A 57,671-nucleotide genomic window follows, 5' to 3' on the forward strand; every position below is an offset into this window, starting at 1 on the left:
GACTTGTACAACGCATTCCACTGGCGGTTGAGACGCTCCAGAGCGCTGCTCAATCCCGCCGGTTTGGCCTTGCGCAAGGCCAGCAGTTGCCCTTGGTCGAGGCTTGCGCTGTACATGGCGCGGCCGCGCTCCACCAGGTTATGCGCCTCGTCCACCAGCACGGCCACCCGCCACTGGTTGAGTTGGGTCAGGCCGAACAGCAGCGCATGGGCGTCGAAATAATAGTTGTAGTCGGCAACCACCAGATCGACCCAGCGCGCCATCTCCTGCCCCAGGTAATACGGGCAGACCTGGTGTGCCAGCGCGACCTCCCGCAACCCCGCACGGTCGAGCAACACCACCTGCGACGCTGCTTCGCGAGCCGCTGGCAGCCGATCGTAGAAACCCTTGGCCAGCGGACAGGACTCACCATGACAGGCACTGCCCGGGTATTCGCAGGCTTTGTCACGGGCAATCAACTCCAGCGCACGCAGGCTGGGCTGCGGGGTGGTGTCGGTGATCTGGCGCAGTGCGTCGAGCGCCAGTGCCCGGCCTGGTGTCTTGGCGGTGAGGAAGAGCAGCTTGTCCAGTTGCTGCGGGGCCATGGCCTTGAGCAGCGGAAACAGCGTGCCGAGCGTTTTGCCAATACCGGTACTGGCCTGGGCCATCAGGCAGCGCCCGGTGGCCACGGCCTTGTACAGGGTTTCTGCCAGTTGGCGCTGGCCCTGGCGGAACTGTGGGTACGGAAACGCCAGCCCCTGCAGATCGCTGTCCCGCAGGCGCAGGCGTGCGGCCTGGGCGTGCGCCCAGCCAAGAAAGCGCTGGCACAAGGTCTCGAAGAAGTGCTGCAGTTGCGCGGCATGCTGCGGCTCGCTGAACAAGGTCTGTCGGTCGCTGTCGACGTCCAGGTACACCAGCGTGACCTCGATCCGCTCCAGCCCACGCGACTGGCACAACAGCCAGGCATAGACGCGGGCCTGCGCCCAGTGCAATTGCCGATGATTGTCCGGCTGGCGGTCGAGATTGCCGCGGTGAGTCTTGATCTCCTCCACCCGGTTGCGCACCGGGTCGTAGCCGTCGGCTCGCCCCCGCACCCGCAATCCCTGGTACTCACCCTCCAGCGATACCTCCGCCTCGTAGCCAGAACCGCGCCGCGCAACAACCCGTCGATGGCCGTCGATGCCCTGTTGGGCGGTGGGCGACGGCGTGAAGCGCAAGTCCAGGTCGCCGACCTTGGCGGCAAACTCACACAGCGCACGTACCGCCACACTCAGACTCACGACGCGGCCTCGCACCAGCGCACATGGCATACCGCGACCGGCATGCCGTGCTCACGGCAGAAGTCCAGCCAGCGCAACTGGTTATCCTGCAGGCGGTCACCCGGCCCCTTGACCTCGATCATGCGGTAACGCCCCTGCCCCGGCCAGAACTGGATGAGATCGGGCATACCTGCGCGGTTGTTGCGAATATCCTGCAGCAGGCGCCGGAAACACTGCTTCAGATGCTCGGCAGGAATGCAGGCCAGGGCCTGCTCGAGCAGCGCCTCGTTCAGTACCTGCCAGAACACGAACGGTGACTGCAGCCCATGCTTGTTGGCAAAACAGGTGCGTATCGCCTGTCGGTAGCTGCCATCGTCGAGCCGCCCCAGGCAGGCCTCGAACAAGGCGGCGCGGCGCGCCGAGAAATCACTGTCGTGCAGATCCTGGGGCGCCGCCTGGTAAGGGTGAAAGAACGCGCCGGGCAGCGGCGCGAAAATCGCCTCCCAGCACAAGAGGCCGAACAGGCTGTTGAACAAGGTGTTCTCGACGTAATGGACCTCGCCGTCGGCGTGCGCCAGGTGCAGGCGCACCGCTTCCTCCACGCCCACTGCGGACATTTCCACGGGCAACGCCAGTTCGATGAGTGTCTGCACGGCAGCAGACGCGCGGCGTCGAGGCGGCCCTCCGAGTTTGCGTGCAAGGCGCGGCAGCATGCGCGCCAACGCCTGGGCCTCGAGGGGATTGGCCGTGGTCTGGGCCATGTGTGACGCCAGTGCCTGCGCCCTTTGCCACTGCTCGCTGCGCTCGAGCACACGCACCTGGCGAATGCGCGCCTCGGGGTGGTCGAGCCCATCGTAGACACTCAGGGCCAGATCCCATTGCCCAAGCCGCTCGCAGCGCTGGCCAATTGCAAACAGCAGACGTGCGCGACGCCTGGCCAACCAGGGATTGCTGCTGTTGGCCCGCTCCAACGCCTGCAGCAACGTACTTGGCGCCTCTCCCTGCTCCAGCCGCTCGGCGCAAGCATGCAAGGCCATCGCCAGATCGACCTCCTCGCGCTGGCGCAAGGCGCGCGAATCCGCACTGAAGCTCACCTGCTCATAGCGCAGCACGCCCAGATCGGCCAGCACGAACTCCGACCAATCCTGATAAAGATTGCCAAAGAACAACAGGCGCAGGCGGTCGCACAGGGGTTGCAAGCGCCACTGCAGGATCTGCACCGGCGCCTGCTCGAACCAGGCAGACAGTGGTCTGTCTGGCAGATCCAATGGCCGCAGCGCAGCCAGCAACTGGGTCTTGGTCACGCGAGGATGGGCCAGTTGATCGGCAAAGCAGGTAAGCAGTTCGTCCCGGCGCAACAAGGCGAACAACTGCTCCAGGCCCAGTATCGGCCTCGCGCAGACCCAGCCCAGCGTGAGCAAAGGCTGCAAAGCTGCGCCCGTGTCGCCGATCTCGGCATATTCAAGCCGGTCGCCGCGAAACAGCTCGCCCTTGCGCATGACCATGCGCACCAACAGTGCCTGCGTCGGCTGGGCCAGCCCGCTGAAGACTCGGAGAAAGTCTTGTTCGTGCGGGTCAAGGATATCGGCGTATCGGTGTTCGACCCACCTCAGCACCTGGCGGAAGTTGTGCAGGTAATAGAGCGGATCTTCGACGGAATGGGCAATCACGGCATGGCGTCGCAGGCAAACATGAATACTGGTTATACATACAGACGAGGCAACCTGGCAAGCGCGCCGGATCGACGGTCAGTTCGACCTGTCTTGTGCGTTGCTATGCAAGCACTGCAGCCTTTTTCCGAGCGCTTCGAGTGCCTGCTCCAGCTCGCCGGCATCGTCCCCCTGCCAGGCCAGCAGCAGGTGGTGGTCATAGCCGTCTCGCAGGCTGAACAGATTTCCAGGTGCCGCCAGCAGCGCCGAAGTTTTCAGGGCTTCCACCAACTGACGCACATCCACTGCCAAGCCCAGGCGACACCACAGGACACGCCCGCCTTCAGGTTCGCTGAACGCCAACAGATTGCCCAGATGCTGCTCGACGGCATGGCATAGAATCGCCATGCGCATTTGCAGACGGTCGCGCATCTGCTGCAGATGACTGTCCACATCGCCTCGGCTCAGCAGACAGGCCACCGCCTGTTGACGCCGCGGGGGTAGCACGAAACTGCGTCGCACAAAAGCCTCGCACACTGCCGGGTGCCGACTCAGTACATAGGCGTAGGGCGCTTCGGCGCCGATCATGCCTTCCAGCGAACCCAACACCAGCAGCCAGTGCGGATCGACCCAGTCGCGCAGGCGCGTCGCAGGTGGCGCAACGAAACACTGGTCGCTGTCCAGGTCGTTTTCCAGCAGCCACGTCGGATATCCCGCCAGCAGACGCGCCACTTCACGCTGCTCATCCAGCGACACCAGGCGTCCCGGAGGGGTCGCCAGGCATGACGGCATCAACAGCAGGCGTACGGTCTCGCGCTTGAACAGCTGTGCCAAGGTATCCAGGTCCAAACCACCCTGGGTATCGAGCGGCCACTCGACAACGCGCATCCCCAGCTGTTGCAAGACCTGCAACTGTTGCCAGCAACAGGGCGTCGCCACCAGTACCGTGCCTCCTTGCAAGTCCAGCGCAAGCAGCAATGTCTGCAGTAACGCCTGGACATCCGTCGCCAGATGCACGTCCTCAGCTCGCCAGAACTGCCTGGAAGAACGGGTATGGCGGGCGGCCAGCGCATTGCGCAGCAGCGCGCTGCCGGTCTGCGTCAGCGCAGACTGTCGCGCCAGACGCCGCTCATGCGCCAGCAACAGCGGCTCGAGCGCCCCACATGAGAATGGCGGGAGAATGAACGGTGCGCACTGGCCGGTGCTCGACCTCGGCGCACTGGCGGGCTCATTGACCGGCACCTGCGCAAAATATCCGGACTTGGGCACCGAATGTACCCGCCCCTCGCGCTCCAACAGGCTGTAGGCATACTGCACCGTGGCCAGGGAAACCCGCATGCGCCGGGCCAGGTCGCGCAGCGACGGCAAGCGCGGATCCCCTCCCTCGCGGGCATGGCTGATCAGCGTTTCGAGGTAGCGATAGACCGTCTGATAGGCGAACTCGCGCCGCACGGAACGCCCCATCAACTGGCGACCTTCGCCATCGCTTCGGCACAAGGCAAGGGGTGCGCCAGCAGCCGCAGCCGAACGTCACGCCGTGTCAGCTTCGCGACCAGCCGGGATGCCGTATGCGGCAGCCCCCCCGAATAGATGACGCGCAACTGCGCCAGGCTCAATCCACTGGTACTGATCAGCCAATGGACGACCGCTTCCGGACACGGCTGCCCCTGCAGGGCACGGTGCAGATAGGGCAGTGCAACGCGCATCGCCGGATGGCAGCGCTGCAGGAACGCCAACAAGCCACGGCCCTGCTCGGCGAACGGGGCGTACAACAGGCACATCAGCTGGCTGTCGTCGATAGCATAGGCCTCCTGAAACAGATGCCTGCCCGTGCCCTTCCCCGACCGGACGGCGTCGCGCCTGCCCAGCAGACATTGATCGCGCAGTCGCTGCAGGTGAGTCAGGTACGCAGGGTCGAAAAACGCAGCCAGCGGCTCTTCGCGCGCTGACACAGGCATCTCGATACCCAGCATGTGAAACAGCGCGTCCTCCCCTCGGGAGTCATTGATCAGGTCATCGACCGCGATCACCCGCAGGGGCGTCTGGCCCTGGCATGACGGGGCTCTCGCCTCGACGTGCTCCGTAGGCCTGGCAGCCAGTGCTCGCAGGCGCCCCAGCGTTTCGCACAACACTGCGGCGCACTGGTGTATGGCATGGCTTCCGCGCTCGCCGGTCAGACGCATGACGGTACGACTCCAGGCCAGGTAACGTCGCCGCTGCCGCACAGGGATCGCCGTGACCAAAGCGCTGGGCATCGCCCCCTGGGACAGGATGCGGCGCAGCGTTTCGGCCAGTTCAAGGTGCAGACGACTGCCTAGCAAGGATTCTGCTCGCCCAGCAGAAAGGTGACCGAACATCAGCAGCGCTTCGCGCTCGTACGATGTGCTGGCAGCCGACGCAGCGTGGCGGCTGAAAGGCTGCAGTTGTTGGCCGCCAGCCAGCAGTAACTCCACACGGGGGTCATCCTGCAGGAACAGCGCACTGAAGGTGCTCTCCAGACCGCCAAGCACCTCTGCTCCCGGTGCGGGCTGGCAAGCGACCACCACTTGCAGGCGAAACGTGTGGGGCGCGCGTAGCGCGATGCTCAGTTGCGCAGCACGCAGAAACGCCAGCAGGCGAGTGTTGCATCGGTCATGCCCGTGTATCACCAACACACGAAAGTCCCCGATGTACTCCACGCCACCTGCCGCCACCAGCAGGCGCTGAATCAGCAATTGAACGCAGGCCCGTTGCGCCTGGGACATATGTTCCAGCAGACGATCCAGTACTTGCTGATATATGTAGTGCATGGCCTGCTCATGGATATTGCTCATATGGTCCACTCCATTCCTTGAGCGCAAAGAAAGCCGGCATTCACCGACGTGAGAAACAGGTCGCGATTCACTTCCAAGATATTTCCCACAAGTTATTAGGAAATTTCCAGGCAACAGTAGGCCGGCACTCACTCAATGCAGAGGCATTTGCAATGCCCCTGCAGGCGCCCTGGGCCGCATCAGCAGCGCCAACACGCTTCATTCAGCCGAGCCACGTCAAGTATCACAGAGCCATTATCGAGGGTTGTCGACTGAATAAAAGATACAGATCCAGGTAAAAAAACCATTCAGGAGAGCGGTATTGATCTACATACAACAAAAGAAAACCCAAGTATGGAATCCTGATCAGAAATGACAAGCAAACAGCATTAACGCGACAGCCTTAATTGCGTCGGACCTTAATTAAATTTTTGTAGGAAATATCAGAAAAAAACCGGGCCTAGGCCCGGTTTTTCATGCAACTCGATGTGCTGCAATCACGCAGTTCCCATGTCCAGCACGATCCGCCCGCCACAGGGGCATTCATCCATCAGGCGATGAGCCTCGACAACCTGCTCGAACGGGTAGACCTTGATGATCTGCGGCGTCAGCAGCTTGTCGGCGGTGAACTGGTTGATGTCTCGCAACGCCCGCTGCAGGGCGACCTGGTCCTGGGCAATACCCAACTCCGGCTTGCCGGTGAAGTTGCCAATACAGTGAACGTAGAACTGGATGTTCTTCTGGAACGCCGCACACGCCGGGAATGGCGTCTGGTTGCCCCCCTGCAGGCCATACAGCACCAGGCTGCCGCGAGGCGCAAGGACATCGCCGAGGAGCGACATCTGCGGCCCACCCATGCCATCCAGGACCATGTCCACGCCGCGGCCATCGGTATATTTGCCGATCTGCATCAGCAGGTCCTGCTCCTCGGTGACGATCACCTTGTCAGCCCCCAGGCTCAGCAGGTAGTCACGCTGCTCCGGCTCCTTGGTGGCGGCGAACACCTTCAAGCCCAAGGCCTTGCCCAACTGCACGAAGGCAGGGCCTGCGCAATGGCTGGCATCGGTGACCAGTGCCGTCTGTCCCGCCTTGGCCCGCGCCAGGTCGACGTAGGCGAAGTAGGCGATCAGCAGCGGTGTGTAATGCACACTGGCCTCGACCGGAGTGAGGTTGTCGGGATAACGGGTAATGGCCGTGCGAGGGAGCACGATCACATCACCATAGACCGGATGCTCATTGGGGCTGGTCGCCGGGAAACTGGCGACACGGTCGCCCACGACGATATCGTCGACACCCTCCCCGACCTGCGTGACCACCCCGGCCATTTCATGGCCGATCCCTGCCGGCAGGCGTGCCTGCGATGGTGCCAGGTTCTGGCGCCAGAGCACGTCATACCAGCTCAGGCCGATGGCCTCGACGCGCACCTGCACTTCGCCCGCTGCGGGAGACGGTTCGGCCTGCTCCTCGCAACGGAGCACGTCGGCCGGGCCGAACTTGTGGAAACGGATCATGCGGGACATCGCATACCTCGCCTTTGTGAACCTCGTATTACCACGGACTTTATCCGGGCTTTGCACGTTAGACCATCAGTGGCCGTTAATAGTCGACATGCCTGTCATTGATTGGGCTACGGGCAAATCGCTGCATTGGCCCCCGTAAACCCGTGCAGGGTAACAGCCTTTGGCCTTAATATTCACCCCGACCCACCTGAGCAAGGCGAAACGCACCGATGAATCGTAACGACCTGCGCCGCGTAGACCTCAACCTGCTGATCGTGTTCGAGACGCTCATGCATGAGCGCAGCGTAACCCGTGCAGCCGAAAAGCTGTTTCTCGGCCAGCCGGCGATCAGTGCGGCGCTGTCACGCCTGCGCAACCTGTTCGACGACCCACTGTTCGTTCGTACCGGGCGAAGCATGGAGCCCTCGGCTCGCGCCCACGAGATCTTCGCCCTGCTCTCCCCGGCCCTGGATTCGATCTCTACCGCAGTCAGCCGCGCCGCTGACTTCGACCCAGCCACCAGCACCTCGGTATTTCGCATCGGTCTGTCGGACGACGCCGAGTTCGCCTTACTGCCGCAGTTGCTCAAGCGCATCCGCGCCGAAGCGCCGGGCATCGTCCTGGTGGTACGGCGGGTCAACTATTTGCTGATGCCGACCCTGCTCGCCTCCGGGGAGATTTCGGTGGGTGTGAGCTATACCGCTGACCTTCCGGCCAACGCCAAGCGCAAGGTACTGCGGCGCAGCAAGCCGAAATTGCTGCGCGCCGACAGCGTACCGGGCAATATCACCCTCGACGATTTCTGCGCCCGTCCGCATGCGCTGGTCTCGTTCGCCGGCGACCTGTCCGGCTTCATCGACGAAACCCTCGAGGAAATCGGTCGCAAGCGTCATGTGGTGCTGGCCGTACCGCAGTTCAACGGCCTCGGCACCCTGCTCGCCGGCACCGACATCATCGCCACGGTACCGGACTATGCAGCAGAAACCCTCACCGCCGCCGGCGGCCTGCGCGCCGAAGACCTGCCATTGGATGTGCGTACCTTCGAACTGCACATGGCCTGGCGCGGGGCGCAGGACAACGACCCGGCAGAGCGGTGGTTGCGGTCGCGGATACAGATGTTTTTTGGGGATCCCGATAGCTTGTGACTGACTTCCATCAAGCTCCATAAATACCAATAGAATCAGTGCATTAGGCTGATACTTCGTCCAAAGCCGTCCGTCCTATTCCGCTCATTTCCAATGCGCTTGCGGGTATATTTTTGGGTACTTTTTCCATTTCGAAAAAAGTACCCGCACATGACGACTTCCCTCCCCAAGCCTGCATTGCGGCGTAAACTCAGCGATGCCTTCTTGCGTGCCATTGCTGAACCCGGCAAGTACGTCGACGGCGAGGTACCCGGTCTTTACCTGCATGTTCAGGCCTCACAGAAGTCGAACAAGCCTGGCGCAAAATACTGGCGGATGAGGTATCGCCTGAACGGCAAGGAGAACGTGTATGCGATCGGCCGTTATCCCGACATTGGCTTGAAAGACGCCCGCGACTTGGCCCGAGCCGCGCGCTAGAACGTAGCTCATCACGTCGCCCCGCTGAAGGCCAAACGCAAGAAAATCGCCGATCAGCTACTCAATGAGGAACGCACATTCAGTTACGTCGCCGAACAGTGGCTGGCCTTCAAGTCGCACGACCTCGTGAGCAAATCCCTCGCGGGCTTTCGCGGCGCTTTGAACAATCACATCCTGCCCACGATCGGCAACATTCCCGTCAGCGAGATCAAACTGGACCACATCATCGAGATCATCGCTACCCTGCGCCGAGCACGCACACTGGCCATGGCCAAGCGCGTGCGTACCATCAGTTCCTGGAAATGAACCCTACGACGCCGTTGCCAGGCCCCGACTTGGACGTCTTGCGTGAGCAGATCCAGGGCTTGGAAGCCCTTGTCGACAGTGACGCCAAGCAGATCCTACTATCGCGTGCGGAGCGCAAGATTTCTCAGTATCTCTCCGAAGCGTTCGCAGATTTGCCCACTGTCCAACCGTGTATCGGTGCCGAGCTGGAGTTTTCCGCAAAACCACCTGATATCGCGATCATCGAACAGAATTCCGGTGCGGTTTTGAGACTCCCGGATGCGGGCTCGGATGAGAACTACTTGGCCATCCACATTGCCTTGTCGTTCGCGCTTCAGAAGTACCTGGCCAAGGTGAACGCGCCGGTACCAGTGTTCCTCGCTTTCGACCAGATCAGCCGACCCTACTATCCGCAACGTGGCGATGACGAGTCGGACATCGGAGAAAACGAGGAAGTTTCGGCCATGCGTAAACACCTGGACTTCCTGTTCAATACAACATCTGCGCAAGAGGGACTGCAGGTGTTGCTGATTGAGCATGCGTATTTCGGTGATGATCCACGGTATGTCGCTGCCACTCGTAAGCGTTGGAACAAGATTTCGGGCGATGCGCTTATCCCGCTGGACTGGCCGAGAAGACAGGACACCCAGTAAGCAGTCGCAACGGTAACCGCCCTAGAACCAGCTCGCCTTTTATGGCGGGCTTATCCAAACACTATTTTTTAGCTCTGCTGCTCGCGCGGCTCTCACGTTTGTCCGCTTTTCCCTGCTCATAACCGGACTCTTTCCGTACTTTCGCAGCGGCGCCTGCGTCAGTAAGGTCCAGGACTACAACAGATGTTATGGCCCTTAGGCGCCATGAAAACAGCACGTCCATCACAATCCGCTGTAAACCAGCAAAAGCCAAACTAATTATGGAGGACCAGATGGGGGACCAAAAACACATAGGCACAAAAAAGCCCTGAAGAATCAGGGCTTTGATGAAAATTAGTGGCGGAAGCGTAGTCATTCGAACTCATAACTCGTAGAACGATACCTCCCCTCGCCCCATGCCAACTTGTAGCATCGCTATAACGCACCCTTGGCATTCTCCGAGACACACTGAGGTAAAACGCACGGCTGATACTCAACGGGAGCGGAGCGGGCTTCCGATTCTCAGACCCGACAATTTAATCCAGATTCTCACTCTGTGTCGCCGAAAGCTGTCGGAGCGCCGTGGCTGATGAGTGTCAAGCCGCCTTGCAAGAACGGCGGGCTGCATTGGAGGCTTCGGAAGTGGGGGCTCAGCCAGAGGGGCAGCATCTGCCCCTCTGGCCGGCTTCAGCGGTCGACGCCACCGAGGCACACGTATTTAATCTCAAGATAGTCTTCGATGCCGTAACGCGAACCTTCGCGACCAAGGCCCGATTGCTTGACGCCACCGAATGGTGCCATCTCGTTGGCGATTGCCGCGGTATTGACGCCGACCATACCGTATTCAAGGTCTTCGCTGACGCGCAGCACGCGGCCGATATCGCGGCTGTAGAAGTAGCTAGCCAGCCCGAACTCCGTCGCGTTGGCCAGTTCGACCACCTCCTCCTCACTGGAAAAGCGGAACAGCGGCGCCAAAGGACCGAAGGTTTCCTCATGGGCCACCTTCATGTGCGCGGTGACTTCAGTCAGCACGGTCGGCTCGAAGAAACTACCACCCAGGGCATGCCGTTGGCCGCCAGCGATCAGTCGTGCGCCCTTTTCAAGGGCATCGCTGATATGCTCTTCGACCTTGCGCACGGCGTTCTCGTCGATCATCGGGCCCTGGGTGACGCCGGCCTCAGCGCCATTCCCCAGGCGTAGGGCCGAGGCAGCGGCGGCGAGTCTCTCGGCAAAGCGGTCGTAGATACCGTCCTGAACGTAGATGCGGTTGGCGCAGACACAGGTCTGCCCGGCATTGCGGAACTTCGACAGCATCGCGCCTTCCACGGCCAGGTCGAGGTCAGCGTCATCGAAGACGATGAACGGCGCGTTGCCGCCCAGTTCCATCGATACCTTCTTCACGGTCTCGGCGCATTGTCCGATCAGCAGCTTGCCCACTGGCGTGGAGCCAGTGAAGCTGAACTTGCGCACCAGCGGATGGCCTGTCAGCACGCTACCGATCTGGGTAGCGCTACCGGTGACCACGCTGAACACCCCGGCGGGGATCCCAGCACGTTCGGCCAGGGCTGCCAGTGCCAGCGCCGAGAGCGGCGTCTGGCTGGCCGGGCGCAACACCATCGGGCAGCCGGCGGCCAGGGCCGGGGCAACCTTGCGGGTGATCATCGCGTGGGGAAAGTTCCATGGTGTGATAGCCGCAGCTACGCCAATCGGCTCCTTGGTGACGATGATGCGCTTGTCTGCCGAAGGCTGCGGGATGGTATCGCCATAAACACGCTTGGCTTCCTCGGCAAACCATTGCACGAAGGACATGCCATTGCTCAATTCGCCACGGGCTTCAGCCAGTGGTTTGCCTTGTTCGGCGGTCAGCAGGCGGGCGAGGTCTTCCTGGTTTTCGACCATCAGCGCGTACCAGCGCTGCAGCAGCTCCGCGCGCTCCTTGGCAGTCTTGCGCTTCCACGGTTTGAAGGCGCGGTGAGCAGCCAGTACCGCACGCTCGGCTTCGACAGCGCCCATCTGCGGAATGCGTGCCAGTTCCTCACCGGTAGCGGGGTTAGTGACGGTAACGGTTTCACCAGAGTCGGCACCCACCCATTGGCCGTCGATGAATGCCTGTTGTTTGAGCAGAGAAGGGTCTTTGAGGTCGAGCATCGGTTAGTTTCCTGAGCAAGGTTCAGTGGATGGGTGGCTCGGGCACGACTTCGCCGGCCTGCAGGAAATCGAAATCACACCCTTCGTTGGCCTGGGTCACATGCTGCTGGTAGAGCGCAGCAAAAGAGCGGCCGTAGGTTCTGTGCTGCGGTCTATGCTCGGCGCGGCGTTGGGCAAGTTCCTCATCGCTGACACGCATGTTCAACGTGCCGGCGGCGACGTCCAGATCGATGATGTCGCCCGTGCGGACTAATGCCAGCGGCCCTCCAACAGCGGCCTCAGGCGCCACGTGTAGGACGCAGCTGCCGTAATGGGTACCACTCATACGGGAGTCGGAGATGCGCAACAGGTCACGTACACCGGCTTCCAGCAAGCGTTTGGGTATCGGCAGGTTGCCCCATTCGGGCATGCCCGGCGCGCCCACGGGGCCGGCATTGCGCAAGATCAGCACGGTGTCCGCAGTGACATCCAGGGCGGGGTCGTCGATCATCCGGCTGAGGGTTTCGTGGTCATCGAAGACCAGTGCCGGGCCGCTGTGACGGCGCAGGCGCGGGTCGGCTGCGGAGGATTTCATCACCGCGCCATCGGGGCAGAGGTTGCCACGCAACAGCGCCAAAGTGGCGCCTTGTTCGAGGCTGACCACCGGGTTATCGAGGGGGCGAATGATATCGTCGTCGTAGCACGGGGCATCGGCCAACAGGCTGTCCCAGCTCTGCCCGGTGGCCCCCTCGCACTCCAGATGCAAATACGATGCGATCTTGCGCATCAGCGCACGCAGGCCGCCGGCAAAATGATAGTCCTCCATGAGTGCCGTGCCGGAAGGGAACAGGTTGAGCAACACCGGTATCTTCGCGGCTGCGGCGGCCAACTGATCGAGGGTCAGGTCTATTCCGGCGCGTCTGGCGATGGCAATCAGGTGGATCGCGGCGTTGGTCGAGCCGCCCATTGCCATGTACACCGCCACGCCATTGGCTACGTGCTTTTCAGTCAGCCAAGTCGAGGGGCGGCGGTCGCGCCAAACCAGATCGACGATTGTCGAACCGCACTGCGAGGCCATCCGCGGGTGGGCCCCATCCGCGGCAGGAATGCTCGATGCACCGGGTAAGGTAAAGCCCATTGCGTCGGCGATGCTGGTCATGGTCGACGCCGTGCCTACGGTATTGCAGGTGCCGATCGAACGGGTCATGGCGCCTTCGAGTTCTTCCCACGCAACAGTGTCGATCAGCCCCAGACGGCGCTCGTCCCAGTACTTCTTGGTATGCGTGCCGGCGCCGGTCTTGACGCCACGCCACTGACCGTTGGACATCGGGCCCGCCGGGCAGTAGATCACCGGCAGGTCCATGCTGAGCGCGCCCATCAGTAGGCCAGGCGTAGACTTGTCGCAGCCGCCTAGCAGCACGGCGCCGTCGATCGGCAACGAGCGCAGCAGTTCCTCGGCCTCCATTGCCAGCAGGTTGCGGTAGAGCATCGTAGTCGGCTTGACCATTACCTCGCCCACCGACTGTACCGGCAACTCCACTGGGAAGCCGCCGGCCGCCCAGACCCCGCGTTTGACAGCCTCGGCACGCTCACGCAGGTGCGAATGACAGGGCGACATCTCGCTCCAGGTATTGAGGATCGCAATCACCGGCTTGCCCATGAACTCCTCGCGGCGCAGTCCGATCTGTTGCAGGCGCTGGCGATGGGCGAAGGCACGGATGGTGTCTGGAGCGAACCACCGCTGACTGCGGAGTTCTTCGATTTTCTTGTATTTTTCGGACATAACCTAAGCCTTTGAGCAAGGGCGCCACGCATAATCGTAGCGCTGCGAAATTACTTTCCGAGAGCATACCCGGATCAATTTCGTAGCGCTACGATTTTTGCCCGAATCACCCCTGTCAGGAGTTGTGGGGTTATTGAATCGACAGTCCCGCATCGACGACAAAGTTCTGACCCGTGCAGCCGCGGCTATCATCGCTGGCCAGGAACAGCGCCAGGCGCGCGCAGTCGCTGGCATCCAGACGAAACTTGAGCATCTGCTGGTCGATGAACGACTGGCTGGCTGCCTCCAGACCGGCAGGGTCGGCGGCCCACATGGCATCCTGGCGTTCGGTACGAATAGCGCCTGGCACCAGGCTATTGACCCGGATGCCTTGCCCGCCCAGTTCGCGTGCCAAGGTGCGGGTCATTCCGTTCAACGCCGCCTTGGCGGTGGTGTAGCAGATCATCCCAGGGCGTCCGCGCATCCACGAGATCGAGCCCATGTTGATGATCGCCCCGCTGCCCCGCTTTGCCATGCCAGGCGTGACGGCCTGTGCAGCGAAGAAGGCGTGACGCAGGTTGGTCTGCATGCGTTCGTCCCAATACTCGACGCTGACATCGGCCAAGGCATGGCGGTCATCGCGGGCTGCGTTGTTGATCAGTACATCGATGCCACCCCAGGTGTGTTCCACTTCGGCCACACACCCCTGCAAGCGCTCGATATCGCGCACATCGCAGCGCAAGAACAGCACGTTGGCGCCCAGCGTCCGGGCCAGCGCCTGCCCGGCGTCGGCATCCAGGTCAAGGAAGGCGACGCGGCTGCCCTGTGCGACGAACGCTTCGACGAAGGCGCGACCGATGCCCGAGGCGCCACCGCTGATAAAGATCACTTTGCCGGCCAGGCTGGGGTACTGCGTATCGGTATGACGGTTCATGGTGATAGGTACTCGTGAGCAAGTGGAATGGATTCAACCGGCGAACAGCGGCTCGGGGCAGCCGGGCACGTCGACACGGGTGGCGAACACGCAGCCGGACAGCGGCCAGGCCGCCAGGTCTTCGGCGCTGCGGTTCTCGCGCGAACTGGTGATGTAAAGGGTACGCAGGTCGTCGCCACCGAAGGCGACCATGGTCGGCCAACGCGTCGGCACCTGGATTTCTGCCAGCACCTGGCCATCAGGGCTCAGGCGCAGCACCCGGCCGCCGTCGAACTGCGCGCTCCAATAGCAGCCCGCACTGTCGAACGCCGCGCCATCCGGGCGCCCGCCACTGCCACGCGGGAACTCGCGCAGCAACTGCCGGGGGCCGGGCTGGCCATCGGCATCCAGCGGATAGCGGTACAGCACATGGTTGGGGGTGTCGCTGTGGTAGACCCACGCGCGGTCCGGGCTGAAGGCGAGGCCGTTGGACACCATCACATCGCCGGCCACAACCTGGGCACGGTGCTGCGCATCGACTCGCACCAATTGCCCACCATTGCGGTCACGCGGTTGCCACAGGGTGCCAGCCCAGAAGCGCCCCCAAGGGTCGACGCGGCCATCGTTGAAGCGGCTGTGCTCTGCGCCGCTGGGGTTGTCGGCCAGGCGCTCGCCCAGCTGCCCCTGGGCATCGAGCAGGTAGATGCCGGTGCGCAGCGCGACAATGAAGCCACCCTGCTCGCGCAGGCCGAAACAGCCCAGCTCCTCAGGCAACTGCAAGGTGCTCACGCAGCCATCGCGGGGGTCAAGGCGATGCAGTTGCCCGGCCAGGATATCGGCCCAGTACAGGGCTTGCTCACGGACCGACCAGACCGGGCACTCGCCCAGTTCCGACGGCTGGCGGACCACACAGGTCAGGGTTTCACTCATGCAGGGTTCTCCAGGTTGGCGCCGCTCGGCAGCAAGCGCAACTCACGTTCGATCGACGCCCCCGGTGCCAGCCAGACCAGGCCGTGCGCCGTAGGCGTGGGGAAATTGATGGCGTTGTTGAGGTGGCTGACCGGCTCGACCGCGATAAAGTCCGCTGGTGCTGGCGGCGTGAACACCACCAGGTGCTCCAACCCTGGGCCGGCTTCCATGCGCAGGCCGACCTGTGCCTCTGGCCAATACAGACTGGCACGGGCATCCCAGCCCTCGAAGCAGTTGTCCAGGCCCACAGCGCCTATTGCCCGGGGCAGGCCGAAGTCCCAAGGTTCCGGCAGTGCCGTACGCTCGACCGGCAGGCCATCCGCGCCGGCATGCCAGACGTGCGCGGCACTGAAGCCCAGCTGCAATTCACCCTGGCGCTCGAAGTACGGGTGCCAGCCAAGACCCACCGGCATCGACTGCTCACTCAGGTTGGTGAGCCCCAGTCGCAGGCGCAGGCCGTCACCACTCAGGGTGATGCACTGCCACGCGACGAAGTCCCACGGCCAGTCTTCGGCATCGGCGCCCCGGGCCTGGTGGCGCAAGCTCAACTGGCAGCTGTGCGGCGAGTGGGCATCTACCTGCCACGCTCGCTGCCAGCCAAGACCATGTAGCGGATGCGGGTGATCGCCGAAATTGCGGCGCAGCTGCTGCGGCTCGCCATTGGCGCAAAAGCGCCCGTGGGCGATACGGTTGGAGTACGGGACCAGCGGGTAGCACGCCGTACGCCGAACGCTGTCGGTGCCGTCCCAGGGCCGCAGCAGCTCGAAGCTGCCAAGACGCAGGTAACCCAGCGCGCCGCCCAGGCTGGGCAGCACCCCGGCGCTCAGGGCGCCACAGGTGAGTGTGAGCTCCGGGTGCAATATGTGATTCGTCGCTATCAAGACTCAGAAGCTCCAGCGAATACCCAAGGTACCCGCCCAAGGGTCGTAACCGGCCGCCACACTGGGGTAATCCTCACTGAGCAGCGAGAAACCCTGGGTGGAATGGCTGTTGTTGTTGATATGGGAAACATAGGTATACAGCTGGGTATTGGGGTTGAACGAATAGATGTAGCCGGCATGGGCCGCCCAGGCCCGGGCGCCCTCGGCCTCGATTCGCTGGGAAACGCCGAAGGTCAGATCATTGTGATCGTCGAGGACGATCCGCGCATTGACCATCTTCGCCGAGGCGAACCAGCGGGCCTCGGTATCGCGCTTGGAGTACACATAGTTGGCCCCCCAGATCACGCCACCCCACTGGTAATTGCCCGACACCACGTGGGTCGTCTGGGTGTATAGCTCGCTGCTGGTTTCGGTAGGGGCCGAGTCATGGCGGTTGTAGCCATAACCCAACTTGGTGAACCCGTTGCGATAGCGCACATTGAAGCCACTGGTGCGGTTCTGGTTGGGGCCGTTCTCGATGCTGGAGTTGCCGTAGGAATAGCCCAGCTCGGTGGAAAAGCCGTTCACTTCAGGCGAGCGGTAGCGCACCGTGGTGTCGTAGAACCCGCCCGTGCCGCTTTTACCCAATACCGCAGTGTGCTCCAGACTCATGATCGCCGCCATGTTCGACAACCCATATAGGGCGACGTCCGAATCCAGGAACACCCAGTAGATCGGCATGTACAGGCTGCCCATGGCCACCGAGCCGAACGGGCCACTGACGCCGACGCCATAGCCGCGGTTGGTCGAGACTTGCCCGCCCTTCCAGATGCGCCGCAATACCAGCCCGCGCTCGCCGAACGCCTGTAGGGCATAACCGCTGTCGCCCAGGGCATAGTCGAGCTTTACCCCGAAGCGCGAGGCCTGCAGGTTGCCGTCCGAGACCATGGTATGGTCCGGGGCGGTCTTACTGAACGAGCCCGTCTGCACGTTCAGGTCGAGAATGCCATATGGGTTGATGCTGAGATTGCCGGCCTTCCAGACAATGGGTTCGGCATGGCTGGGCAGCGCATAGACGCTGGCCAGCAGAATGAAGCCAAGGACACGTTGATTTTTGTTGTTCATGTCAGCAGCGCTCTTTTATGGCCGCAGTGGGCCGGCGCGCCTGCCTTGGCAGGCGCTCACAGGTCAATTACAGGTAGCGGAGCGGGATCAGAGCACAGTCAGGCTCTGGAAGAGGGATTGCCAGCGGCTGCCCACTCGGCTGAACACCGGTGGTTGCCCCAGCGGTGCCGGGACCTCGACACGCTGCCCGCCCTCGAAACAATCGCCGCTCCACCAGTGCTGCCAGGTCTCGCCAGCCGGCAGGTAGACGCTCCAGTGCGTCTTGCCTTCGGCATGCACGGGCGCCACCAGCAGGTCACGGCCATACAGGTATTGGTCCTGAACGGCGTAGCAGCCAGCGTCCTGTTCGTGATGCAGAAACAACGGCCGTTGCAACGGCAGGCCGCTGGCCTGAGCCTCATCCATCAAGCTTTCGACGTAGGGTTTCATGCCTGCGAATACCCGGGTCATGCGGGCGAAATGCACCAGAGTGGCAGGGTCTTGCCAAAACTGCAGGTTCTGGTCCGGGCGGTTGCCTTCGTGAGTGCGCATCACCGGGGTGAACGCAGCCATTTCCGCCCAGCGCTGGAACAGTTCGGCGGTACGGCAGTTGCCATAGAGGCTGGTGTAGCCGCCGATATCACTGTGGTGATAGGCATTACCCAGCAGGCCGGACGACAACGCGCCGCAAATCACCGTTTGCAGGCCATCGTGGCGGCTGAAGTCAACCGACTGGTCACCCGCCCACAGCAACGGGCAGTGCGTCTGCACGCCGCTGTAGCCAGCGCGCATGAAGAACAGTGCATCGCCAGTGCGCCCGGCGTTGCCGATAGCGCGGGCATTGACCTCGGCCCAGCGTACTGGCCAGGCGTTGTGCTCGAGCATGGGGTCGGCATCGCCGGCCAGCTTGACGTCGATCGGCAGATACTCGCCAAAGTCCGCCATCCAGCCCGAGAGGCCCTTTTCGAGCATCTCCTGGCCGATGATCCGGGTTTCGAACCATTGCGCCGCCGCCGGCAAGGTGAAGTCGACCACGCCACAAAGGAACTCGCCGAAGTCGACCAGATAGGTGCCGTCCTCGGCGTTGGTCGCCAGGTAGCCCGCCGCTTCGGCTTCAGCGAACAGCGGGCCGTCATTGCACAGATAAGGGTTCACATAACCGAGGAAGCGCAGGCCGCGCTCGTGCAGACTACAGACCCACGCCTGATGGTCGGGGTAGCGCTCGGCATTCCATTGCCAGTCCCAGAACAAACGCTTGCCGAAAGAGGTGATACGCAGCCCTTCCCAATCCTCGCACCACAATGCACTGACCTTGGCGCCATGCTCGAGTGCGGTCTGCAGGTGCTGTTCGGCGTGCTCGCGGCCGTTCTTCAAACCGAGGATCGCACCGTCAAGCACCCATTGCGGCAGGCGCGGCTGGCGACCGAAATAACGGCTGAGGGCACCGACGAGGTCGATGTAGCTGTTGCCGACGAAAAACTCCAGCGCTTCGGGCACCGCCCACACTTGCAGTTCGTGGAAGTCGTCATGGCGGAAGTCAAAATCGGCGTACGCGCTGGTCACCAGATGCGCGCTGTAGCGCCGCGAGGAGATGAACGTCGGTTGCGGGTAGTTGGTGTGATAGTAATCACCCCCGGCGTTGGCTTCGTTGTCCGCCTGCAAGGTCAGCCAAGTCGACTTGTCTCGGCCTACGCCCGGCTCAGAAGTCCACAGCGGGAAGTTGCGTCCGCGCAAGTTCAAGTAAGACATCTGCTCGCCGCAACCCCAGACCTGCTCATTCACTTCGGCAGGCAGACGCAGCCACAGTCGATTGCAACCTGCCTGCGGCGCCTGCATGAGCAGGCGCACACGCTCGCCCTGGCAGTCCAGGCGCAGGGAAAGCAGCAGCGGGCCCTCGGACCAGGCGCGCAACTCGATGACACCGGCTGAAGTATCAAGGCGGGCGTGGCGCAAGGCGACCCTTTCCTGAACATAATCGCGAATACGGAAGTTACCGCGCTGCATTTCAATGCCAGCTTCACCGTAACCGGCGAACACAGCAGGCTGCAGCGGGCTGTGGCACCACAACAGGCGCCCGTCCACTTCCAGACGGATCTGCTCGCCTGCCTGGTGCAGGCTCACGTTCTGGGGGATAGATACGCTATTCATTGTGGGTTGGTCTCGTAGTCAGGCAGGGCATGGGTATTGGTCAGGTGTCGAAAACGACGGCGGCACAGCGCGGCGCCAGCAAAGGCCAGCAACCAGGTCAATGCCAGCAGCGGCAGATAGAGCCCGGAAGGTCCGCCGACACGGGCGACACCCAGTGGTGAGAAGGTCAGATAGATGGATACCAGCGCGGCGAACAGCATCACGCTGAAGCTGCCCGCGTGTCGCCACGGGGTCAGGTCGACGGTGCGCGCCGGAGTGGGCGATACGTAGGGAGTGGCGCGGTCGAAGTGCTTGCGTAGCAACACCAGCAAGACCATTTCCACAGCAAACATGATGCCCATGACGTGGATGAAGCTGATTCCCAGGCGGGTGTCGATCTTCAGTCCCAGCACCAGCACTGCATAGCACACCGCGTGCAGGCCAAGCACCAGCTTGGCGGGCGTCGCGCCGCCTCGAGCACTGAAGAAGCCGAACAGCATGATGGCGATGATCGGCATGTTGAAGAAGCCGGTGAAGCGACGCAGGACCGCATAGATACCTTCCGGGGTGTACATCAGCATCGGTGCGACCACCAGCGACACCAGTGCGGCGATCACGCTGACTCGCTTGCCGAAGCGCACCAGCGCCTCGTCCGAAGCCATTGGCCGGATCGACTTGTAGAAGTCATAGGTCAGCAGCGTGGCAGTACCATTGATGATCGCATTGAAGTGGCTCATCACCGTGCCGAAGATCACCGCCACGAAGAAGCCCTTCATCCACCATGGCATCAGCGCGGCAACCAACGCCGGATAGGCCAAGTCGGAATTGGCCAGCGGCTGGTCGCGGAACAGGTGCCAGGCGATCACACCAGGCATCAGCATGGCAAGCGGCACCAGCAGTTTCAGGCAACCCGACAGCAACACGCCCTTCTGGCCCTCGGCCAGGTTCTTGGCAGCCATGCTTTTCTGCACGATGGCCTGGTTGGTGCACCAGTAGAACAGGTTGGCGAAGATCATGCCGGTGAACACCGCACCAAACGGCACCTTGTCTTCGCTGCCGCCAATGGCATTGAGTTTCTGCGGGTTGTCGTGCAGCAGGGTTTGGGCACCGGACAGTACATCACCCTGCCCCAGCGTCCACAGACCGATGATCGGGATGAGGACCACCACCACCAGCAAGCCTATGCCGTTGATGGTGTCCGATACCGCCACGGCCCGAAGCCCGCCCAGTACCGCATAGGCAGCGCCAATCACTCCGGTCGCCACGATCAGCAGACTGATCGTGGCCGGGTAGGACCAGCCGAGAATGCCCTGCAGGTCGAAAATCTGATTGAAGGTGATAGCCCCCAGATACAGCGAAGCCGGGTTGAGCACCAGGGTGTAGGTGGCAACCATCAGCGCACTCACTATTCGGCGCGTAGCACGGTCATAGCGTTTCTCGATGAACTCCGGCAGGGTCGAGAAGCCGCCGCGCAAGTAACGAGGCAGGAAAAACAAGGCCAGAGCGATAGTCGAAACGGCCGCAGTGGCCTCCCAGGCCATGGAGCTGAGGTTGTGGGCGTATGAATCACCGTTGAGGCCGACCAACTGATCGATGGACAGGTTGGTCAGCATCATCGATCCGGCAATGAACCAGCCATTGAGGCCGCCGCTCGCCATGAAGTAACCATGGGCGCCAACGTCCTTGGCCTGGCGCGTGAATCGGTAGGAAATCACTGCGACCAGTGCAGTGAAGAACAGCATGCTCAGGAAGGTGAAAAGGGATGTGCTCATTTTTATATTTGTTCTCCAACGCGGGTTGGGATGCGATGCGACAACAAAATCGCAGCGCTGCAAAATTACCAGGCGAGCTTATCTCAGGCTAAATCGCAGCGCTACGATTTTATTCGAAAAGACACGTTTGATTTTCGAAAGCGAACATCCATGCCGCCAGCCAAGCGCTTTTGCGATTGACTTGCCATCGTCAGGCTCGCATCCTTTTGCCTTCGAAGAACGAGGTGGCGATGAGCGATAGATCAGACAGCGAAGTCAGCAACGGTGCAGTACGCCGCCCCCGGATCAACCGGGTAACCATGGGTATGGTTGCTGAACAGGCCAAGGTCTCCCCAAGCACGGTATCGCTATTTCTACGCGACCCGGATGCGGTCTCAAGCAAGCGCGCTGAACGCATCCGCAAAGCCATCGCCGACACTGGCTATACCATCAATCGCCTCGCCGGCGCCTTGGCAGGCAACCACAGTCGTGCAGTCGCAGTGATCGTGCCGTCGATGATCAACGCCTTCTTCTCGGAAACCCTGCAAGCTATGCAGGAAGTCTTTGAAAGCCGTGGCTACCAGTTGTTGATCAGTAACAGCGACTACGACCCGAAACGAGAGCTGGAGTTGCTGCGCGCCCACCTGTCATGGTCACCGGCAGCCCTGGTCGTCACTGGCAGCGACCACGCCGCCGCCCGTCCACTGCTCGAAGCCACGGGCATTCCCGTGGCTCAGATGTGGGAGTTGGGCAACGACCCGTTCCACCTTCAGGTCGGTTTCGACCACCAAGCCGTCGGCGCAGCCCTGGCCGAGCACCTGTACGCGCAGGACCTGGAACGCTTCGTCTATGTCGGCACCCGCATGCACCTCGACCACCGCGCCCGCCAGCGCGCCGAAGGGTTCAGTTCCTGGTTGAATGGCAAGGGGCTGACCGCGCAGGTGATCGCGCTGGAGCAAAACACCTCACAGGTCGAACTGAGCGAGGTATTCGATGAAATTGCCCGTCACGGTGATGGGCCACAAGGCCTCTGCTGTTCGAACGATATACTGGCCATCGCAGCCTTGTTCGAAGCGCAGCGCCGCGGCATTGCCGTACCGCAGCAGTTGGCGATTGCAGGCTTTGGCGACCTGCCACTGAGCAAGCTCAGTGCACCGCGTCTGACCACCGTACGTCCTTATCCTGCCGAGATCGGACGAACCGTGGCCAGTCAGCTGTTGGCTTGGATCGAGGCAGGTACCCTCCCCGATAAACCTCAGGTCGTCGACCTGGGTTTCGAGTTGGTCGTACGCCAGAGCAGCGTGCGCCAGTGATAGGCTCACGCAGCACCGCCGGCCAGGCTAGGCAGCCAAGAGCACCTTGCCGATAAGGCTCGCCCCCGCCAGCAACAGCAGACCGAACACTGCCAGACGCAGCACCTGCGGTGAAATCGCCAGCGGGTGACGCCGCATCCACCAGGTCAGCAGGAACACGATCGGCAATGCCTCCAACGAGAGGTAGCCCGCCTGCAGCTCGAATCGGTGCGTAGCTACTACTACGCTCAAGCGCATCAAAGCATTGACTGCGAACACTACGATCAGCGTGTCGCGGATGACCTGCACGGCCAGTGGCTGGCGATAGAGCTGGTAGACCAACGGCGGCCCGGCACTTGAAAACAACCCGCCCATCACGCCGGAAATACTGGCGAAAAAGGCGAAACCGAACCGCCCCGACATCTGCTGTCGCCCTCGGGACTGCAGGATCAGCATGAAGCTGCAGACGATGATGGTGATGCCGAGGATGATCTCCAGCAGGTCCCGCTCATGGGCGCCTAGCACTGCCAGCAAGCACACGCCAGCGACGACACCAGCCAGGCTGCAGGCCAACACGAGCAGGACGAGCCGGCGCGGCAGCCCCGGCCACTTGCGCACCATGACTACCGCGTTGGCCAGCGTCAGGATCGAGCTCACGTTCGCCACGGTTTCCATGGGCGCCAAGTCCAGCATGCCGGTCAGCCCCAATAGCAACAGGCCGAAAGCAAAGCCGGTGGCGTTCTGGGCGAAAGTGGCGACGACGACACACGACATGAACCCAATGTGCTGCCACCACTCCATCACTGCGCGCCCTCGGGCACCGGGTGTAACACCACGCCGGTGGCAAACAGCGCAGCCAGGTTGGCTAGCACCCGGTCGGCCATGGCCTGACGCGTTTCTTTGGTGCCACTGGCCACATTTGGCGACAACACGACCGTATCCAGTTCACGCAAGGCGGCTGGCACGTGCGGTTCATCCGCGAACACGTCCAATGCCGCCCCGGCAATCCGGCCGTTGCTCAGCGCATCGATCAGCGCGTACTGATCCACCACCGAGCCACGCGCCACGTTGACCAGCATCCCTGTGGGGCCCAGTGCCTCAAGCACCTGCCGACTGACCAGCCCGTCGGTGGCGCTACCACCAGGCACAGCCAACACCAGAAAATCACTGCACTCGGCCAACGTCAGCAACGAGTCATGGTAGGTGTACGCCAGCTGAGGCTTTGGCGTACGGCTCGAGTAGTTCACCTGCATGCCGAAGGCACTGGCGCGCCTGGCAATCGCCTGGTCGATCGACCCCATGCCAACGATGCCGCAGGTCTTGCCGCCCAGCGCGGTGGTCAGACCAAAGCGTTCTGCCTCCCAACGCCCGGCCCTGACGAAGCGGTCAGCCACCACCACTTGCCGGGCGACGGCCAGCAACAGGGCCATGGCGACGTCGGCCACGCAATCGTTGAGCACATCAGGCGTGTTGCTGACCTGGATGCCCCGGGCGCGGGCTGCTTTCAGGTCGACGGCGTCGGTTCCCACACCAAAACAGACAATGGCACGCAAGGCCGGTAACTGCTCGATCAGATGGGCACTGGCCCCATGCACACCCGTGGTCACCAACGCCTGAACGTCCGCGCCCTGTTCGGCCCGGAGCGTCGCGGGCGATTCACAGCGCCATAGCTCCAGCAGCTGATAGTGTTGTTCAAGCTGTGACAGCAAGGCAGGCAGCAAAGGCCCGACGCTCAGCACCAGCGGTTTGGTATCAGACATCACGAATCTCTCTCTTGCCAGGTATTGCCGGATTCAGCTCAAGGCGGAGCAGCGGGCCGACTACAACCAGGTAACTGAACATCGCTAGCAGCGCATTGGCGGCGACGAACACCAGGGCCATATTGAAGGAACCGGTGGCCTGCACGATGAAGCCAATGATGATGGGAGTGGTGATGCCACCGATGTTGCCGAAAGTGTTGAACAACCCAGCCGTCACCCCACCCGCCTTTCGTGGCGCAGCGTCGGCCATGACCGCCCAGCCCAGTGATGCGAAGCCCTTGCCGAAGAAGGCGAACGCCATGATCGCGATAACCCTCCACGGCAAGGACACGTAGTTGCAGATGATCATGCTGGTGGAGGCCAGCAACCCGACAATGATCGGCACTTTGCGCGCCAGGCTCAGCGAGCCGGTCTTGCGCATGATGCCGTCGGAGCAGAGCCCGCCCAGCAGGTTGCCGACAAAACCACAGATTGCCGGGATCGAGGCCAGGAAGCCGGCCTGTAGAATCGACATGCCGCGCTCTTGCACCAGGTAGATCGGGAACCAGGTGGTGAAAAAATAGGTAATCGTGGAAAAGCAGTAGTGGCCGATATAGATCCCCACCATCATCCGACTGCTCAGCAAACCCTTGAGAATCACCGGCAGTGTCAATGGGTTGTCGGTTTTTCGCAGCTTGCCGAGATGGGCATCCATGTCGACTACCGCACCGCCTTCACGCAAGTAGTCCAGCTCGGCCTGATTGATGCGCTGGTGCTCCAGCGGTGAATGCACCTTGCGTACCCAGACCCAAGCCATGATGAAACCCAACACGCCCATCATCACGTAAACCGAGCGCCAACCGTAGGCATGGATCAGCCAGCCACTGACGGGCGCGAACAGCACGATCGCGAAGTACTGCCCGGAGTTGAAGATCGAGGACGCCGTGCCCCGCTCACTTGCCGGGAACCATGAGGCAACCATCCGGCTGTTGCCCGGGGCTGCCGGCGCCTCAGCCAGACCGACCAGAAAGCGCAAGGCGAAAAATGCCGTGACCACAAGGCTGACGTTGGAGCCGCCGTTGAACGCCTGGACCAGGGTCAGCAGCGACCAGCAGAAAATGCTGACCGCATAGGTACGCTTGGAGCCGTAGCGGTCCAGCAACCAGCCACCTGGCAACTGGCCCAGCGCGTAGGCCCAGGCGAATGCCGAGAACATCCAGCCCATTTGAACCGGGCTGAGTGCGAACTCGCCCTGGATAGCGGAGCCCGTAATAGACAGGATATTTCGGTCGCCATAGTTCAGCGTCGAGACGAGGAACAGGATAAGGATGATCCAGTAGCGCGTCCGTGAAGGCGTCACCGTTGCCGCGGCGCTGGCCGCGACCTGGCCGGAAATGGGTGCCTGATTCATCGAGAGTCCTTCCGGTGCGCGATGGCGCCGGTTTGTTGTTCTTGTAGGGATGCTCAATCGGCTACTGCAACACGGAGGTAGCCTGCGCGGGGCGCAACGGTAGCAGTCAGTAGGCCGTGGCTACCGCTTCGGGCGCCTGGCGGCCTTTCAGGGCCACCAGCAGTTCATTGGCCTTGCTCATCATCATCGCCATGTCCGAGGCCACAGCGGCGAAGGCGTAGCCCTGCTCCAGGTAGCTGCCGACCAGCTCCGGCGTGCCGCCAACGATGCCGATGGGCATGCCGATGGCTTTGCAGCGCACGATCGCGTCGCTGATCATGGCCTGGATATGAGGGTGCGCCGGGTTGCCGATATGGCCACAGACACTCGACAGGTCGCCCGGGCCGAGGAACAGCGCATCGACACCCGGCACGGCCGCGATTTCCTCGAGGTTGGCCAACGCGGTGGCGGTCTCGATCTGCAGGATGCAGCACACCGAGTCATTGGCCTGCTGACCGTAGCCCTTCCAGGTGCCGTAGCGGCTGGCGCGGTGCACGGCAGCGAAGCCGCGGGTGCCCATGGGTGGATACTTGATCGCGCTGACCGCTGCCCTGGCCTGCTCGGCATTCTCCACGAACGGCACCATCACATTGGTCGAGCCCAGGTCCAGTGCGCGCTTGAGCAGCACGGGGTCATTGGCGGCCACCCGCACGATCGGCTGCGCACCGGTGCACTGAATGGCCTGCAAAATGTGCCAGAGATCGCGGAACTCGATCGGTACGTGCTCCATGTCCACCAGCAGCCAGTCGAAGCCTGCGTATCCCAGTGCTTCTGCCGTACTGGCCGATGCGGACATGAGCCAGGTACCGAGCAGTGCAGATTGGCGTTTCAGCAGAAGAGTGAAGGCGGGGGGCGTGACAGCAGTGGACATGGTGACCTCCTGAGGGTTGATCAACCAGCGCTACGAAGCAGAATCGTAGCGCTACGATTTTTCAGAAAGCCTACTGGATTATTAATCGCAGCGCTACGATTTTATCCAGGCGCTCCCCCAGAGCTCGTGACAGACGCCCAAAATTTGCAGGCTAGAGGTGAGCACGGGCCAGCTGGAACCTGTCACCCGCCTTGACAGTCAATGTTCACCCGCATGGGCTGGTACCCAACGGGGCAAACGGACGCGCTGTGACCCTGCCTGGCGCCCTGCCCTACGCAACCAATAATCCAAGCGTACGCCGAGCAAGCCAAAACTGACGTACACTGAAAGCCGTAGACGACCACTCCGAAAGCTGTCAGAGATCGCCATTCTCGATCGCGCATCCTCGTGAGGGTATCGCGGGTATTTTTGGGGGTATATTTCCGCTTCTTGAGAGCAGAAATACCGCTCTAGAGCCCTGTCCAAATGTTCTTCGGGGATCCGGATAGTTTGTAACTGAGTTCCACCAAGCGCCTCAAAACTTCAAGTACCTGGAGTCATGAGGCTCTCCGGCCCCGACGCAGCGCAGCGACCCGCCGTCAGCGCCCGTACCTGTACAACAGGTTCGGCTCACTTACTATCACGATCTCTCGCCGTGGTCCCAAAGTGACACCTTCGGCTTGGGGGACGCCCTCGTCCAGTCCATGCAACCCACGCTGCAAATCCAGAAAGCTCAACGGCGCATAACCGCTATCGACCTCGACCAGGCGCTTGGACTCGTCACTGAGCACAAGCAGGTGCCGGGTCTGAAGGTCGTAATGCAGCGCCGAGATATCGCTCAAGCGCAAACGCCACAAGACCAAAGCCGACACCTGCGTACGGGGTAGACGCCTGGACGACGTATCGGCGGTCGGGACGCCATTGACGACTTCGAACAGCCGCATAGGCTGTTTTTCCTGGGAGGCGAACAGCACTGCGCTGTCCGAATCGAAAGCGATCCCCTCTACACCTCGGTTATTGTCAGCGCGCTCACCGAGTTCGAACGCGGGCAACGCAGCGCGTACGATTGGCTGGGACAGCTGCTTGATTGCAAGCCTTACCACTGTCTGGCGTCGCTCCTCGGCGATCAGCAAATGGCCGTTGCCATCGTAGCTCAAGGCTTCCGGGTCCTCAAAACCCGGCAGGTCGTAGCGCGCCATTAGCTGGAAACTTTCGTTGTACTCGAAAAGTCCGGCGGGTTTGTTCACCAACACGAAGTAGCGCTGCAGCTCAGGGACATGGATGATATCCGAAGCATTCGCCTCAATGCCGGGTAACTGCAAGCGCTCGATGAACTGGTATTGCCCGAGCCAGATGCTGCGCTGGCGTATGGGTTCAGCTACCGTGTATCGCTGCCACAACTGCCCCAGTTGTTCGCCTAGCTGCAAATGGGTCACAAGCCATAGCGCACACCCCAGTACAACGGCCATGCAGCCCAAAGGATAGAGTCGGTTCGAGAGTGTGGGGGTCATTGCGTGGCATTCCTCGGAGCATGGGAAGACACCGCCATCGGTACCGCCTGGCAGCGCAACAGTTCACTGGCATTGGCTTGGGCGACCGGGTGGCAGTCCAGCGAAGGGGGGAGCGGCGACGTGAGGTCTCGCAGTCGCCGCGTCAGGTAGAACACCGAGTCAGTCGGCAACTGCAGCACCGACTTGGCATGGTGCACCTGGCCGGCGCTGTAGAATTCGGCGGAATAGGAGCGCCGCCCGAGGTAGAACAGCGGTGCAGGTTGCATCAGGCTCGCCCGCTGCCAGGCCAGGACGATTTCCATGTCGCCAACCGTATTGCGCTTGAACAACTCGGCGCGAAGCAGCCGCCGATCAGAGTGCGCCATTGGCGTTTGACGGATGATTTGAGAAGCCTGGAGTGCTACTTCGACACCCATCACGGCCACGAGGAAAATGCCCCGATCATTTTGGCGCCTCCCTGCCTGAACCAGCGTCCGCAACCGGCACAGATCGCCCCCGTCATCGACTGGCTACGGGAGCAGTACCAGCAAGGCGCAATCATCGGCTCCGTTTGCGCGGGGGCCTTCATTCTGGCGCACTCAGGGCTGCTCAACGGCCGCCGTGCAACCACTCACTGGGCCTTAGCCCATGAACTCGCCAAAGGCTTCCCGGAGGTTCAGGTAGACGCGGACAAACTACTCATCGATGACGGTGACATCATCACCGCCGGCGGTCTGACCGCCTGGATAGACTTAGGACTTTCGATCGTCAATCGACTGCTGGGCGCGACCATCGCCAGCCATACCGCACGCTTTCTAGTCGCTGACCCAGCTCGCCACTCACAACAGCAATTCATCACCTTCAAACCAAACTTCGTCCATGGTGATGAAGTGATACTGAAATTGCAGCGCTGGTTAAGCAACCAATCGCTGGAGAAGATCACCTTCGCGCAGATGGCCACCTGTGCAGGCTTGGGGGAACGCACACTTCTGCGCCGGTTCAGCGCCGCAACGGGCTATAAGCCCAACGAATACATCCAACGCATGCGAATCGAGAAAGCTCGCGAACTGCTCGAGCTTACCCAACGCCCCATCGAGAGCGTTGCCGGAGAGGTGGGCTACCAAGACGTGGGCACCTTTCGCCAGATGTTCAAGAAATTCAATAGCCTGACACCCCGCGAGTACCGCAAGAAATTCGCCTTGCATAAATCGTCGAGGTGCTAAGGTCTGTATGAAAAGCCTTGTGACGAAGGTCAGGCAAGGCGAAAACAGGCGAGGAACGGTCGGAGTCGCGCTCGACTTTACGGGTTGTAAATGAGCATAACGACCGGGCTGGCGCACCAGGCTGTTTTCAATGCAGCATCGCCGAGTATCAAGGTTCTTCATACAGAGCCTAGAGACGCTGTACCGTGCCCGTCCAACCACCACATCTTCCTGCTGCGGCCGGTGATGCACCCGTGGCAGGCCAAATTTGCATAAACAACGCGGGCGTGGGTGCGGTGGGCAGTTTCGAGAAGACGCCACTCGAAGGGCTCTGCAGGCGTTTGCGCTAATCACTGCCAGAGTCTTATCAAGGCACCATGAGCGCCCGTCACCGGGTCTTACTCAGGGTGCGGCACTCGGGCAATACGCGCCAGCGCCTGCTGGTGAGCGCCGGTTTCGGGTCGCTGGGTATCGTAATCTTCCTGCCCCTGGGGATAGGCGCCCACGACCAGGAATTCGTCGCTGGACGAGATGCAACGATGCCCTGTCCCTGCCGGCAAAACCAGAACATCGCCCGCCTTGACCGTCAGCGCCTGACCCGCTGCGCCGCCCAGCATGATCCGAGCCTGGCCGCGGGCAACGCCAAGCACCTCATGTGCATTGGGGTGAAAATGGTGGTAATCGAAAATCCCGGCGCGCCACAGCGGGATCCACTGATGAGCGGCGAACAAGGTCTCGAACGCGCTGGCATTGTCATCCCCAGGCGCAATTTTCAGCTGGTAGAGCAACACGGGCAAACGGCTATTGGGTGTCGCGCCATCGTCCTCGAATTGCAAGGCCTGGATGGGCTGGGCGCTACTGTCGATGGCAATCATGAGGGCATCCTGATCAGGCTGGTAATGTCCTTGAGAAGCCATACCCGTGCCGAGGTTCCTATGGGCTGACCACCTACAACCTGTTGAAACTTTACCCTCCGCGGCCCAGTCCAGACCCTATTGATCACAGATTGGGAGAAGACGATGACAACGACGGTAGGCGACTTCCTGGTCGAGCGCTTGTACCAGTGGGGCGTTCGACGCATCTTCGGCTACCCGGGGGACGGCATCAATGGCGTATTTGGTGCATTGAGCCGAGCCAACGGGAAGATTGAATTCATCCAGGCACGCCATGAAGAGATGGCCGCATTCATGGCCAGCGCTCACGCCAAGTTCACCGGCGAGCTCGGTGTCTGCATCGCCACCTCCGGACCCGGCGCCTCGCACCTGCTGACCGGCCTCTACGATGCACGAATGGATCACCAACCGGTACTGGCCATCGTTGGGCAGCAAGCGCGTGCGGCGCTAGGCGGGCATTACCAGCAAGAGCTGGACCTGTTGTCGATGTTCAAGGATGTGGCCGGAGCCTTCGTACAGCAGGCCTCGACCCCGGAGCAAGTGCGGCACCTGCTCGATCGTGCAGTGCGTACCGCCGTCGGCGAACGTCGGGTCACCGCCATCATCCTGCCCAATGACTTACAGGACCTGCCCTATCAGGAGCCGGCGAGGGCACACGGCACGGTGCATTCGGGCATCGGCTACAGCAAGCCCAAGGTCGTGCCGTTCGACGCTGACCTGCAGCGGGCGGCCGAGGTGCTCAATGCCGGGAAAAAGGTGGCGATCCTGGTCGGTGCCGGCGCCTTGCGGGCCACCGAGCAGGTCATCGCTGTCGCCGAAAAGCTCGGCGCCGGCGTGGCCAAGGCACTACTGGGCAAGGCCGTGCTGCCTGATGATCTGCCCTGGGTCACCGGTGCCATCGGCATGCTCGGTACGGAACCGAGCTACCAGTTGATGAATGAATGCGACACCTTGCTGATGATCGGCTCAGGCTTTCCCTATGCCGAGTTTCTGCCCAAGGAAGGTCAGGCCCGTGGCGTGCAGATCGACCTGCAACCGGACATGCTCAGCCTGCGCTATCCAATGGAAGTCAACCTGGTCGGCGATGCCAGCGAAACCCTGCAAGCGTTGCTGCCCTTGCTGCAGCACAAAAGCGAGCGGCGCTGGCGCGGCAAGGTTGAACGCTGGCGCACACAGTGGGACAAGACCCTGGAAAAGCGCGCGCTGGCCAAGGCCGACCCGATCAACCCGCAACGCGTGGTGTGTGAACTCTCCCCGCGCCTTCCGGACCACGCCATCGTCACCAGCGACTCTGGGTCGTGCGCCAACTGGTTCGCCCGCGACCTGAAGATCCGCCAAGGGATGCAGTGCTCATTGTCCGGCGGCCTCGCCAGCATGGGCGCGGCGGTACCTTACGCCATCGCGGCGAAGTTCGCCCACCCTCAGCGCGCGGTGGTGGCGTTGGTGGGTGACGGTGCGATGCAGATGAACAACCTGGCCGAGCTCATCACCGTGGCCAAGTACTGGCGCCAGTGGGACAACCCGCAGTGGATCTGCGCGGTGTTCAACAACGAAGACCTCAACCAGGTGACCTGGGAACAACGGGTCATGGAAGGTGACCCCAAATTCGAGGCTTCGCAATCGATCCCGGACGTGCCCTATCATCTGTTCGCCATTTCCATTGGCCTGCAAGGCATCTATGTGGAGCGTGAAGAAGACATTGCCAGCGCCTGGGAGCGCGCCCTGGCAGCCGACCGACCGGTGTTGATCGAGTTCAAGACCGACCCGGACGTCCCGCCGTTGCCGCCGCACATCAAACTTGAGCAAGCGAAGAAGTTCGCCAGTGCGTTGCTTCACGGCGAGCCGAATCAGGGTGGTGTCATCGTCCAGACTGCCAAGCAAGTCTTCAGCTCAGTACTGCCGAGTAAAAAATAGACCTTTGCAGAGACCCGCGCTCAGAGAGATTGGCCATCGTCTTCAATGTCTTCCTCAGCCTCTGCAGCACCAGTGGCGTCAGCGTCATTCAAAGGCGGTGAAGTCGGTCGGTTTTTGGTTGCATAGCAAAGCCTCCCGGCAATGTTACTCATGTGCCTGTGAGGGGCGAAGGACGAGAAAAATTCAAAGAAAACGCCAGGCGGCAAACTACGACGCCACGTCAATCACGCCTGCGATTTATTCAATTGCTGCCCATTGGTCAGCTTGGCGCGATTCGAAGCATCGTCTTTGAACTTAGCACGTGATGGATGGCCTTCCCTTTCAGGTCCATCGTAAACGGAGAATTCACAATGAATGCGCAACTTAGCGGCAAATGCGTGGCTTTCCTGGTCACTGACGGGTTTGAACAGATAGAGCTCACCGGCCCACGTGAAGCCTTGGAAAAAACTGGCGCCGTGGTCGACATCCTGAGTGACAAGGAGGGGACGGTACGCGGCTGGAACCATGACAAGCCGGCAGACGAGTTTGCCGTGGATGCAACGTTCGACAGTGCCAACCTGGATCTCTATGACGCCATTGTGCTGCCGGGCGGCGTGCAGAATTCCGACACCATCCGGCTGATACCCGGTGCCCAGAAACTGGTGAAAAGCCACCATTCTGCAAGCAAGCCATTGGCGGTCATCTGTCATGGCGCCTGGCTGCTCGTGTCGACCGACCTGGTCCAAGGCAAGCGGATGACCAGCTACAAGACGCTACAGGACGATATTCGCAACGCGGGCGGTGACTGGGTTGATGAAGAGGTAGTAGTGGATGGCAACCTGATCACCAGCCGCCAGCCGGACGATATCCCGGCATTCAACGAGCAACTGATCAAGATGCTGGCCGGTTGAGCCCTCTCTCAGCACACCCAACAAGGCAAGGAGCGCTGACACGATCAGCCTTGAAAATCCGTGGCACAACCGCAGGAGCTCTTCCCATGCGAGACTTCCCTACTCCGCCCTTTCCTTCGCAACCGCAAAGCGTCCCCGGCTCACAACGCAAGATGGAGCCCTATCCAGATTGTGGTGAGCACTCCTATATCGGCCACAACCGCCTGGAAGGCAAGATTGCGCTCATCACCGGTGCTGACAGTGGCATCGGGAGGGCAGTCGCCATCGCCTATGCACGCGAGGGTGCTGACGTCGCCATCGCTTACCTCGACGAACATGAAGATGCGCAGGAAACTGCGCGCTGGGTCGAAGCAGCAGGCCGAAAATGTCTTCTGCTGCCCGGAGACTTGGCGCAGAAACAGCACTGCCATGACATCGTCGAGAAGACCGTCAAACAGTTCGGGCGCATCGATATCCTGGTCAACAACGCCGCCTTCCAGATGGCCCATGAAACCCTGGAGGAGATCAGCGACGACGAATGGGTGAAAACCTTCGATACCAACATCACTGCTATCTTCAGGATCTGCAAAGCAGCATTACCCTCCATGCCCAAGGGTAGCTCGATCATCAACACGAGCTCGGTCAACTCCGACGACCCATCCCCAAGTTTGCTGGCCTACGCCACGACCAAGGGCGCCATTGCCAACTTCACGGCTGGTTTGGCTCAGCTACTAGGGAAGAAAGGGATTCGAGTCAACAGCGTTGCGCCTGGCCCCATCTGGACGCCTTTGATCCCGGCTACCATGCCCGACGAGGCCGTAAGAAACTTCGGCTCCAGCTACCCTATGGGGCGGCCAGGACAGCCGGTGGAGGTCGCTCCAATCTACGTGCTGCTCGGCTCCGACGAGGCGAGCTACATCAGTGGTTCACGGTACGCCGTTACTGGCGGGAAACCGATCCTCTGACGAAAAAGCGGCTCGCCAGAAGGCGAGCCTACTTCCTGATTCTCGGGATGAAATCAGCGTTGTGCTACCCCTCCTCACGTGCTGTTTTCTGCGCCGTGGACACCGATTGAGCTGAACCAATCACCGTTTGATTGCGTCCACCGCACAACAACGAGCGAGTCGATGTCTTATGGCAAGCGAACCGGTATTGACTGCCCTCAGCTATCTCAAAGACAACAAGTTGATCCTGACGACTGCAGAATCGTGCACGGCAGGTTGCATGGTCGCGCTTCTGGCGGCGGTGCCAGGCACCGGGGAGGTGCTGGAAAGTGGCTATGTGGTCTACTCCCCCAGCGCCAAGAAACGTTTGCTTGGCGTCAGCGCCGAAACCATCGAACGCTACGGCCTGACCAGCGAGCCAGTAGCCTGGGAAATGGCGCTGGGGGTCTTGAGAGACAGCGACGCCAATGTCGCGATCGCTACCACTGGCGTCGCGGGGCCCGCGCCTGAGTCTGGTGTGCCACCGGGCACCCTGTGCTTTGCCTGGGCTTTTGCCGGGGAGCCCACAGCCGTATTTACCCGTACCCAACGCTTCTTCGGTGAGCGGTCCGATGTCATGCGACAGGGAGCGTTGTTCGGGCTGACGCGACTTGCTCACTATCACCAACGCTGGCTTCGCGGCGAGCGCGCCTGAGGGCAAGGGATCATGCCGGAAGACGAGTGGGCGTCCAGACGCAATCCTGTTCAAGAAGACATGTCGATGCAGCAACGCGTCTGGCGCTTCGAGCGCGTTGGCTGGTATGTACTGGTGGTCATCGTCCTGTTGGCCTGCTGCTGATTATTGGAGAGGCGACTCAACAGGCGCTGCTGGGTGAGGATTTTTCGTTCACCAACGCCATGCTGGTGATTGCTACGCTGATCGTCCTCGACGTAGGGCTGTCGTTGGCGAAGCTCAACTCCAAGCCCTTGGCGCGGCTTCTGGATGGGCACGCTACCCTGGTCGTCGAAAACGGGCGCTTTCTGCATCACCGAATGCGCCGCGCACGCCTCACGGAAGACGACATTCTTGAGTCGGCGCAGGATAGCCAGGGTATCGAAAACATCGAGCAGGTGAAGTTTGCCATCGTGGAGCGCAATGGCAAGATCTCGATCATTCCAGCCGATTAAAGCACCCATATCGCCTGGGCATGATCGATGCTGGGAACGGGCATCCTGTCACGATGGGACATCAACCACTCGCGCATACGCTCGGCATCGAAAATCTGCCCCTCTTCCATCATCATCAGAATGAGTGAATGGGACATCCGGTAACAACCACATCGGGAGCATCGCCGCTCCTCCCAGCCGCTGATGCATTCGACGGACTCAGCCTGCCCAGCGCAAATTAGACAACTCATGTCAGCCCCCTTTTGTTCTTGTTCAGTTGAGGGTGGGTGAAAGGATCTGGTGCATTCAATGTCTCTCGCATGACATATGATTTCCATGCCACGCCTAAATTCCTTCTACTTGGCAACCCATCACAAGACCTTCCACCTGGCTGTTAATAGGGCAGCACTGGTCATCGCTGATCTGTGCGCGGATCGCTGATGCCACCCATCGTGAACGTTGAACCCCGCCGCTTCGCAATGACTCAACCCCAGGCAAGTTTTGTATTCTCAACCCGTGATGAGGCAACGCCATGAACGCTATCGATTTGCTGATTCAGGATCACAAGCTGGTGAAGAAACTTCTTGAAGAACTGTCCGCCACCACAGAGCGAGCCGTGAAAAAACGTGCCGAGCTACTGCAGAGAATCGAGCAGGAATTGCAGATTCACACCGCGCTCGAGGAGGAAATCCTCTACCCGGCCATCAAGGAAGCCGGGGGCAAGGAAGAAGCGAAGATGTACTACGAGGCCAAGGAGGAGCATCGCACTGTCGACTCCCTCGTCATCCCTGACCTTCTCGGCACTGACACCGGCACCGTTGAGTTTGCCGGTCGGGTCAAGGTCATGAAAGAGCTGCTGGAGCATCACATCGAGGAAGAAGAAGGCGAACTCTTCCCGACCGCCAAAAAACTCCTTGGCAAAGACATGCTGGAACAGCTCGGGCAAACCATGGAAACCCAGAAAAAGTTGCTCAAGGGCGAGCAGCGGGCCGCCTGATGGGGCCATTCCCTGCCAGCCTGATGAAGCTGGCAGGGCATTTCTCATCGAGCTTGTGTCCCAGGAAGCAGTGGAAACAGCTCAGGCAGCAGGTTTGAGCGCCCCGACCTGGCTTGCTCAGGCGCTGGGGGTGAGCTTGATGCCACCACAGCGACCCCGAGTCAGCAGGTAATCCACCTGCCTGGCCCGATTGACCGCCACGCGGATTTCACAGCTGGCCGAGTTGACCACATCGCCCCAATACTCGGTATGCACCAGCTGGCCGTTCTGCGGACCGGTGTAGGTACCCAGCGCTTCACGCGATACGTAAGAGGTGTCGCGGCGATAGATCAGCACCACCCAGTCCTTCTCCGGTGCCAGCGCGATCTCGCTGGGTGTACCGAAGTGATCGACCGCCTGGGCCACCGAGCGGTTCTTCCAGTAACTGCGCGCCTGGGCTTCGGGCAGGGTCGGAATGGCGGAGCAGCCGCCGAGCAGCAGTGCAGCGATGGTCAGCGAGAGCAGTGTTTTCATCGCACGACCTCCTTGGCAGGTGCATTCCTGGCGGGCATCTGGTCGAAGGCCTGATCGACCATCTTCAGGATGAGGTCCCTGCCATGCTCTCGGTTACGCAACTGGAACAGGCCTGGAGCGGTCGCCACCATCTGGGTGGGCAGCATCTTGCCCATCGGAATCATGAACTTGGCCTGGCGCTGGCTTGGCTGGCAAAGGAAGTCACGGCTCTGCGCCAACCAGGTCTCGGGCTTCTTCTGCCACTGGGTGGAGACCTTCATCGGCCGGATATCGTTGTAGAACTTGTCGACGTTCTGCGCACCCTTGAGGCGCACACGATTCTTGGCGCAATCGACCTCGACGTCATAGGCGGTCATGGTCGGCTTGGCGCCCTCTTCGTAAAGCCTGAATACCCCAAGCGAACGGATACCGCCCGGGCGCTGGAAGATATTGGCAGGCTCGCCATCAACGACGAAGGCTTCGTTCTTGTACATGCCGCCTTGCTGGTGGATGAGCCAGTAGTCGCCGACCGAGGAAGGTTCGGCTTGTGCGGTAACTGCACCGCAGCAGAGCAATGCCGCAAGCCCTTGCTTGAGGGAAATGGTCATGACGCAACAGTCCTTGTCAGTGTTATCGCCCGGACCCAAAGCATCCGAGGAAGTAGGCATGGCAAGCTAGTTGCCTGACAGGGTTACGTCAAATCAAGTGTCGACGACTGTGAGCGGGAGCACACATGGTTGCGGCGTCAGCATGCCGCTAGCATCACCTCAAGAAGCCACGCAACCAAAGGCACAGATTCCCCCACGCCCGGCTCAGCCATCCGCCCTCGGGTACGGCATGCTGCCCGTAAGTACTGCAAGCGTGACCGGGGTCTGCAACCCAATTTCCACGCGACTGGTCATATCCTTCCAGACCTTGATGGAATCCAAATATCTCGACGCTTGCTCTACTTGCCACGACATTTATTAGGCTCTATCTCAAGCTGCCCGGTGCTAGTGTGGCTTCGCCAGTGGACATGGATAAGGGCCAAGCATCCCAAGGATCCGATGATGGCTACCAATGTCGTGATACCCGTGGACAATCCGAAGAAGTCGATCAAGTAGCCGGTGACCACTGGAATTGTTCCAGCTGGAATGTACCCACCCATATTGAAAATCGCATTGGCTTCAGCCCTCCGCTCGCTGCGGACATTGTCTGCGATAAGTGTGAGGCCACCCAATTGGCCTAGCCCTTGTCCTGCTCCGGCGAAGAGGGCTGAAGCAATCAGCCAGGACACAGAGTTCATTTCCATGGCGATCCAGACGCTACTCATCGACGCAATCGTGGCCGCCCCGCTAATGGTGAAGATCGTGCGATGGCCAAATCGTTTGGCTGCGAACTGGACACCTACCGCAACAATGAACATGAAGAATGCCATGCAGCCGGTAATCAACGGACTGCTCATTCCCATGAACGTGGCGATCAGCTTCGGGCCCAAGGAAAGGATGAACGAAGTAGATGTGAGGCCGGGCCCAAAGAAAGCGATGCCCAGCAGGACGATACCTACGCTCTCTTTCGGAACGGTTGGTAAGCGCAGCTTGAACGAACCAACCCCCAGCTTGCGGTTTTTTTGGCCTAAAAGAGCAAAAAACGCCAGGCAAAGAAGAGCGATCTCAATCTCAAAGACCGTGTGAATGGGAGTGGCGAAATACTGCGCGACGATGCCAGCCAGTAACGGCCCTGCACCTGCACCGGTAACCATCGCCACAGACGCCATCAACGAAGCAAAGTGCTTTCGGTGCGGTTGAGCGTGCTCAACGACGTTGGCCATACCTCCGGATACCACCAATCCAACAGATATACCGGTGAGGAAGCGAGCCGCCATGAGGGCACCAATGCTTTCGGCCTGGTGGAACAGGATAGCGCCGATGATTGCCAAGCCGATGCAGGGCAGCAGCAGAGCTTTGCGTCCGTAGTGGTCGGATAGCTGTCCTGCCACCGTCAGAGTGAACAGCAGTCCGATGATGTAGCAGGCGAAAATCACGGCCAGGGTTCCAGACGTAAAGCCTAAGGTCTGCTGCCAGATGCTGTAGAGCGGAGTAGCGGCGTTGGAGAGGATAAAAATCGCGGTGACGATCCATGCTGTTCGATACACAGCGAGTGTCCCCTGTTGGGGTGTTGTGCTGTTCATGAGCGAGGTCTCTCTGATAACTGGTGCGGGCCAGATTAATCAGAGGACTGATGGACGCCCATTCGCTGGAGGCGCAAACGGGGTGTGAAAAAATTCACATTGATGTGGTTTTTGCCAAGCCTTCAATGAGGAAGTCGAGTACCACTCTGATCTTCGCTGAGTTTCGCAAGTCCTCGTGAAAAGCGAGCCAGATTGGAAGCTCAAGGGCAGGGATATCCTTGTCAGCTCTCACAAGCCCATACTCGGCAGCCAAGAAGTCCGGCAGGTAAACCACTCCCGCTCCCCCAACTGCTGCGAGTGCCTGGATCCGCAAGTCGTTGCTGGTCACCGAAAGCTCCCGACCATCGAGATGATCCATAAGCCATCTCTGCTGTGTTGACTCCACCATGCTTTGGTCATAGCCAATGAACTCGAAGTATTCAGGAGATCGCTTCGCCAAGTAGGCCTCGCTTGCACAAGGGTAAAAGCACAATGTTCCCAGGTTTTTGGCAACAACACTTCGCTCTTCAGGTCGATTGAAAGTGATCGCGATATCCGTTTCTTTTCTCGCCAAGGACGCAGTCGATTTTGCTCCCACCAACCTGATCTGAAGTCGAGGATGACGCTCACGTAGCTCCCCCAATCTGCGAGCTACCAGAGTGCCTAGGTAGGCAGGAGGCGCTGACAAAACGACCTCACCTTCCACTCGACACTCCTCGCCGTCGACAAAGCGTTCCAGCGCGAACGATGCCGACTCCATCAGCGCTGCATACTCGCCCACTCGGAGGCCGTCCTCGGTGAGTGCGTACATGCGCGCTCTGCGGTCGACAAGCTTCATGTTCAATGCGGTTTCGAGGGCAGAGATCCTTCTTGCAACCGTGGCATGCTCGACACCTAAAGACCGAGCTGCTGCTGCCAATGATCCTTCTCGAACGAAAGCAATAAAATATCGGAGGCTTTCCCAATCAAACATGGCGACTCAATAGATGGTTGATCAACAGTCATGAATGTATCAGCACCCACTCAACTAGGGCAATGTCAAGGCTTGCAAAACACAGGGCTGGCGATTTTCTAGGAAAACTCCGAACACGTTGCCCGTCAGCCAGAAATGGATGGCTTAGGGATGCCGAAAAGGTGCTGACTTGATCGGAGAACCCCTAAAGTACAGCAGTGCATTTACGAACTCCTTGCCCACTCAATGTCAGTAACGCTTCAACTTCGCCCTCCGCCCATAAACTGTTCCCTTTTCCGTCGGAATATTTGGCCCCTGAAGCTGTGCGCTCTTCCTCCAGAGTGAAAAGTTTGCCACCGACGAAAACGTTTGCAGCGTCCTCTCCAATGAAGGTTACATCCACCTCCGTGCCTTCACATATGTAAGCGGCCTTATCTTGAGCCGCCAATGACGCACTAACGTCTTTTCGTTCATTGCCACTATCATTACAGGCAGACAGGGCCAAGCAGGCCATACTCGCACCGATCACTAAAGGAAGTTGTTTTAGCCACATACTACAGCGCCTCCAAAAACCGAGAGAACATCATCAATGTGTATATCATGCCCTCCAAAAGCCGCGCGAGCAGTTGAAGAGCACGTCAAGAACGATATATCTTCCGTCAGAACTCGTAACTTAATTTAAGCGTAGCGCCAGCACTGTTTCCGATCTTTTCTCCGAGGGTTTCTTTGAGCGCCAAACTCGCCTGTACACTTCCGTGACGCGCACGCACGGCCAAGCCTGCACTTAAAAGATCGCGAGACTGTTCGGCCGAGTTCTGTTTCACCTCCATGCCTTCAAGGGTAGCGGTGCTGCTTGCCCCTCGTGAACTCAAAGAACGATGGTAGCCAAGGTTAAGCTCAGGCTCGACTGACCAACTACCCATCGGTATGCCGCGCCCAATACTCAGTTCAACAGTAGCGAAGGTAGCGTCCTTACTCGCTTTATTCACGCCCAGCGCCAGCTCGCTGTTCTTTTCTCGCCTATCGCTCAATTGTGTATGTGTTGCCACCAACCCGATCCTGGGCTCGATACGCCAGTCTGCATACCGCTGCTGGTACCCAACGTTGATGCTCGCATGATAGAGCTGGCCATTGCTGTCCCCTTTTGCACTCGTGAACCCGGTCAGATCCCTTTTACTCTTAGCATCAAAATAACCGGCCCCGAGGATACCGCTCAGGTAGGGGCCTTGCTGCAGGCTGTCGAAAGCATGAATGAAACCAACAGAAAGCTGAGTGATATCAAATTCAACTTTTCCACCGGCGCTGCTCACGCGCCCTTTAGTCTGGGCTAGCGTAGCCCCACCTTGATTTTGCTCATCGATTTTTTGGATGATGCCAATTGCTATGCCGTCGCTTCGCTCTCTGCTGTTACTGGCACTCGAGCCGCCCTCATTGCGCTGTCCAGAGGTGAGGCCTTGCATCCACAATCGAGTCGTCTGGCCAGGAGAGACATTGGAAAGTTCGGAAGACATAGCATTGTTTACGGCGATAGGTTGCCGACTCAAGTACGCTAAACTGTCGGCATAGACCTGACCACCCGCGTTGCGAGGCAGATCGTCGAGATAGCCTCTCGATAAATTGCTTTGAAGCCATTCGTTATAAGCCCCCGCACGCAGTGCGATAGGTCGATCTCGCAACGCGTTTAGCGCACTTGCAGTTCTCGCCGTATTTCCTCTCAAGTCTTTTTGGCCGGGCAGCTCTGTCGATGCCAAGATCAAATCGACAGAGTGCTGGCGGAATCTCAGGTCATATCGCATGCCTCGCTCGGCGAGTCCCGGGGCTTGTTGCAAGCTATCGAAGCCACCGCCGTAACCTGCTCCTTGGCTCGCAACGATGAGCGGTTGTACGGTTCCAACGCTATGGGTAGGTCCAGCGGTGAGCTGAATTCGACCGCCGAGATTAGCGAATGCCGCTGGCCCTTCAAGGCGGATTGCCGCATGTTGGCTGTCTGTGGTCTTGAGGGTACTGGTAGTCGACAGTTCCAGCGAGCGAGTGAAGGATAGTGCGCTGACCTCCCGGTCGACTACGAGCGTACCCTCCAATCTGGTAGGTGCATTCACCTGGCCCCTGCCGCGCAATTCACCACTTTCAGCGACCGTCAGTCCTGGGCCCGTCAACGCGCCATTCACGACCAGCCGCCCACTGCGAACATGACTAGTTGTAGAGAACTGGTTGGTACCGTCAAGCGCCAACTCGCCCTGGTCTACAGTAACACCCGAAAAACGGTTGTTGCCTGCAAGGGTCAAAGTACCTGCACCGCTTTTGGTAAGTGTGCCACCAGACGTTATATCGTTATTCCAGACGTCACGACCACTCCAGCGAAGCGCGGTTGGGTTCATCGTCAAGGTTTGATCGCCAAAGAGCATCGCGGGCCCTTTGATTGCTTTTCCTAGGTTTAAAAGTCCCCAACCGAATTCGGTATCCACACCAGGATTGCCAAGATCCGAGGCCGTCGTCAGCAACGTCATTCTTACCTGCGCAATACTCAGATAAGGAAACCGCTCAGCAATCAATGCTGCGCTTGAACTCACTAGCGGGGTTGAAAAAGAGGTTCCACCACTCTCCTTATAAACATACTCGATATTACCATCTTCGTTCACGCTCGCGTCCACCACATACAGGTCGCCTGGAGCCGCCAAGCACCAGTCTCTTGAAACACCGCACTCATTTGAATAGTCCGTCAACCTTCCGTCTGCCCCAACTGCAACCACGCTCAGAAAGCCACTCTCCAGCTCTGGCCTATATCGAGGCAATGTCGCGAGCAACCCAGGTTGAACGTTACTTTCGTTACCTGCAGCGAATGTGAATAAGCGCCCACTTTTCACGCCACTTACGAGTTCGTCAATGAAGGGGTGCTTAGCGGCGGGGTCAATTCTTGAGTACGCCAGATCGACCGATTCGGGCGTCTCGCCAATAGGGTCATCATTATAACTATTGCTGATTATTCTAACCGAAGGTGCTTTCTGCTGAAGCGTGGACAGTGCGCCGTAAAAGTATTCCTCTTTTCCGGGCGTCAGCAAGGAGGATGGGAGTTCTACTGCATTGTCATCCGACTCATCCTCATCCTCGTCTTCATCCACTTCTCCCACCTCTGTTTGAAATAGTCGAGACTCAGGCGCAACGCCACCTACAAATGTGAACTCACCAAGGCTTTCTGTGCGCGATGCGATAATTCCACTAACACTCGCCCCATGACTTTCAATCGTGGGTAGTCCGGTTTTCTTGTCTGTACCGAACTTCGGAATTGAGAGATCCGAGTCAAACGCCATGTCATTGATGATTGTACGGTTGATCAGTGGTCGAATATCCAGCCCGAAAAAAGCAGGGTGCTGCGGAAGAAACCCGCGATCAATGACACCCACGTCGACTCCGCGACCGAACAGTTTTAGTTCGCGAGCAGCAGGTACGTCAACATAATCCTGCTCCCACCCACTAGAGTTATTCGCTGCATTTGCGTGACTCGATAATGCGGCCAGCAGGGGTGCCAGGGCGAGCTGTGTTAATGATTTTGCGTCGAGAGTGCATTTGTTCAAGGACGGCTTCACTGTACGTTCTCATTCAATAGGAAATCAAGTCAAGAGTAGGCGCCAGCATGACTTCCGAAAACGCCCACGCCTGGCTAGATAGTCTTGACCCTGCCAAGCTGAATACGGTGCCAGCGAGATTTCCGAAATACCGCTGCTTGTCGACATCCACACAACGTCACCCGACTTAAAAGTCAAGCCGCAATAGTGTGCGCCAGAAGTTTTTTATGGGCGAACGCCAGTGCTTTCGCCAATTGTTTTCCCACCATTCATCTTCGTTTTGGATCACCCCCTCGATATCACTGCTCGCCTCGCTAGCGGAATGCTGTCGGAACATCATCGGAAATACGCAGTGTTGCCGAATCCGCTTTTTGAACATCACGTCCACTGGGATACCGTCATAGGGAGTTTTTGCCAAAATCTCACAGCCCGCTCGCGAAAGCACATAGGCATGAAGAGCGACTACGCGCCCTCTCGCAATGAAGGGGCACCACGTCAGCCACGTTCGCCCCATGCTGTAACCCAGGTGCAAGGATTCGAAGTGTCGCGTGCGCATGAAACGATTTATCCACGCGACACGACCCACCTTGACGTCGTAGGGTTTCGCGTCATCCTCAAAGATGAGAATCCTGCCCAGACCTTCATCGAGCGCTTGTTGGGCAAGTCTCTGATGAGACAGATAGCAGCCGCGCTGTGGGTTGCTGTCCTTTTGCGCGATGTGGAAGATCACTCGCTGGCCGAGTCGCTCACCGATCTCGCGCCTGAATAACGCTCGCCTGTCGCTTCGCACATCGAGCGAAATGCAATAAACAGCGTCAACATCAAATTTAATTTTACTCTGCATTCCAACCACCCGACTCAACTGGCTGGAAATATTGGAGCTGCATCCACCCTCCAATATATAGGAGGATTCTTATATCTGCCCTCGCTGAAGCTAGCGCCGTACGTACAGTCGAGGCTGCCAGGTCGAAAACATGAGTATTAGTTGCGAAACACCAACGAGTTGCCTGACAGCATTGGGGCAGATCACGCCTCGCCTTCGGTGACCCGTCGCGCACATGTCCCCGGCATTAACAACACTCCACGAGCCTCACTCCAACAAGCCGCTCAACCAAAGGCACAGACTCCCCCATGCCCGGCTCAGCCATCCGCCCTCAGGTACGGCATGCTGCGCGATGATCGGCTCGGCCTTGATCAAACTACCCGCCAGGCTCCAACGCACCACACCTACCTGCTGGCCCTGCTCGACCGGCGCGATAATCGGCTCGAAATACTCGACCTCGCCCGTCAGGCCCGCCTGCTGCCCCGTAGGCACTGATAGCGTGACCGGGGCCTGAAACCCAATTTCCACGCGACTGGTCATACCCTTCCAGACCTTGATGGAATCTAAAGATGCCAAGGCTTGGTCTACCTGAACCTGCTCGAAGGCACGGTAGCCCCAACTGATCAGGCCCGCCGCCTCTTCGGCCCTGCGCTTTTCATTCTCGGCGCCCAGCAGCACCAGCAGCATGCCGCGCTCATGCGTGGCATCGACTCGCCGCTGTGCAGTCGCCACCAGACAGTAGCCTGCTGCCGCTGTGTAGCCTGTCTTCATGCCCGTCACGGTCGGATCGCTGAACAGCAATGAATTGCGATTCCTGCGATTGGCCGTCGGCGTTCCGGGATAGTGATATTCCTTGATCGCGAAATAGTGCGCGTAGTCAGGAAATCCGTTCACCAACCTCAGCGCCAAGGCACCCAGGTCGACGGCGCTGCTGAGGTGGCCCTCTTCAGGCAGGCCAGCAGGGTTCATGAAATGGGTATCGAGCATACCCAGGCGTTGCGCCTCGGCATTCATCATGATCACGAACTGATCGACCGTACCGCCCACCACCTCAGCCAATACATAGGCCGCGTCGTTGCCTGATTGCACCAGAAGGCCTTTGATCAGATCGTCCACGGTGACCTCCATGCCGGCGTGAAGGTACATGGTCGTGCCCGATTTTTTCCAGGCAGAACCACTGATGGACACCTTTTGCTGCAGGTCGATGTGCTGGGCACGCAACGCCTTGAACACCAACAACGCCGTCATCAATTTGGTGGTGGAGGCGGGTTCGAATCGCCGATTCCCGTCTTTTTGCGCGAGAACTTGTTTCGTATCGGGGTCAATCAACACATAAGCCTTCGCAGATACATTAGCGCCGCCGGCAAGTACCGCCTGACTCAAGATCAACAGCGTGGCGCTACAGACGGCAATAGTCAGGTGGTTGCGAAAACGCGCCGTGGGTGTCACGCAAGACTTCATCAGGTCTCCAGATTATCGAACAGGGCATGGATGCACCCGATAAAAACCTAAACGACAGTAATTTGCCAAATGATCGCTCATCATCGATAGCGTGATGCCTGCGCATCCGATAACGCCTTAACCACCATCACGCCAAACATGAGCAAATATCACGTATTTACCCGCTAACGCGCAGTACTTATAGTTTTTGCGCAAGATGAACTTCAGCAATCCCGAACAACTACAACTTACGGCACGCATGATTCCTCTGCACACATTGAACTCTCGTAAAGGAATAATTCGCCATGATAAAGCCCTATGTACTTATCGGCAGGCAGCGCACATTGATATTGGCATTGGGGTGTTGCGCCCTGCTCACAGGTTGCGCCAGCGACTCACCGAGCGCCCAGTACGCTGTAGCCCAGTCCCAGGTGGACGCCGCCGTCGGCGCTGGGGGTACCGAGTTCGCCGCCATCGAGATGCGCGCGGCCCAGGACAAGCTCAAGCAGGCCGCAGTCGCCATGCACGGTGCTGACAACAGCGAGGCCCGCAGGCTTGCCGAGCAAGCGGAATGGGACGCCAGGGTTGCAGAGCGCAAAGCCCAGGCCGCCAAGGCTGTGAAGGCGGCAAGCGACGCCCAGCGCGGAGCCCAGGACGTCCTCGGCGAGGCCATGCGCAGCGCCCGGTAAACAGCGCCCTACCCATTGTGTTTGAAAGGAAATGCATTCATGCAAAAGACCCTCTTGATCCCCGCCCTGCTGACACTGGGCGCTATCGCTGGCTGCTCGCACGCGCCAAACGCTCAATTGGAGCAGGCACGCGTGAACCTCGCCACGCTGCAGAGCGATCCACAGGCAAGCCAGGTCGCCGCCGTCGAGACCAAAGAGGCCGAGCAGGCTCTGGACCAGGCTGACCTGGCCTACCTCGATGGAGAAGACGAACAGAAAGTCAGTCACCTGGCCTACCTGGGCAACCAGCGGGTGGAGGTTGCAAGGCAGACGGTGACACTGCGTGTTGCCGAAGCAGACCTGAGGAACGCCAGCGCCCTGCGGGCACAGGCCAAACTCGAAGCCCGCGAAGCGCAGATTCGAAAGCTGCGCGAAAGTCTCAATGCCAAGCAGACACCACGCGGCACCGTGGTCACCTTCGGTGATGTGCTGTTCGACTTCGACAAGGCTTCGCTCAGGACCAGTGCCCACGCCAACATTGGGCGTCTTGCGCAGTACCTGAATGAAAATCCCGAGCGCAAGGTGATCGTTGAAGGTTTTACCGACAGCAAAGGCCCGGCGCCTTACAACCTGAAGCTCTCCGATCGCCGGGCCACCAGCGTCCAGGCCGCCTTGGTGCGCGCTGGGGTCGACCCGCGGCGCATTGTGGTCAGGGGTTACGGTGAGGATTTCCCGGTGGCGGACAACGCCGATAGCACTGGCCGTGCGCAGAACCGTCGCGTGGAAGTCACCATTTCCAATGACGACCAGCCAGTCACGGATCGCCGCCTTTCACCTGCGAACTTCTGAAAGCCCGCCCGCCAATGGCCCAGGCGCTGTCGTCGACAGCGCCTGGGCCATTGGCCTACATATCCCGATGAAGCAGCGTCTTGCCGATATTCTTCAGCACCTGGAAGTACTGCTTTCGCCAGTTGGCTTTCCAAAAGATTTCGTCGGGATAGGTGCCATCCAGTGAGCGGGAGGTAACGATGTCGCTGGGGGCCAGATTTTCCGACTGCTGCTGACTTAACATCGGAAACGCCATGAACGCCTTGAATCGCTTCGAGAAAACCCGGTCAATCGCTTCCCCCGCATAAGGTGCATGACTCACCAGGCGCTCACAGCCCGCGCGGGACAAGATATACGCATGCGTCCCCTTGGCGCGGACCCGTGCGATTCCCCGACACCAGGTAAGCCAGACCTTGCCGAGGTTGGCGCCCAAGTAAAAAAGTTCTGGCTCATGGCGGTTCAGGAACGCGTTAATTTGTGCCACTTGAATCAACTTGAACGGCACCAATGTTGCATCGTCTTCCAGAATAAGCACTCGCTGGTAACCCCGCCTCAACGCTAACTGGGCGCACGCTGCATGAGAAGTAAAACAGCCTCGTTCCGGGCATTCATTGTCACGCTCTACCAACAGAAATTCGATAGGTAATTGGCTACAGGCAAACTCGCTGTTGAAGAGTGCCCGACGATCTGAACGTTCCCGAATACTGATACAGAAAACCCCATCGACTTCCAAGTTTCCGAGGGCCGTAGTTTTGAACATAGCTATGAGTTCCTGGTATCGCGCACATCATGAATAAACGGCGACGCGCGAACGCCGAATATAGGTTCGTCGATTTTCTGAAATATCAAGGCATCCTGTATTTAGGATGCCCCCGAAAAGAACGTGAATAATCAGGGCGCAATGCGCGCAGAGCAGGCACCGTGGATAGGCTGCTCTATCGGTATCTACAAGCGTCGAGCGGTAGCGCGTGCGTTGAAGCAGAACAGCATGTCGGACGGCAGCAAGGCATAGCGATCGAACCGCGCCAGGAAGTCCATGCCGACCCCTTGTTCGTCATCGGTGGCGCTGGCGAAAAGCACCTCACCCACGGGCCAGTCGTCCATCTCTAGACCGTCCACCCGAAAGTCCGCCCAGAGTTTGGCATTCAGAGGCACGGTCATCCCGCCTTCGATGGCTAGATCCGTCACCCGCCCACCCAGGCTCCGGAGCTTCTCAACCGCTTGCTCAGGCAGCGAGTTTTCCTCGAGGAGCGTGTTCAATTGCAGCGGCACGGGTTGTCCTGAGTAGTTGAACCAGAGCGTCGGGGAGTTGCCGTGACTGTCGCTGTAGCCGCTGCAGTGGTCGTAGTCGGAGAGCGATGGCGTGCCTTGAGCGATGAGCAGCGTCTGCTCGAGGTTGTCGACGATCCAGCTGAAACGCCTGAAAGTATCCATCCCCAGAAGACCATCGATTCGCACGCCCATGAGCTGCTCATAGGCGGAAAGATCCAACGTCAGCCACGGATCACTTCCCATGACAGTCTGCGTACCAATCTGCAATGGCAAAGGATGAGCGACGCCAAGCCGGTCGCCGCCGAGGGTGGTTCTGATGGTCGTTACGCCCTCACGGTAGATTTCCGGTATCTCGCTCGGGGCCATATCCAAGACCAGGTCGCCTGCAAGCCGCTGGTCGAGGATGGTGAAATTCGAACCCGTCGCCAGCAGGAATCTGTAACGTTTACCGCCGATGGTCACTGGCACGACCAGTCCGTTCCGGGTCTCGACCTTCAACACAGGCTTGAGCGCAAGATCTACCCGACCACGCGCGTCGCCGGGCTGGTTGCAGCCTGTCGCCATGAATGCGAGCAGAGCAAGCAGGAAGATGGTCTTGATGCTGCCGTCAGGGGCGATCTTCGCCATGGTTACCTCCGTTGAGTACATGATTGAGCTTCATTACTGCACCGCTGGCCGCAAGCCATCGCCAGGGACATTGTTCAATCGCAGCGCCGCGGCCATGATCCGGCTGAATACGGGAGCTGCCACCAGGCCGCCGTAATAGCCACGCTTGCTGGGTTCGTCGATGACCACGACCACCACGAAGCGAGGTGCACTTGCCGGAGCGAATCCGGCGAAGATGCCTTGGTAGGCATTGGCTCGATAGCCACGAGCATCGGCTGCGGTCTTCCGGGCGGTGCCGCTCTTTCCGGCCACCTGATAACCAGGGACTCGCGCGCGGAAGGTGCCACCATTGGCCTCCACCACACGGGTCAGCATCTGGGTGATCGCTTTGGCCACATCGGCAGGTAACACCTGCTCACTGCCCTGTGATGGCTGCCGGGCCACAAGCGTCGGCTCCACCAACTGCCCTTCGTTGGCCAGCGTTGCGTATGCCCTCGCCAGCTGGACCGCGGTGACCGACAGGCCATAGCCATAAGACAGCGTGGCGGTTTCTGCAGGGTTCCAGACCCGATGCGCAGGCAGGACTCCTGCCCGCTCACCCGGAAAACCCAATTGCGTATCGACGCCAAAGCCGACCCTGCTCAGCAAGGAATGAACCCGCTCTCCACCGATATCGAAGGCGATCTTGCTCATGCCGACGTTGCTGGAGCGCAGCAAGACATCACTCAAGCCCAGGACCCTGCCCTGGCTTCTTGATACATCGCGCACGGTATAACGGCCGATCTTGAGCGTACCGTCACCTACGTCCACGGTATCCGTAGGCTTCCAGCGACCACTTTCGAGCGCTGCCGCCATGGCGAATGGCTTCACCGACGACGCCGGCTCGAAGACATCGGTCAGTGCACGATTGCGCATGGCCTCGCGGGGCAACGATGCGCGATTGTTCGGGTTGTAGGTCGGCAAGCTCACCAGCGCCAGCAACTCACCGGAGCGGATGTCCATTACCACAGCGGAGCCGGCCGTTGCCGCCTCTTGTTCGATTCCACGCTTGAGTTCGCGAAAGGCCCAATACTGCAGACGCATGTCGATCGACAGCTTCAGCGTCTGGCCAGGCCGCGCGGGACGCACGGTACCAAGATCGCTACTGAGATTGCCCTTGCGGTCCTTGATCACCTGGCGGATACCTGGCACGCCTTGAAGCGCGCTATCGAATGCCAGCTCGACACCTTCGATGCCCTGGTCATTGTCATCGGTGAAGCCGGTGATGTGCGCGGCTGTCGCACCGGCCGGATAGAAGCGCTGGGACTCTTCCAGCCCGGCAACCCCCTGAATGCCCGCGTTCCTCAGGCTGTCGAGCCGTCGTTGGGCCTCATCAGGGGGCAGGCGTCGGCGCAAGTAGACGAACGCCTTTTTTGCATTGTCGTCCAACTGCCGGTTCAGCTTCGCCGGGTCCATGTCCAACAGCCTGGCGAGTTCCGGCCAGCGTGCACGCTGCGATTGCAGCATCCGCGGGTCCGCCCAGAGCGTGGTGACCTGCGTGCTGACCGCTAGCGGTTGGTCCCTGCGATCGGTGATCACGCCTCTGGACGCCGGCAATTGCAGATGCCGCAGGCTTCTGGAGTCGCCCTGCTGGATCAGGAAGGCGCTGCCTGAGACCTGTAACTGGAACAGCCTGACGCACAAGACTGCCGACAGCACCACCACCAACGCGACCGCAACACGGAACCGCCAGGGGCTCGAAGCTTGCGCAGGTCTCATGGCGATGTCGGGCTGCTGCTGGGCGACTGAGCGTTATCCGGCGTGGCGGGTGCGTCCTTGTGGTGCAACAACCACGCAGGTACCGGGATACCCAGATGAGTCAGGGTAGGTGCATTGATTGCACCCGTGGCGGTCAGACCGTTGTCACGCTGATAGCGGTAGAGCGCTTGTTGCGTTGCACTGCCAATACACCCATCGAGCGGCTCTCGGTAGTAACCTCGCTCGGCAAGTATCCGTTGCAGGTCGCGTGTCATACGTGCGCCAAGCGCGGCAAAGGCTTGTTCGTCCAGGCTCTCGCAGACCTCGCTCAACGCAGGCGCCTGCTCTTTCAGCGCGGGAGCAACAGTGCCCTGCTGTGGCATGACGGCCTGACGCAGCGACACAACCAAGGTAGACATGAGCACAAGGGCCAACAGTCCGGCGCACACCGACGCCGTTGCGACAACCGGCCTCATTGGCAAGCCACTCCCCTGCCCGGTTCGGACCACGTCACGCCCACACGTCTGTTTACCTGTTGGTGACGCTCGTCTGGCCGGGTTTCGATAGGCAAGCGATTACCGACCGCCCGTGTGACGATCTGCCGAGCCTGCACCCCCTGCTTGAGCAAGACATACCTGACCATCTGCACCCTGGCGCGCGATAGCGCCACGCTGGGCTCGTACTGCTCGAACTGATCGGCATGGCCTCTGATGCACACCCGTTGACCTGGGTTTTGCGCCAGTTGCCAACCCAAGGCTTGCAGGTCGTATAGATCGTCCTCGCTCAAGGTGGCCTGGTCGGACTCGAAGTACAGATAGTGGTCTCCCCCTTCCACCACATCGCTAGCTGCACGAGGCTTGTCGCCTGCCTGAAGCGCGGAAGGCTTGGACGCAGATTGCACCGTCATGACCGAAAGGCCCGCCATGACCAGCGCAAGTGCCAGGATATTTTCTGAAGCCACAGGTCTACCTCCGTCTGAATCGAATTCGAGGAAAGGGTCGGCTGGCCACTCACGCAAAGGCATGCTGCTTCAACCAGTCGACCAGCACTTGCATACGCCTTGGCAGCGGATCCAAGGGTGGATGCACCAGGTAATAGGCGTAATCGTTGGCCGGCTGGAAACTGCCCCAGGGCGCTATCAGTTCCCCGCGGGACAAAGCGTTCTTGACCAACTGTTCGCGGCCTATCGCCACACCCGCGTGATTGATCGCCGCGAGCATGCACAGGTCGGAACGGTCGAAAGTCAGGAACCGCGAGCTCAACGGGGCCTCGCTGCCTACCGCCCTGAGCCACAGTTGCCACTCGGCGTCGAAAGACGAGTTGTGCCAGGCGGCGCAGTCATGGATCAGGGTGCAGCGCTGCAGTTCGTCCATCCGCCCATCAAGGCCATGGCGGCGGGCATATTCGGGGCTGCAGACCGGCGCGATGCGCTCGGCCATGATTCGGCTGCTCACAAGCCCGGGGTAATCACCGTCGGAATAACACAGCACGAGGTCGACGCTGCGGGTGCGATAGTCGACCTGCTCATTACCCACGCGGATATCCAACTGCACATCAGGATATTGCTCTACGAAGCCAGCGAGCCTTGGGATCAGCCAGCACTGCACGATGGAAGGACGCACATACAGGCTCAGTTGCCCACGCACCTGTTCATCGGCGCGTGACTGTATGGCCTGGTCGAGCGCATCCATGGTGTTCTGCATGATCTGGTAGAACCGCTCGCCGTCGGCCGTCAGGCTTACCTGGCGGGGCAGCCGGTGAAACAGCTTCAGCTTCAGCCCTTCCTCCAGCCGGGCAATGCGATGGCTTACAGCGCTTGCGGTCAGGAACAATTCATCGGCAGCCTTGGAAAAACTCAGGTGCCGTGCGGCAATCAGAAAGGTATGCAGATTGGACAGGTGTGCACCCTGTACTCGTGGTAAACCAGGATCTTTTCGAATCAGGTAATTCATTAACCGCTCACGACTCATTGACTGTTGCGCGAACTGCGCTGGTTATAACTCACCGATGTTCTTATCAGTGCCGCACCTGTGGTTACTGCCTCCTCGGACCGCACTGCGTCACCTGGAACGGGATTGCACACGCGCAACGGTAAACACTCACGCGATACATCGGCAAATGATCCGTGGTCAGGTGACTGTTAACGCAGTTTCAATTGTCCTGCCAACGCCCGCACGCCCAAGCGTTATAAATCGACCTGCATAACCTGATGATTGCGAATAATGTGCAAATTGAGTTTCCCAGGCGGGGTCGTCTTCAATAGATTTCTCACCGTCTCTATTTGACGTGGCACATACACTTGACCGTTGACCTGCTTGATCACATCTCCATTGAGCAAACTCGACTCCCTCAACTGGTCAACCGTGTTGTAATCGAGCGTGATTTGCCCATCTCGCACTTTTATCCGTATGTCACGATAGGCCAGCGGCAAGGGATCTACTGGCTTGAGTCCGCTGTAGCAAAACATCATCTTCGATGGAATGAAGGCATAGCGACTGAAGCGACTCAACACATCCATGCCCGCGCCATATCGATCAGGCACTTCGTGCACTTCCATCATGCCCAGTGGCTGATTGTTAAGGGTGACGGCATTGACCACATAACGCGACAACTCTGAGATTCCGTTGGCGTTGGCGACAACGTCCATACCCGGATTCACCTGCAGAGCCCCCTTCTCCGTGCTCAGGTGATCGACAAGCTCTTTGGCGATATAGCTCCTCGACGCACCGGTATCAATGGGCATGAGCACCTGCTGCTCACCCATTGCCAACAAGAGCTCCGGCTGTGAACCGTATTTATCGGAGTAACCAATGCACTCATCGAACGCACTCACTTCAAGCGGACGCTGAGTAATCTGGATGACCTTTTTTTCGTTGGACACATCCCAACTGAACTGCCTGAACGTGTCCACACCCAGTATCCCGCTGACCTGCACGCCAATCGCCTCACTCAGCGGAGATAGATCCGTAGACACCCAGACATCCTGGCCTACCAGCGAGAATGGCCCAAGTTTCAAAGCGACGGGCTTGATAAGGTCGAACCGGGAAGGATCCACCGCACCACGCGTACCCTGAAGTTTGGTGAGATCCTGGTACACGGTCTTGTCGACGAGGGTGCGGGTGTCCAAGGGCACTGTGACCTGACGAGCCAACTGCCTGTCAAGGAGCACCACCGGGACACCACTGTCGAGGAGAAAGTTGTAATACTTACCGGCAATGTGCACGCTCACCAGCGGCACAGTGTCGAATGGCTGCTCGTAACTTTTACTTTGAGATGGCGCACCCTCCTCAAGGTGCGAGCTGTGCAACCACTCCGTGCAGAGCAGCATGAAGATCAGTGCACTTATGCAAAGAAAGAGTTTGTTATCCCAGATCACGTTGCGGTGCCTCGACGAATGGCTGGTTCAGTTTGAATGCTTGCGGCGTTTCTTGACGTTCTCTGCATCCCGTACCGCACGGTCAAACCGTTCACCGGCATGTTCACGTTCGCTGCGCATATCATCACGTTCGGCTTGATAACAGACGTCCCGGCTTACACCGTACGCCTGACACTCATCCAATCGTTGATCCATCGTTTTACAACCACTGCACAATATGACGAATGCAATCGCCATCCCCTTGGAAACTGTGATCTTCATCAATGACCTCTTTTCGTACACTCAGTTAATCAAATTGCGCGCGCACGCACCCGCCCGGCCAATAATGGCCAGCGTCAAATCAGCGATGGGTTGGAACGGTGTATTGTTGTTAAAAGTGTCAGCGGGCGATCTTTTCCGCCAGTACCTTGCGAAGATGCATCACGTCGTTGCCGGCCTGATCGAAACGCTCTACCTGCACATGAGACTGAAGATCTTTAAGGCAAAGAATCATCCTGGGGTAACCGAGTACTGCACAGGCCCCCAGCAATCGATGAACGCGATAAAGCGCTGCTTCCTTGTCGTACCCCTCGATCGCCGCCTCCAGTGCGTCTACATCGATCTGCAGCGAATCGGCTGCTGCCTGCAGAGTACCGACCGACAGAGCGTCCTCGAACGCTTCGGCGATGTGCATGTCAGCCCATAGCGCAAGCGTGTCCCTGAGCTTGCCCAGCCTTATCGGCTTGCCCAGCACGCCATTCATCCCCGCGTCGAAACAGGCGATGGTATGTGCCGCGTCGTTCTGCGCCGACACTGCGACGATAGGTGTTGGCGTCGCGCCGTTCACCACCTCTGCCTGTCGCCAGCGACGAGCTACCTCATAGCCGGTGATATCCGGCAGTTGGCAATCGAGCAGCACGATGTCGAAGCGGTTCTGCTCAAGTGCCAGCAACGCATCGCCCCCGGTTTGTGCAAGCATCGAGTGACAACCCAGAACCTCCAGCTGTGCTTGCAACACGATCTGGTTGGCGGGCGTGTCCTCCACCAGCAGAACTTGCAAAGCCTGCTCGACTTGACGCACCTGGAATGCGCCTGCTTCGGGGACTGTTTGTGCAGCGTGATGCATTGAGGGCTCATGCAGCTCACAGGGGATCACCACCGTGGCCACTGTACCCTTGCCAAGCTCGCTGGACAGCCCGATCGACCCGCCCATCAGCTCGCACAGCTGGCGGCAGATCAACAGACCCAGTCCGGTACCGCCAGAGCGGTGGCTGGCGGAACCCGAGGCTTGTGTGTAGGGCTCGAACAGTTTTTCCAGACTATGGGAATCGATGCCGATACCCGTATCGATGACCTGGATCCGCAACTCGCCCATCCCCGGTGATGAAGCCTCGGTATTCAGCCCGACCGTCACCTTCACGCCCCCCGCCGCCGTGAACTTGATCGCATTACTGATCAGGTTCTGCAGAATCTGTTCCATGCGCACCTTGTCCAGCATCAGCCACTGCTGGATGCCAGATGCCTGTACCAACTCCAGCGTCAGCCCTTGCTCACGCGCCTTTACAGCGAACAAGTCGACCACCGAACCGATCAGGCGCATGACGTCCACCGGCGCAGGGTCAAGCTGCAGGCGCCCAGCTTCCAGCTTTGAAACGTCAAGCACATCATTGAGCAGATAAAGGAGGTTTTCCGACCCGCTTCTGGCCAGGTCCAGCAAACGGCGCGATTCGGCTGAAAGCTCTTCGCCGCGCCCCAGCAACTCGATGGACGCAATGATGGCGTTCATCGGTGTACGTATTTCATGCGTCAGTACTGCAATGAACATCTTTTTCTCACTTTCACTGCGGATCGCCTCGCGCCGTTCCTTACGGGCATGAAAGGCGAAGAAGAGGATCAGCAGAAGGCTGACGACAAGCACTCCAAGAATCGGCCCGTAATAGCTGAACATCACCCTGAGCGTCGGCGCACCGTAAGTGGCGTAATCGAAGCTTCGCTCCTCCATTTCATAGGCGCGCTCGGCGCTGACTGAAGCGAGCGCCTTGTCGATGATCCCGTGCAGAATCACCAGGTCGCGCCGCACACCCATCGTCAGCTCTATCGGAAGGCTGGCGATGCCTCCTGAGACCTGCAGCAATCCACCGTACTTCCTGCGCAGGTAAGGCAGCAGCGTCTGCCCCACGCCCATGGCCGCATCGGCCCGCCCTTCTAATACTGCAATCAGGGAGTCTTCGGGGGTGCGGGTCGCCAGTATGATTATTCCGGGGTACAGCGCGCGGACCCTTGCCTCGTATTCTCCACCGCCCTTGACCGCGACCACTCGACCTTCCAGTTGCTTGACATCGAAGACCATCGAATTGTCTTCGAGCGCGACAATGAAGGTATTGCCGATGTAGTACGTACGAGTTTCGCTGACCAGTGCGGCAAAAGCCGGCTGGGCAAAATCACGCACTAGCGACGACACCAAATCCACTTCACGCCGTTCGAGCAGGCCGGCCACGGTGGACCAGTCACCACTTGGTACCGGGACGAAGTGCAGCCCCGTGTTCTGTTCGATGAAGGCGAGCAACTCTCCCGCTAACCCCTTGATTTCCCCATCTTCCATGTACTCGATCGGCATCCAGTGTCGGTCGGCTGCAACCCTGACTACTGGGTTGGCCTGAATCCAGGCCCGCTCCTCTTCACTCAGCCTGAATTTCTGCGCGGCCACTGGCGGTGCCAAGCTCACCAGAGTCACCAAGCTGAGCAGCGCCAGACACCTCAAAAGGCACCCGACTGATGCTTGAGGTTGAACAGCTCGGCATCCGAGGTCACCCCCAGCTTGCGGAAGGCCGACCACTTCTGGGTGCTGATGGTCTTTTCACTGCGTTGGAACTTGCGGGCGATCTCACTGACCGTAAGGCCTGCAAGAAAACAACGAATGACCTCGCTTTCCTTGGCTGACAGCCGCACCCCCTCGACTCGCACCGCGTTGCATTCCACCGAGGGCGTCGGTGCTCGCTGGAGGGCCGAATTGACGCTGACCTCCACCAAACGGTAGGCCATGTCCGGGTCAATGTAGGTCTTGCCTCTGGCCACGGTGCGGATGCCGCTGATCATATGAGCCATGTCCTGGGTTTTGCCGACAAACCCGCAGGCGCCCACACGCATGGCCAGGCTTACGATCGCAGGCTCATAGTGCGAAGAAAAGATCAGTACCGCACTGGCGGGAAACCTGGACATCAGGGCGCGGATCAGCGAAACGCCATCGAGCTCGTTCGGGCTCAGGGTGTAATCGACCAGCAACACATCCGCAGGCGCAGTGCGCAAGCCGGTAATCATCTCCAGGCTGGAGGCGTAGCTGCCCACGACCTGGATATCCGGCTCCTCGCCGATGCGCGCGACAACCCCACAGCGCACCACAGCATGATCATCGAGCACGGCAACACGTATGATGGCGGAAGAAGCGCTCATGTCAGCTCCATCTATGATCAGCACCTTTTTGCATTCCGATGCGAGGGCCTCACGCCTGAACGAACGCACGGCAAGCGTTCAGCCATCGCCTGCCTATCCTGGCTGAAATAATAGCCATACGCCAACACCGCGCAGCTCTTCACTTGAAGTCCCACTGCATCTGTTGCGTGATCGCGACGCCTCTGGACGTTCGAACACAGGCTTCAAGATAGTCGGTAAAACGCGGCGGCGGCGTAATGCCTTCATCCAGCAAACGGCTGTTGTCGAATACGTAGTTGAG

At 59.7% G+C, this 57,671-nt stretch carries 51 protein-coding genes and 1 pseudogene (1 of these 52 running past the window's edge); 13 read left to right on the plus strand and 39 right to left on the minus strand.

Annotation, left to right across the window (positions count from 1 at the left end; genetic code table 11):
* The 5 genes from ACPZMI_RS14505 to ACPZMI_RS14525 all read right to left on the minus strand — a co-directional run.
* Window positions 1–1,259, minus strand: a 1,259-nt coding sequence (locus ACPZMI_RS14505; protein WP_426352513.1) for a DEAD/DEAH box helicase, incomplete at its 3' end; no start/stop codon positions are given.
* Window positions 1,256–2,908, minus strand: coding sequence for a VRR-NUC domain-containing protein (locus tag ACPZMI_RS14510; protein ID WP_426352514.1), 1,653 nt, complete (start codon window positions 2,906–2,908; stop codon window positions 1,256–1,258). The genes ACPZMI_RS14510 and ACPZMI_RS14505, both read right to left, overlap by 4 nt.
* Before the next feature lie 78 nt (window positions 2,909–2,986).
* A complete protein-coding gene (locus ACPZMI_RS14515) occupies window positions 2,987–4,351 on the minus strand; it encodes an aminotransferase class I/II-fold pyridoxal phosphate-dependent enzyme (protein ID WP_426352515.1) in 1,365 nt (454 codons plus the stop codon).
* On the minus strand, window positions 4,351–5,700 hold the full coding sequence (locus ACPZMI_RS14520) for a hypothetical protein (protein ID WP_426352516.1): 1,350 nt from the start codon (window positions 5,698–5,700) through the stop codon (window positions 4,351–4,353). The genes ACPZMI_RS14515 and ACPZMI_RS14520 overlap by 1 nt, the downstream gene beginning before the upstream one ends.
* 476 nt (window positions 5,701–6,176) lie before the next feature.
* Window positions 6,177–7,199, minus strand: a complete 1,023-nt coding sequence (locus ACPZMI_RS14525; RefSeq protein ID WP_426352517.1) for a zinc-dependent alcohol dehydrogenase family protein — start codon at window positions 7,197–7,199, stop codon at window positions 6,177–6,179.
* A 209-nt stretch (window positions 7,200–7,408) separates the two neighbouring features.
* On the opposite strand from ACPZMI_RS14525, the gene ACPZMI_RS14530 reads away from it, so the two are divergent.
* The 3 genes and pseudogenes from ACPZMI_RS14530 to ACPZMI_RS14540 all read left to right on the plus strand — a co-directional run bounded on the left by ACPZMI_RS14530 (window position 7,409) and on the right by ACPZMI_RS14540 (window position 9,678).
* Window positions 7,409–8,323 carry a LysR family transcriptional regulator gene (locus ACPZMI_RS14530; RefSeq protein WP_054893748.1) on the plus strand — a complete coding sequence of 305 codons (915 nt, stop codon included), beginning with the start codon at window positions 7,409–7,411 and terminating at the stop codon, window positions 8,321–8,323.
* A gap of 150 nt (window positions 8,324–8,473) precedes the next feature.
* A pseudogene (locus ACPZMI_RS14535) lies at window positions 8,474–9,031 on the plus strand (tyrosine-type recombinase/integrase); the annotation flags it as partial.
* A gap of 53 nt (window positions 9,032–9,084) precedes the next feature.
* Window positions 9,085–9,678: a DUF3732 domain-containing protein gene (locus ACPZMI_RS14540; protein ID WP_426352518.1), complete on the plus strand. Its 594-nt coding sequence runs from the start codon at window positions 9,085–9,087 to the stop codon at window positions 9,676–9,678.
* A 666-nt stretch (window positions 9,679–10,344) separates the two neighbouring features.
* Here the strand turns inward: ACPZMI_RS14540 and ACPZMI_RS14545 are convergent.
* The 8 genes from ACPZMI_RS14545 to ACPZMI_RS14580 form a co-directional block, all read right to left on the minus strand.
* Window positions 10,345–11,805 (minus strand): 3-sulfolactaldehyde dehydrogenase, encoded by a 1,461-nt coding sequence (locus tag ACPZMI_RS14545; protein WP_186664205.1) that lies wholly within the window; start codon window positions 11,803–11,805, stop codon window positions 10,345–10,347.
* A gap of 22 nt (window positions 11,806–11,827) precedes the next feature.
* Entirely contained in the window at window positions 11,828–13,567 is a 1,740-nt protein-coding gene (locus tag ACPZMI_RS14550) for a 6-deoxy-6-sulfo-D-gluconate dehydratase (RefSeq protein ID WP_186711283.1), read from the minus strand.
* 130 nt (window positions 13,568–13,697) lie between these two features.
* Window positions 13,698–14,480: a sulfoquinovose 1-dehydrogenase gene (locus ACPZMI_RS14555; RefSeq protein ID WP_426352519.1), complete on the minus strand. Its 783-nt coding sequence runs from the start codon at window positions 14,478–14,480 to the stop codon at window positions 13,698–13,700.
* Window positions 14,481–14,513: 33 nt separating this feature from the next.
* The gene (locus ACPZMI_RS14560) at window positions 14,514–15,389 is read right to left on the minus strand and encodes a 6-deoxy-6-sulfogluconolactonase (protein WP_186664199.1); all 876 of its coding nucleotides are present in this window, start codon (window positions 15,387–15,389) and stop codon (window positions 14,514–14,516) included.
* Window positions 15,386–16,288, minus strand: coding sequence for an aldose 1-epimerase (locus tag ACPZMI_RS14565; RefSeq protein ID WP_426352520.1), 903 nt, complete (start codon window positions 16,286–16,288; stop codon window positions 15,386–15,388). The genes ACPZMI_RS14560 and ACPZMI_RS14565 overlap by 4 nt, the downstream gene beginning before the upstream one ends.
* A gap of 24 nt (window positions 16,289–16,312) precedes the next feature.
* The gene (locus tag ACPZMI_RS14570) at window positions 16,313–17,413 is read right to left on the minus strand and encodes a porin (RefSeq protein ID WP_186664197.1); all 1,101 of its coding nucleotides are present in this window, start codon (window positions 17,411–17,413) and stop codon (window positions 16,313–16,315) included.
* 87 nt (window positions 17,414–17,500) lie between these two features.
* On the minus strand, window positions 17,501–19,540 hold the full coding sequence (locus ACPZMI_RS14575) for an alpha-glucosidase (RefSeq protein ID WP_426352521.1): 2,040 nt from the start codon (window positions 19,538–19,540) through the stop codon (window positions 17,501–17,503).
* Entirely contained in the window at window positions 19,537–21,291 is a 1,755-nt protein-coding gene (locus ACPZMI_RS14580) for a solute:sodium symporter family transporter (protein ID WP_186664195.1), read from the minus strand. The genes ACPZMI_RS14575 and ACPZMI_RS14580 overlap by 4 nt, the downstream gene beginning before the upstream one ends.
* A gap of 230 nt (window positions 21,292–21,521) precedes the next feature.
* Between ACPZMI_RS14580 and ACPZMI_RS14585 the strand changes: the two genes are divergently transcribed.
* Window positions 21,522–22,583: a LacI family DNA-binding transcriptional regulator gene (locus ACPZMI_RS14585; RefSeq protein ID WP_186664194.1), complete on the plus strand. Its 1,062-nt coding sequence runs from the start codon at window positions 21,522–21,524 to the stop codon at window positions 22,581–22,583.
* A 27-nt stretch (window positions 22,584–22,610) separates the two neighbouring features.
* Here the strand turns inward: ACPZMI_RS14585 and ACPZMI_RS14590 are convergent, their stop codons facing one another.
* From ACPZMI_RS14590 to ACPZMI_RS14615, 6 genes are all read right to left on the minus strand, one after another.
* Window positions 22,611–23,336, minus strand: a complete 726-nt coding sequence (locus ACPZMI_RS14590; RefSeq protein ID WP_186720439.1) for a TSUP family transporter — start codon at window positions 23,334–23,336, stop codon at window positions 22,611–22,613.
* A 26-nt stretch (window positions 23,337–23,362) separates the two neighbouring features.
* A complete protein-coding gene (locus ACPZMI_RS14595; protein ID WP_426352522.1) occupies window positions 23,363–24,322 on the minus strand; it encodes a 2-hydroxyacid dehydrogenase in 960 nt (319 codons plus the stop codon).
* Window positions 24,315–25,712 carry an MFS transporter gene (locus tag ACPZMI_RS14600; RefSeq protein ID WP_426352553.1) on the minus strand — a complete coding sequence of 466 codons (1,398 nt, stop codon included), beginning with the start codon at window positions 25,710–25,712 and terminating at the stop codon, window positions 24,315–24,317. Before ACPZMI_RS14600 ends, ACPZMI_RS14595 begins: the two co-directional genes overlap by 8 nt.
* A gap of 106 nt (window positions 25,713–25,818) precedes the next feature.
* On the minus strand, window positions 25,819–26,586 hold the full coding sequence (locus tag ACPZMI_RS14605; protein ID WP_346655308.1) for a 2-dehydro-3,6-dideoxy-6-sulfogluconate aldolase: 768 nt from the start codon (window positions 26,584–26,586) through the stop codon (window positions 25,819–25,821).
* 614 nt (window positions 26,587–27,200) lie between these two features.
* Entirely contained in the window at window positions 27,201–28,112 is a 912-nt protein-coding gene (locus tag ACPZMI_RS14610; RefSeq protein ID WP_186720443.1) for an SdiA-regulated domain-containing protein, read from the minus strand.
* Entirely contained in the window at window positions 28,109–28,378 is a 270-nt protein-coding gene (locus tag ACPZMI_RS14615) for a hypothetical protein (RefSeq protein ID WP_426352523.1), read from the minus strand. The genes ACPZMI_RS14610 and ACPZMI_RS14615 overlap by 4 nt, the downstream gene beginning before the upstream one ends.
* Between ACPZMI_RS14615 and ACPZMI_RS14620 the strand changes: the two genes are divergently transcribed.
* Complete coding sequence (locus tag ACPZMI_RS14620) at window positions 28,373–29,314, plus strand: GlxA family transcriptional regulator (protein ID WP_426352524.1); 942 nt, start codon at window positions 28,373–28,375, stop codon at window positions 29,312–29,314. The genes ACPZMI_RS14615 and ACPZMI_RS14620 overlap by 6 nt on opposite strands.
* 377 nt (window positions 29,315–29,691) lie before the next feature.
* On the opposite strand, the gene ACPZMI_RS14625 is transcribed toward ACPZMI_RS14620, so the two are convergent.
* Window positions 29,692–30,168, minus strand: coding sequence for a cupin domain-containing protein (locus ACPZMI_RS14625; protein WP_426352525.1), 477 nt, complete (start codon window positions 30,166–30,168; stop codon window positions 29,692–29,694).
* Between the two features lie 144 nt (window positions 30,169–30,312).
* Here ACPZMI_RS14625 and ACPZMI_RS14630 point away from each other — a divergent pair, with 144 nt between their 5' ends.
* The 6 genes from ACPZMI_RS14630 to ACPZMI_RS14655 all read left to right on the plus strand — a co-directional run bounded on the left by ACPZMI_RS14630 (window position 30,313) and on the right by ACPZMI_RS14655 (window position 36,056).
* Window positions 30,313–32,100 (plus strand): thiamine pyrophosphate-requiring protein, encoded by a 1,788-nt coding sequence (locus ACPZMI_RS14630; RefSeq protein ID WP_426352526.1) that lies wholly within the window; start codon window positions 30,313–30,315, stop codon window positions 32,098–32,100.
* A gap of 350 nt (window positions 32,101–32,450) precedes the next feature.
* Entirely contained in the window at window positions 32,451–32,990 is a 540-nt protein-coding gene (locus ACPZMI_RS14635; RefSeq protein WP_426352527.1) for a type 1 glutamine amidotransferase domain-containing protein, read from the plus strand.
* An 86-nt stretch (window positions 32,991–33,076) separates the two neighbouring features.
* On the plus strand, window positions 33,077–33,934 hold the full coding sequence (locus ACPZMI_RS14640) for an SDR family oxidoreductase (RefSeq protein ID WP_426352528.1): 858 nt from the start codon (window positions 33,077–33,079) through the stop codon (window positions 33,932–33,934).
* A gap of 169 nt (window positions 33,935–34,103) precedes the next feature.
* Window positions 34,104–34,607: a CinA family protein gene (locus ACPZMI_RS14645; protein ID WP_411382643.1), complete on the plus strand. Its 504-nt coding sequence runs from the start codon at window positions 34,104–34,106 to the stop codon at window positions 34,605–34,607.
* A gap of 80 nt (window positions 34,608–34,687) precedes the next feature.
* A complete protein-coding gene (locus tag ACPZMI_RS14650; protein WP_411384475.1) occupies window positions 34,688–35,080 on the plus strand; it encodes a DUF421 domain-containing protein in 393 nt (130 codons plus the stop codon).
* 511 nt (window positions 35,081–35,591) lie between these two features.
* A complete protein-coding gene (locus ACPZMI_RS14655) occupies window positions 35,592–36,056 on the plus strand; it encodes a PA2171 family ribosome-binding persister protein (protein ID WP_054893723.1) in 465 nt (154 codons plus the stop codon).
* Between the two features lie 117 nt (window positions 36,057–36,173).
* Here ACPZMI_RS14655 and ACPZMI_RS14660 read toward each other — a convergent pair whose 3' ends face one another.
* From ACPZMI_RS14660 to ACPZMI_RS14695, 8 genes are all read right to left on the minus strand, one after another.
* Window positions 36,174–36,569 carry a hypothetical protein gene (locus tag ACPZMI_RS14660; RefSeq protein ID WP_426352529.1) on the minus strand — a complete coding sequence of 132 codons (396 nt, stop codon included), beginning with the start codon at window positions 36,567–36,569 and terminating at the stop codon, window positions 36,174–36,176.
* On the minus strand, window positions 36,566–37,156 hold the full coding sequence (locus ACPZMI_RS14665) for a hypothetical protein (RefSeq protein ID WP_426352530.1): 591 nt from the start codon (window positions 37,154–37,156) through the stop codon (window positions 36,566–36,568). Before ACPZMI_RS14665 ends, ACPZMI_RS14660 begins: the two co-directional genes overlap by 4 nt.
* A gap of 338 nt (window positions 37,157–37,494) precedes the next feature.
* Window positions 37,495–38,718: an MFS transporter gene (locus ACPZMI_RS14670; protein WP_426352531.1), complete on the minus strand. Its 1,224-nt coding sequence runs from the start codon at window positions 38,716–38,718 to the stop codon at window positions 37,495–37,497.
* Window positions 38,719–38,812: 94 nt separating this feature from the next.
* On the minus strand, window positions 38,813–39,670 hold the full coding sequence (locus tag ACPZMI_RS14675; protein WP_186720465.1) for a LysR family transcriptional regulator: 858 nt from the start codon (window positions 39,668–39,670) through the stop codon (window positions 38,813–38,815).
* 184 nt (window positions 39,671–39,854) lie between these two features.
* Window positions 39,855–40,202, minus strand: a complete 348-nt coding sequence (locus ACPZMI_RS14680; RefSeq protein WP_186720466.1) for an MliC family protein — start codon at window positions 40,200–40,202, stop codon at window positions 39,855–39,857.
* A 106-nt stretch (window positions 40,203–40,308) separates the two neighbouring features.
* Complete coding sequence (locus tag ACPZMI_RS14685; protein ID WP_426352532.1) at window positions 40,309–43,233, minus strand: S8 family serine peptidase; 2,925 nt, start codon at window positions 43,231–43,233, stop codon at window positions 40,309–40,311.
* 166 nt (window positions 43,234–43,399) lie between these two features.
* Window positions 43,400–44,056, minus strand: coding sequence for a glycosyltransferase family 25 protein (locus ACPZMI_RS14690; protein ID WP_426352533.1), 657 nt, complete (start codon window positions 44,054–44,056; stop codon window positions 43,400–43,402).
* Window positions 44,057–44,302: 246 nt separating this feature from the next.
* A complete protein-coding gene (locus ACPZMI_RS14695) occupies window positions 44,303–45,496 on the minus strand; it encodes a D-alanyl-D-alanine carboxypeptidase family protein (RefSeq protein WP_426352534.1) in 1,194 nt (397 codons plus the stop codon).
* Between the two features lie 284 nt (window positions 45,497–45,780).
* Between ACPZMI_RS14695 and ACPZMI_RS14700 the strand changes: the two genes are divergently transcribed.
* Both ACPZMI_RS14700 and ACPZMI_RS14705 read left to right on the plus strand, forming a co-directional pair.
* Complete coding sequence (locus tag ACPZMI_RS14700) at window positions 45,781–46,164, plus strand: DUF4398 domain-containing protein (RefSeq protein WP_186720470.1); 384 nt, start codon at window positions 45,781–45,783, stop codon at window positions 46,162–46,164.
* A gap of 39 nt (window positions 46,165–46,203) precedes the next feature.
* The gene (locus ACPZMI_RS14705) at window positions 46,204–46,992 is read left to right on the plus strand and encodes an OmpA family protein (protein WP_426352535.1); all 789 of its coding nucleotides are present in this window, start codon (window positions 46,204–46,206) and stop codon (window positions 46,990–46,992) included.
* A 55-nt stretch (window positions 46,993–47,047) separates the two neighbouring features.
* Here the strand turns inward: ACPZMI_RS14705 and ACPZMI_RS14710 are convergent, their stop codons facing one another.
* The 11 genes from ACPZMI_RS14710 to cprA form a co-directional block, all read right to left on the minus strand.
* Window positions 47,048–47,731, minus strand: coding sequence for a hypothetical protein (locus tag ACPZMI_RS14710; RefSeq protein ID WP_411382652.1), 684 nt, complete (start codon window positions 47,729–47,731; stop codon window positions 47,048–47,050).
* Window positions 47,732–47,916: 185 nt separating this feature from the next.
* On the minus strand, window positions 47,917–48,870 hold the full coding sequence (locus ACPZMI_RS14715) for a retropepsin-like aspartic protease (RefSeq protein ID WP_426352536.1): 954 nt from the start codon (window positions 48,868–48,870) through the stop codon (window positions 47,917–47,919).
* 33 nt (window positions 48,871–48,903) lie between these two features.
* Window positions 48,904–50,607 (minus strand): peptidoglycan D,D-transpeptidase FtsI family protein, encoded by a 1,704-nt coding sequence (locus ACPZMI_RS14720; protein WP_186720475.1) that lies wholly within the window; start codon window positions 50,605–50,607, stop codon window positions 48,904–48,906.
* Window positions 50,604–51,005 (minus strand): peptidoglycan-binding domain-containing protein, encoded by a 402-nt coding sequence (locus ACPZMI_RS14725; protein WP_426352537.1) that lies wholly within the window; start codon window positions 51,003–51,005, stop codon window positions 50,604–50,606. Before ACPZMI_RS14725 ends, ACPZMI_RS14720 begins: the two co-directional genes overlap by 4 nt.
* 53 nt (window positions 51,006–51,058) lie before the next feature.
* Window positions 51,059–51,547: an OmpA family protein gene (locus ACPZMI_RS14730; RefSeq protein WP_186720477.1), complete on the minus strand. Its 489-nt coding sequence runs from the start codon at window positions 51,545–51,547 to the stop codon at window positions 51,059–51,061.
* A 49-nt stretch (window positions 51,548–51,596) separates the two neighbouring features.
* Window positions 51,597–52,538, minus strand: a complete 942-nt coding sequence (dsdC, locus tag ACPZMI_RS14735) for a DNA-binding transcriptional regulator DsdC (RefSeq protein WP_186720624.1) — start codon at window positions 52,536–52,538, stop codon at window positions 51,597–51,599.
* A gap of 233 nt (window positions 52,539–52,771) precedes the next feature.
* Entirely contained in the window at window positions 52,772–53,962 is a 1,191-nt protein-coding gene (locus ACPZMI_RS14740) for an aspartyl protease family protein (RefSeq protein WP_186720478.1), read from the minus strand.
* A 27-nt stretch (window positions 53,963–53,989) separates the two neighbouring features.
* Window positions 53,990–54,223, minus strand: coding sequence for a hypothetical protein (locus ACPZMI_RS14745; RefSeq protein ID WP_156343784.1), 234 nt, complete (start codon window positions 54,221–54,223; stop codon window positions 53,990–53,992).
* Between the two features lie 118 nt (window positions 54,224–54,341).
* Window positions 54,342–56,666 (minus strand): ATP-binding protein, encoded by a 2,325-nt coding sequence (locus tag ACPZMI_RS14750; protein ID WP_426352538.1) that lies wholly within the window; start codon window positions 56,664–56,666, stop codon window positions 54,342–54,344.
* A gap of 32 nt (window positions 56,667–56,698) precedes the next feature.
* On the minus strand, window positions 56,699–57,391 hold the full coding sequence (locus ACPZMI_RS14755) for a response regulator (RefSeq protein WP_186720482.1): 693 nt from the start codon (window positions 57,389–57,391) through the stop codon (window positions 56,699–56,701).
* A gap of 139 nt (window positions 57,392–57,530) precedes the next feature.
* On the minus strand, window positions 57,531–57,671 hold the end of the coding sequence (gene cprA / locus ACPZMI_RS14760; protein ID WP_426352539.1) for a cationic peptide resistance protein CprA. It continues 1,017 nt past the right edge of the window; only the last 141 of its 1,158 coding nucleotides appear in the window; its start codon lies beyond the right edge, outside the window; its stop codon occupies window positions 57,531–57,533.

The organism is Pseudomonas wayambapalatensis (assembly GCF_049942315.1).
Classification (GTDB): Bacteria; Pseudomonadota; Gammaproteobacteria; order Pseudomonadales; family Pseudomonadaceae; genus Aquipseudomonas; species Aquipseudomonas wayambapalatensis.

What these genes read in the sequence shown, in the direction of transcription:
- ACPZMI_RS14645 (WP_411382643.1), top strand. Translation starts at nt 34,104, where the DNA reads ATGGCAAGCGAACCGGTATTGACTGCCCTCAGCTATCTCAAAGACAAC.
- ACPZMI_RS14610 (WP_186720443.1), bottom strand. Translation starts at nt 28,112, where the DNA reads ATGACCCCCACACTCTCGAACCGACTCTATCCTTTGGGCTGCATGGCC.
- ACPZMI_RS14520 (WP_426352516.1), bottom strand. Translation starts at nt 5,700, where the DNA reads ATGAGCAATATCCATGAGCAGGCCATGCACTACATATATCAGCAAGTA.
- ACPZMI_RS14555 (WP_426352519.1), bottom strand. Translation starts at nt 14,480, where the DNA reads ATGAACCGTCATACCGATACGCAGTACCCCAGCCTGGCCGGCAAAGTG.
- ACPZMI_RS14715 (WP_426352536.1), bottom strand. Translation starts at nt 48,870, where the DNA reads ATGGCGAAGATCGCCCCTGACGGCAGCATCAAGACCATCTTCCTGCTT.
- ACPZMI_RS14580 (WP_186664195.1), bottom strand. Translation starts at nt 21,291, where the DNA reads ATGAGCACATCCCTTTTCACCTTCCTGAGCATGCTGTTCTTCACTGCA.
- ACPZMI_RS14595 (WP_426352522.1), bottom strand. Translation starts at nt 24,322, where the DNA reads ATGTCTGATACCAAACCGCTGGTGCTGAGCGTCGGGCCTTTGCTGCCT.
- ACPZMI_RS14545 (WP_186664205.1), bottom strand. Translation starts at nt 11,805, where the DNA reads ATGCTCGACCTCAAAGACCCTTCTCTGCTCAAACAACAGGCATTCATC.
- ACPZMI_RS14690 (WP_426352533.1), bottom strand. Translation starts at nt 44,056, where the DNA reads ATGCAGAGTAAAATTAAATTTGATGTTGACGCTGTTTATTGCATTTCG.
- ACPZMI_RS14550 (WP_186711283.1), bottom strand. Translation starts at nt 13,567, where the DNA reads ATGTCCGAAAAATACAAGAAAATCGAAGAACTCCGCAGTCAGCGGTGG.
- ACPZMI_RS14640 (WP_426352528.1), top strand. Translation starts at nt 33,077, where the DNA reads ATGCGAGACTTCCCTACTCCGCCCTTTCCTTCGCAACCGCAAAGCGTC.
- ACPZMI_RS14705 (WP_426352535.1), top strand. Translation starts at nt 46,204, where the DNA reads ATGCAAAAGACCCTCTTGATCCCCGCCCTGCTGACACTGGGCGCTATC.
- ACPZMI_RS14670 (WP_426352531.1), bottom strand. Translation starts at nt 38,718, where the DNA reads ATGAACAGCACAACACCCCAACAGGGGACACTCGCTGTGTATCGAACA.
- ACPZMI_RS14585 (WP_186664194.1), top strand. Translation starts at nt 21,522, where the DNA reads ATGAGCGATAGATCAGACAGCGAAGTCAGCAACGGTGCAGTACGCCGC.
- ACPZMI_RS14515 (WP_426352515.1), bottom strand. Translation starts at nt 4,351, where the DNA reads ATGGGGCGTTCCGTGCGGCGCGAGTTCGCCTATCAGACGGTCTATCGC.
- ACPZMI_RS14700 (WP_186720470.1), top strand. Translation starts at nt 45,781, where the DNA reads ATGATAAAGCCCTATGTACTTATCGGCAGGCAGCGCACATTGATATTG.
- dsdC (WP_186720624.1), bottom strand. Translation starts at nt 52,538, where the DNA reads ATGAATTACCTGATTCGAAAAGATCCTGGTTTACCACGAGTACAGGGT.
- ACPZMI_RS14755 (WP_186720482.1), bottom strand. Translation starts at nt 57,391, where the DNA reads ATGAGCGCTTCTTCCGCCATCATACGTGTTGCCGTGCTCGATGATCAT.
- ACPZMI_RS14560 (WP_186664199.1), bottom strand. Translation starts at nt 15,389, where the DNA reads ATGAGTGAAACCCTGACCTGTGTGGTCCGCCAGCCGTCGGAACTGGGC.
- ACPZMI_RS14725 (WP_426352537.1), bottom strand. Translation starts at nt 51,005, where the DNA reads ATGTCTACCTTGGTTGTGTCGCTGCGTCAGGCCGTCATGCCACAGCAG.
- ACPZMI_RS14615 (WP_426352523.1), bottom strand. Translation starts at nt 28,378, where the DNA reads ATGCAACCTGCACCGCTGTTCTACCTCGGGCGGCGCTCCTATTCCGCC.
- ACPZMI_RS14570 (WP_186664197.1), bottom strand. Translation starts at nt 17,413, where the DNA reads ATGAACAACAAAAATCAACGTGTCCTTGGCTTCATTCTGCTGGCCAGC.
- ACPZMI_RS14625 (WP_426352525.1), bottom strand. Translation starts at nt 30,168, where the DNA reads ATGATTGCCATCGACAGTAGCGCCCAGCCCATCCAGGCCTTGCAATTC.
- ACPZMI_RS14710 (WP_411382652.1), bottom strand. Translation starts at nt 47,731, where the DNA reads ATGTTCAAAACTACGGCCCTCGGAAACTTGGAAGTCGATGGGGTTTTC.
- ACPZMI_RS14695 (WP_426352534.1), bottom strand. Translation starts at nt 45,496, where the DNA reads ATGAAGTCTTGCGTGACACCCACGGCGCGTTTTCGCAACCACCTGACT.
- ACPZMI_RS14720 (WP_186720475.1), bottom strand. Translation starts at nt 50,607, where the DNA reads ATGAGACCTGCGCAAGCTTCGAGCCCCTGGCGGTTCCGTGTTGCGGTC.
- ACPZMI_RS14665 (WP_426352530.1), bottom strand. Translation starts at nt 37,156, where the DNA reads ATGACCATTTCCCTCAAGCAAGGGCTTGCGGCATTGCTCTGCTGCGGT.
- ACPZMI_RS14575 (WP_426352521.1), bottom strand. Translation starts at nt 19,540, where the DNA reads ATGAATAGCGTATCTATCCCCCAGAACGTGAGCCTGCACCAGGCAGGC.
- ACPZMI_RS14655 (WP_054893723.1), top strand. Translation starts at nt 35,592, where the DNA reads ATGAACGCTATCGATTTGCTGATTCAGGATCACAAGCTGGTGAAGAAA.
- ACPZMI_RS14630 (WP_426352526.1), top strand. Translation starts at nt 30,313, where the DNA reads ATGACAACGACGGTAGGCGACTTCCTGGTCGAGCGCTTGTACCAGTGG.
- ACPZMI_RS14675 (WP_186720465.1), bottom strand. Translation starts at nt 39,670, where the DNA reads ATGTTTGATTGGGAAAGCCTCCGATATTTTATTGCTTTCGTTCGAGAA.
- ACPZMI_RS14660 (WP_426352529.1), bottom strand. Translation starts at nt 36,569, where the DNA reads ATGAAAACACTGCTCTCGCTGACCATCGCTGCACTGCTGCTCGGCGGC.
- ACPZMI_RS14590 (WP_186720439.1), bottom strand. Translation starts at nt 23,336, where the DNA reads ATGTCGTGTGTCGTCGTCGCCACTTTCGCCCAGAACGCCACCGGCTTT.
- ACPZMI_RS14525 (WP_426352517.1), bottom strand. Translation starts at nt 7,199, where the DNA reads ATGTCCCGCATGATCCGTTTCCACAAGTTCGGCCCGGCCGACGTGCTC.
- ACPZMI_RS14530 (WP_054893748.1), top strand. Translation starts at nt 7,409, where the DNA reads ATGAATCGTAACGACCTGCGCCGCGTAGACCTCAACCTGCTGATCGTG.
- ACPZMI_RS14635 (WP_426352527.1), top strand. Translation starts at nt 32,451, where the DNA reads ATGAATGCGCAACTTAGCGGCAAATGCGTGGCTTTCCTGGTCACTGAC.
- ACPZMI_RS14600 (WP_426352553.1), bottom strand. Translation starts at nt 25,712, where the DNA reads ATGAATCAGGCACCCATTTCCGGCCAGGTCGCGGCCAGCGCCGCGGCA.
- ACPZMI_RS14680 (WP_186720466.1), bottom strand. Translation starts at nt 40,202, where the DNA reads ATGTGGCTAAAACAACTTCCTTTAGTGATCGGTGCGAGTATGGCCTGC.
- ACPZMI_RS14745 (WP_156343784.1), bottom strand. Translation starts at nt 54,223, where the DNA reads ATGAAGATCACAGTTTCCAAGGGGATGGCGATTGCATTCGTCATATTG.